53 protein-coding genes and 1 pseudogene (2 of these 54 cut by a window edge) are annotated in these 56,884 nt (G+C 63.6%); 24 read left to right on the forward strand and 30 right to left on the reverse strand.

What is annotated here, in order from left to right; genetic code table 11:
- The 3 genes from PVW27_RS12990 to PVW27_RS13000 form a co-directional block, all read left to right on the forward strand.
- Positions 1–353: the end of an ArsJ-associated glyceraldehyde-3-phosphate dehydrogenase gene (locus PVW27_RS12990; protein WP_274558349.1), read on the forward strand. Its footprint begins 658 nt before the window's first position; 353 of the gene's 1,011 nt are visible here — the last part of the coding sequence; the start codon falls outside the window, past its left edge; it ends in the stop codon at positions 351–353.
- Positions 350–1,594, forward strand: coding sequence for an organoarsenical effux MFS transporter ArsJ (arsJ, locus tag PVW27_RS12995; protein ID WP_274558350.1), 1,245 nt, complete (start codon positions 350–352; stop codon positions 1,592–1,594). The genes PVW27_RS12990 and arsJ overlap by 4 nt, the downstream gene beginning before the upstream one ends.
- A 96-nt stretch (positions 1,595–1,690) precedes the next feature.
- A complete protein-coding gene (locus tag PVW27_RS13000) occupies positions 1,691–2,209 on the forward strand; it encodes a lipocalin family protein (protein ID WP_274558352.1) in 519 nt (172 codons plus the stop codon).
- A gap of 47 nt (positions 2,210–2,256) precedes the next feature.
- Here the strand turns inward: PVW27_RS13000 and PVW27_RS13005 are convergent, their stop codons facing one another.
- The gene (locus PVW27_RS13005; protein WP_274558354.1) at positions 2,257–3,117 is read right to left on the reverse strand and encodes a helix-turn-helix domain-containing protein; all 861 of its coding nucleotides are present in this window, start codon (positions 3,115–3,117) and stop codon (positions 2,257–2,259) included.
- A 105-nt stretch (positions 3,118–3,222) separates the two neighbouring features.
- Here PVW27_RS13005 and PVW27_RS13010 point away from each other — a divergent pair, with 105 nt between their 5' ends.
- A complete protein-coding gene (locus tag PVW27_RS13010; protein ID WP_274558355.1) occupies positions 3,223–4,137 on the forward strand; it encodes a fatty acid desaturase in 915 nt (304 codons plus the stop codon).
- Between the two features lie 21 nt (positions 4,138–4,158).
- The gene (locus PVW27_RS13015; protein ID WP_274558357.1) at positions 4,159–5,061 is read left to right on the forward strand and encodes an EamA family transporter; all 903 of its coding nucleotides are present in this window, start codon (positions 4,159–4,161) and stop codon (positions 5,059–5,061) included.
- Here the strand turns inward: PVW27_RS13015 and PVW27_RS13020 are convergent.
- Together PVW27_RS13020 and PVW27_RS13025 are read right to left on the reverse strand one after the other, a co-directional pair.
- Positions 5,024–5,728 (reverse strand): NUDIX hydrolase, encoded by a 705-nt coding sequence (locus tag PVW27_RS13020; protein WP_274558358.1) that lies wholly within the window; start codon positions 5,726–5,728, stop codon positions 5,024–5,026. The two genes, PVW27_RS13015 and PVW27_RS13020, sit on opposite strands and share 38 nt — an antisense overlap.
- Before the next feature lie 24 nt (positions 5,729–5,752).
- Complete coding sequence (locus PVW27_RS13025) at positions 5,753–6,172, reverse strand: DUF983 domain-containing protein (protein ID WP_432762079.1); 420 nt, start codon at positions 6,170–6,172, stop codon at positions 5,753–5,755.
- 249 nt (positions 6,173–6,421) lie between these two features.
- On the opposite strand from PVW27_RS13025, the gene PVW27_RS13030 reads away from it, so the two are divergent.
- The 4 genes from PVW27_RS13030 to PVW27_RS13045 all read left to right on the forward strand — a co-directional run bounded on the left by PVW27_RS13030 (position 6,422) and on the right by PVW27_RS13045 (position 8,580).
- Complete coding sequence (locus tag PVW27_RS13030) at positions 6,422–6,976, forward strand: EF-hand domain-containing protein (protein WP_274558360.1); 555 nt, start codon at positions 6,422–6,424, stop codon at positions 6,974–6,976.
- A 110-nt stretch (positions 6,977–7,086) separates the two neighbouring features.
- The gene (locus PVW27_RS13035; RefSeq protein ID WP_274558362.1) at positions 7,087–7,671 is read left to right on the forward strand and encodes an RNA polymerase sigma factor; all 585 of its coding nucleotides are present in this window, start codon (positions 7,087–7,089) and stop codon (positions 7,669–7,671) included.
- Positions 7,664–8,044 (forward strand): hypothetical protein, encoded by a 381-nt coding sequence (locus tag PVW27_RS13040; RefSeq protein ID WP_274558363.1) that lies wholly within the window; start codon positions 7,664–7,666, stop codon positions 8,042–8,044. Before PVW27_RS13035 ends, PVW27_RS13040 begins: the two co-directional genes overlap by 8 nt.
- 2 nt (positions 8,045–8,046) lie before the next feature.
- Entirely contained in the window at positions 8,047–8,580 is a 534-nt protein-coding gene (locus PVW27_RS13045) for a periplasmic heavy metal sensor (protein WP_274558365.1), read from the forward strand.
- 12 nt (positions 8,581–8,592) lie between these two features.
- Here the strand turns inward: PVW27_RS13045 and PVW27_RS13050 are convergent, their stop codons facing one another.
- Complete coding sequence (locus PVW27_RS13050) at positions 8,593–10,056, reverse strand: diguanylate cyclase (RefSeq protein ID WP_274558366.1); 1,464 nt, start codon at positions 10,054–10,056, stop codon at positions 8,593–8,595.
- A 110-nt stretch (positions 10,057–10,166) separates the two neighbouring features.
- Here PVW27_RS13050 and PVW27_RS13055 point away from each other — a divergent pair, with 110 nt between their 5' ends.
- Positions 10,167–10,451 carry a DUF3572 domain-containing protein gene (locus PVW27_RS13055; protein WP_274558367.1) on the forward strand — a complete coding sequence of 95 codons (285 nt, stop codon included), beginning with the start codon at positions 10,167–10,169 and terminating at the stop codon, positions 10,449–10,451.
- A 12-nt stretch (positions 10,452–10,463) separates the two neighbouring features.
- Here PVW27_RS13055 and PVW27_RS13060 read toward each other — a convergent pair whose 3' ends face one another.
- Positions 10,464–10,919, reverse strand: coding sequence for a MarR family winged helix-turn-helix transcriptional regulator (locus PVW27_RS13060; protein WP_274558368.1), 456 nt, complete (start codon positions 10,917–10,919; stop codon positions 10,464–10,466).
- A 125-nt stretch (positions 10,920–11,044) separates the two neighbouring features.
- On the opposite strand from PVW27_RS13060, the gene PVW27_RS13065 reads away from it, so the two are divergent.
- The 4 genes from PVW27_RS13065 (at position 11,045) to PVW27_RS13080 (ending at position 15,296) form a co-directional block, all read left to right on the forward strand.
- Positions 11,045–11,734, forward strand: coding sequence for an HAD family hydrolase (locus PVW27_RS13065; RefSeq protein ID WP_274558369.1), 690 nt, complete (start codon positions 11,045–11,047; stop codon positions 11,732–11,734).
- A 122-nt stretch (positions 11,735–11,856) separates the two neighbouring features.
- Positions 11,857–13,416 (forward strand): trimethylamine methyltransferase family protein, encoded by a 1,560-nt coding sequence (locus tag PVW27_RS13070; protein ID WP_274558370.1) that lies wholly within the window; start codon positions 11,857–11,859, stop codon positions 13,414–13,416.
- Positions 13,417–13,601: 185 nt separating this feature from the next.
- A complete protein-coding gene (locus PVW27_RS13075) occupies positions 13,602–14,213 on the forward strand; it encodes a heme NO-binding domain-containing protein (RefSeq protein ID WP_274558371.1) in 612 nt (203 codons plus the stop codon).
- Between the two features lie 3 nt (positions 14,214–14,216).
- Positions 14,217–15,296, forward strand: coding sequence for a GGDEF domain-containing protein (locus PVW27_RS13080; RefSeq protein ID WP_274558372.1), 1,080 nt, complete (start codon positions 14,217–14,219; stop codon positions 15,294–15,296).
- Between the two features lie 92 nt (positions 15,297–15,388).
- On the opposite strand, the gene PVW27_RS13085 is transcribed toward PVW27_RS13080, so the two are convergent.
- From PVW27_RS13085 to PVW27_RS13110, 6 genes are all read right to left on the reverse strand, one after another.
- Positions 15,389–16,315: an NAD-dependent epimerase/dehydratase family protein gene (locus tag PVW27_RS13085; protein ID WP_274558373.1), complete on the reverse strand. Its 927-nt coding sequence runs from the start codon at positions 16,313–16,315 to the stop codon at positions 15,389–15,391.
- A 119-nt stretch (positions 16,316–16,434) separates the two neighbouring features.
- Positions 16,435–17,829, reverse strand: coding sequence for an efflux transporter outer membrane subunit (locus PVW27_RS13090; RefSeq protein WP_274558374.1), 1,395 nt, complete (start codon positions 17,827–17,829; stop codon positions 16,435–16,437).
- A gap of 323 nt (positions 17,830–18,152) precedes the next feature.
- The gene (locus tag PVW27_RS13095) at positions 18,153–19,493 is read right to left on the reverse strand and encodes an HlyD family type I secretion periplasmic adaptor subunit (protein WP_274558375.1); all 1,341 of its coding nucleotides are present in this window, start codon (positions 19,491–19,493) and stop codon (positions 18,153–18,155) included.
- On the reverse strand, positions 19,486–21,705 hold the full coding sequence (locus tag PVW27_RS13100) for a type I secretion system permease/ATPase (protein WP_274558377.1): 2,220 nt from the start codon (positions 21,703–21,705) through the stop codon (positions 19,486–19,488). The genes PVW27_RS13095 and PVW27_RS13100 overlap by 8 nt, the downstream gene beginning before the upstream one ends.
- A gap of 53 nt (positions 21,706–21,758) precedes the next feature.
- On the reverse strand, positions 21,759–23,741 hold the full coding sequence (locus tag PVW27_RS13105) for a hypothetical protein (RefSeq protein WP_274558379.1): 1,983 nt from the start codon (positions 23,739–23,741) through the stop codon (positions 21,759–21,761).
- A gap of 96 nt (positions 23,742–23,837) precedes the next feature.
- On the reverse strand, positions 23,838–25,994 hold the full coding sequence (locus PVW27_RS13110; protein ID WP_274558381.1) for a hypothetical protein: 2,157 nt from the start codon (positions 25,992–25,994) through the stop codon (positions 23,838–23,840).
- Between the two features lie 912 nt (positions 25,995–26,906).
- Between PVW27_RS13110 and PVW27_RS13115 the strand changes: the two genes are divergently transcribed.
- Positions 26,907–27,569, forward strand: a complete 663-nt coding sequence (locus PVW27_RS13115; RefSeq protein WP_274558382.1) for a helix-turn-helix transcriptional regulator — start codon at positions 26,907–26,909, stop codon at positions 27,567–27,569.
- Entirely contained in the window at positions 27,566–28,084 is a 519-nt protein-coding gene (locus PVW27_RS13120; protein ID WP_274558384.1) for a hypothetical protein, read from the forward strand. Before PVW27_RS13115 ends, PVW27_RS13120 begins: the two co-directional genes overlap by 4 nt.
- Positions 28,085–28,095: 11 nt before the next feature.
- Here PVW27_RS13120 and PVW27_RS13125 read toward each other — a convergent pair whose 3' ends face one another.
- The 7 genes from PVW27_RS13125 to dctP all read right to left on the reverse strand — a co-directional run bounded on the left by PVW27_RS13125 (position 28,096) and on the right by dctP (position 35,631).
- Positions 28,096–29,436, reverse strand: a complete 1,341-nt coding sequence (locus tag PVW27_RS13125) for an ABC1 kinase family protein (RefSeq protein ID WP_274558386.1) — start codon at positions 29,434–29,436, stop codon at positions 28,096–28,098.
- Between the two features lie 144 nt (positions 29,437–29,580).
- On the reverse strand, positions 29,581–31,461 hold the full coding sequence (locus PVW27_RS13130) for a bifunctional sugar phosphate isomerase/epimerase/4-hydroxyphenylpyruvate dioxygenase family protein (protein ID WP_274558389.1): 1,881 nt from the start codon (positions 31,459–31,461) through the stop codon (positions 29,581–29,583).
- A complete protein-coding gene (locus tag PVW27_RS13135) occupies positions 31,458–32,300 on the reverse strand; it encodes a shikimate dehydrogenase family protein (protein ID WP_274558390.1) in 843 nt (280 codons plus the stop codon). The genes PVW27_RS13130 and PVW27_RS13135 overlap by 4 nt, the downstream gene beginning before the upstream one ends.
- Before the next feature lie 5 nt (positions 32,301–32,305).
- Complete coding sequence (locus tag PVW27_RS13140) at positions 32,306–32,743, reverse strand: type II 3-dehydroquinate dehydratase (RefSeq protein ID WP_274558392.1); 438 nt, start codon at positions 32,741–32,743, stop codon at positions 32,306–32,308.
- A gap of 20 nt (positions 32,744–32,763) precedes the next feature.
- Positions 32,764–34,056 carry a TRAP transporter large permease gene (locus PVW27_RS13145; RefSeq protein ID WP_432762078.1) on the reverse strand — a complete coding sequence of 431 codons (1,293 nt, stop codon included), beginning with the start codon at positions 34,054–34,056 and terminating at the stop codon, positions 32,764–32,766.
- A 2-nt stretch (positions 34,057–34,058) separates the two neighbouring features.
- On the reverse strand, positions 34,059–34,574 hold the full coding sequence (locus PVW27_RS13150; protein ID WP_274558394.1) for a TRAP transporter small permease: 516 nt from the start codon (positions 34,572–34,574) through the stop codon (positions 34,059–34,061).
- 61 nt (positions 34,575–34,635) lie between these two features.
- A complete protein-coding gene (dctP, locus tag PVW27_RS13155) occupies positions 34,636–35,631 on the reverse strand; it encodes a TRAP transporter substrate-binding protein DctP (RefSeq protein WP_274558396.1) in 996 nt (331 codons plus the stop codon).
- 205 nt (positions 35,632–35,836) lie between these two features.
- Between dctP and PVW27_RS21565 the strand changes: the two genes are divergently transcribed.
- Positions 35,837–37,225: a GntR family transcriptional regulator gene (locus tag PVW27_RS21565; RefSeq protein WP_338019956.1), complete on the forward strand. Its 1,389-nt coding sequence runs from the start codon at positions 35,837–35,839 to the stop codon at positions 37,223–37,225.
- A 65-nt stretch (positions 37,226–37,290) separates the two neighbouring features.
- Here the strand turns inward: PVW27_RS21565 and lpdA are convergent, their stop codons facing one another.
- From lpdA to PVW27_RS13210, 9 genes are all read right to left on the reverse strand, one after another.
- A complete protein-coding gene (gene lpdA / locus PVW27_RS13170) occupies positions 37,291–38,667 on the reverse strand; it encodes a dihydrolipoyl dehydrogenase (RefSeq protein WP_274558397.1) in 1,377 nt (458 codons plus the stop codon).
- A gap of 11 nt (positions 38,668–38,678) precedes the next feature.
- Entirely contained in the window at positions 38,679–39,554 is an 876-nt protein-coding gene (locus PVW27_RS13175) for a 2-oxo acid dehydrogenase subunit E2 (protein ID WP_274558399.1), read from the reverse strand.
- Between the two features lie 11 nt (positions 39,555–39,565).
- Complete coding sequence (locus PVW27_RS13180) at positions 39,566–40,990, reverse strand: NAD-dependent succinate-semialdehyde dehydrogenase (RefSeq protein ID WP_274558400.1); 1,425 nt, start codon at positions 40,988–40,990, stop codon at positions 39,566–39,568.
- Positions 40,991–41,006: 16 nt separating this feature from the next.
- A complete protein-coding gene (locus PVW27_RS13185; protein WP_274558402.1) occupies positions 41,007–42,311 on the reverse strand; it encodes a biotin/lipoyl-containing protein in 1,305 nt (434 codons plus the stop codon).
- The gene (locus tag PVW27_RS13190) at positions 42,301–43,296 is read right to left on the reverse strand and encodes an alpha-ketoacid dehydrogenase subunit beta (RefSeq protein WP_274558404.1); all 996 of its coding nucleotides are present in this window, start codon (positions 43,294–43,296) and stop codon (positions 42,301–42,303) included. Before PVW27_RS13190 ends, PVW27_RS13185 begins: the two co-directional genes overlap by 11 nt.
- 12 nt (positions 43,297–43,308) lie before the next feature.
- Positions 43,309–44,289 (reverse strand): thiamine pyrophosphate-dependent dehydrogenase E1 component subunit alpha, encoded by a 981-nt coding sequence (locus PVW27_RS13195; protein ID WP_274558406.1) that lies wholly within the window; start codon positions 44,287–44,289, stop codon positions 43,309–43,311.
- Between the two features lie 53 nt (positions 44,290–44,342).
- A complete protein-coding gene (locus tag PVW27_RS13200; RefSeq protein WP_274558408.1) occupies positions 44,343–45,641 on the reverse strand; it encodes a M24 family metallopeptidase in 1,299 nt (432 codons plus the stop codon).
- A gap of 65 nt (positions 45,642–45,706) precedes the next feature.
- Complete coding sequence (locus tag PVW27_RS13205; RefSeq protein WP_274558410.1) at positions 45,707–46,516, reverse strand: SDR family NAD(P)-dependent oxidoreductase; 810 nt, start codon at positions 46,514–46,516, stop codon at positions 45,707–45,709.
- Positions 46,517–46,526: 10 nt separating this feature from the next.
- Positions 46,527–48,293, reverse strand: coding sequence for an extracellular solute-binding protein (locus tag PVW27_RS13210; protein ID WP_274558412.1), 1,767 nt, complete (start codon positions 48,291–48,293; stop codon positions 46,527–46,529).
- A 273-nt stretch (positions 48,294–48,566) separates the two neighbouring features.
- On the opposite strand from PVW27_RS13210, the gene PVW27_RS13215 reads away from it, so the two are divergent.
- From PVW27_RS13215 to PVW27_RS13240, 6 genes are all read left to right on the forward strand, one after another.
- Positions 48,567–49,517: a sugar ABC transporter substrate-binding protein gene (locus PVW27_RS13215; protein ID WP_274558413.1), complete on the forward strand. Its 951-nt coding sequence runs from the start codon at positions 48,567–48,569 to the stop codon at positions 49,515–49,517.
- 81 nt (positions 49,518–49,598) lie between these two features.
- Positions 49,599–50,396 carry an SDR family oxidoreductase gene (locus PVW27_RS13220; protein WP_274558415.1) on the forward strand — a complete coding sequence of 266 codons (798 nt, stop codon included), beginning with the start codon at positions 49,599–49,601 and terminating at the stop codon, positions 50,394–50,396.
- Positions 50,397–50,429: 33 nt separating this feature from the next.
- Entirely contained in the window at positions 50,430–51,404 is a 975-nt protein-coding gene (locus PVW27_RS13225) for an ABC transporter permease (RefSeq protein WP_274558417.1), read from the forward strand.
- A 13-nt stretch (positions 51,405–51,417) separates the two neighbouring features.
- On the forward strand, positions 51,418–52,419 hold the full coding sequence (locus PVW27_RS13230) for an ABC transporter permease (protein ID WP_274558418.1): 1,002 nt from the start codon (positions 51,418–51,420) through the stop codon (positions 52,417–52,419).
- Positions 52,416–53,957 (forward strand): sugar ABC transporter ATP-binding protein, encoded by a 1,542-nt coding sequence (locus PVW27_RS13235; RefSeq protein ID WP_274558420.1) that lies wholly within the window; start codon positions 52,416–52,418, stop codon positions 53,955–53,957. The genes PVW27_RS13230 and PVW27_RS13235 overlap by 4 nt, the downstream gene beginning before the upstream one ends.
- A 92-nt stretch (positions 53,958–54,049) precedes the next feature.
- Positions 54,050–54,553, forward strand: a complete 504-nt coding sequence (locus tag PVW27_RS13240) for a hypothetical protein (protein WP_274558422.1) — start codon at positions 54,050–54,052, stop codon at positions 54,551–54,553.
- Positions 54,554–54,648: 95 nt separating this feature from the next.
- Here the strand turns inward: PVW27_RS13240 and PVW27_RS13245 are convergent, their stop codons facing one another.
- On the reverse strand, positions 54,649–55,176 hold the full coding sequence (locus tag PVW27_RS13245) for a nicotinate phosphoribosyltransferase (RefSeq protein ID WP_274558424.1): 528 nt from the start codon (positions 55,174–55,176) through the stop codon (positions 54,649–54,651).
- Positions 55,177–55,329: 153 nt separating this feature from the next.
- A pseudogene (locus tag PVW27_RS13250) lies at positions 55,330–55,623 on the reverse strand (integrase core domain-containing protein); the annotation flags it as partial.
- Positions 55,624–55,808: 185 nt separating this feature from the next.
- On the opposite strand from PVW27_RS13250, the gene PVW27_RS13255 reads away from it, so the two are divergent.
- On the forward strand, positions 55,809–56,291 hold the full coding sequence (locus PVW27_RS13255) for a hypothetical protein (protein WP_274558426.1): 483 nt from the start codon (positions 55,809–55,811) through the stop codon (positions 56,289–56,291).
- A 353-nt stretch (positions 56,292–56,644) separates the two neighbouring features.
- Here the strand turns inward: PVW27_RS13255 and PVW27_RS13260 are convergent, their stop codons facing one another.
- Positions 56,645–56,884, reverse strand: the 3' portion of a protein-coding gene (locus PVW27_RS13260; RefSeq protein WP_274558428.1) for an NnrT protein. 12 nt of this gene lie beyond the right edge of the window; 240 of the gene's 252 nt are visible here — the last part of the coding sequence; its start codon lies beyond the right edge, outside the window; it ends in the stop codon at positions 56,645–56,647.

Below are 56,884 nucleotides of genomic sequence, written 5' to 3' on the forward strand. Positions count from 1 at the left end.
TGATTTACCCGGAACTGAAAGGCCGTTTGAACGGCCATGCGGTGCGGGTGCCGCTGCTCAATGCCTCGATCACCGATGCGGTGTTCGAGATGGAGCGGGCGACCACGGTGGAAGAGGTGAACGGCTTGTTCAAGGCCGCCGCCGAGGGCGATCTGAAGGGAATTCTGGGCTATGAGGAGCGTCCGCTGGTGTCCTGCGATTATCGCGGCGACCCGCGCTCGGCCATTATCGACGCGCCCTCGACCATGGTGGTCAATGGCACGCAGGTGAAGGTTTACGCGTGGTATGACAACGAGTGGGGCTATACCTGCCGGATGGCCGATATTGCCCGCATGGTTGCGGGGGCGATGTGAGCGCAGCCGCACCCAGCGCCTTGCGCGCCTATGCGGCGGTGACGGCGGCCTATTGGGCCTTCATGCTGTCGGATGGCGCGCTGCGGATGCTGGTGCTGCTGCATTTCAACGGGTTGGGGTTCAGCCCGGTGCAACTGGCCTGGCTTTTCCTGTTGTATGAGGTGGCGGGGATCGTCACCAACCTGTCGGCGGGCTGGATTGCCGCGCGGTTCGGGCTGACGGCAACGCTTTATGCGGGGCTGGGCATTCAGATCGTGGCGCTGGCGGCGCTGGCGCAGTTGGACCCGACATGGACGGTGGCGGCCTCGGTCGCGTTTGTCATGGCGGTGCAGGGGGCGTCGGGCGTGGCCAAGGACCTGTCCAAGATGGCGTCGAAATCGGCGGTCAAGGTCTTGGCCCCCAAGGCGGATGGGGGGCTCTTCCGTTGGGTGGCGCTGCTGACCGGATCGAAGAACGCGGTCAAGGGATTGGGCTTTTTCATTGGCGCGGCGCTCTTGGGGCTGGTCGGGTTCGTGCCTGCGGTCTGGGCCATGGCGGGCGTGCTGGCCGTGATCCTGACGGCGGTGATGCTGTTCATGCCGGCGGGCCTGCCTGCGGGCAAGAAAGAGGCGAAGTTTTCGCAGGTCTGGTCCAAGGATGCCCGCATCAACCGGCTGTCGCTGGCGCGGATGTTCCTGTTTGGGGCGCGGGATGTGTGGTTCGTCGTGGGTATCCCCATCTATTTCCAGTCGGTCCTGTCGGACGGAACGCCCGAGGGGGCGCGGGCTGCGTTTTTCCTGATCGGCGGGTTCATGGCGCTGTGGATCATCGCTTATGGCGCGGTGCAGGCGAGCGCCCCGCGTCTGCTGCGCGCGGCGCTGCGGCCTGAATCCGCGATCGTGGGCCAAGCGATCCGCTGGGCGGGGCTGCTGGTGCCGATCCCGCTGGCGCTGGCGGCGCTGGCCTTTCTGGCGGGGGCGCCAGCGGCTTGGCTGACGGGCAGTCTGGTGGCGGGGCTGTTGCTGTTCGGCTTTGTCTTTGCGATCAATTCGGCGGTGCATTCCTATCTGATCCTGGCCTTCACCAGTGATGCGCGGGTGACGATGGATGTGGGGTTCTACTACATGTCCAACGCGGCGGGGCGGCTGTTGGGCACGCTTCTGTCCGGTCTATCCTATCAGATTGGCGGTGTGCCGCTGTGTCTGGCGACGGCAGGGCTGATGGCCGGGGCAAGCTGGTGGGCGGTGCGGCGCTTGCGCTGAGCCTTGCCGATCGACAGGTATCGCCTTGCGCGACAGGGGCGCGCGCCCCTAGGGTGCGGGGCGGCGATGCGCTGCTCTGCCCTGACAGGAGTTCTGATGCCCATCCTTGCCATCCGTCTGCGCCTTGGCCTGCTGGCGCTGGTCTTGCTGGCAGCCTGTGCGGCCCCGCCCCCCAAGGGCGAGGGATTTCGTGACACAAGCGCGCCCTTCGCCTCGACCCAGCGGTTCGAGACGGAGCGGTTTCTGGGTGAATGGGTGCAGATTGCCGCTTTCGCAACGCCGGAGCAGGTGGTGACGGCAGAGCGGCATCTTTACCGACGCGCCACGACCGGGCAGATCGTGGCCGATGTGACGGGGCCGGATGGCGCGGCAGTGCGGCGCGTCTATGCGCTGGAGGGACCCGGACGCTTGCGCCCGGTGGCACCTGAGGGCGAGGCTCTGTGGGTGCTTTGGGTGGATGAGGGGTTCCGCACCGCCGTTCTGGGCACGCCGTCGGGGTCGCAGGCGTTCATTCTGGATCGCAGCGCGATATCTGCGCCCGACCGTCTGCGCGCGGCGCGTGAGATTTTGGACTGGTATGGCTATGACTTGGCACGGTTGCAAAATGCCCGCTAAGGCGCGGATTTGAGTATTTATGGCAAGATGAAGTCGGCGCGCCTTGGTTATTGAATGCGCGCGCGCAGGTCTTGCAGATGGGTGGTCAGATCGCGGGCCGAGATGCTGGCTTCGCGCACCAGATGGTCGAAATGCTTGGTGAAGGCCTGCACCCTTTCACTGTCGCGGAAGGCCACATAGTTGCGTCCGATATAGAGCACGGCCAGCAGAGGGCCGAAGATCGTTATCGGCGCGGAATAGACGCGGCGCGCATCGAAAAGATAGAGGCGCAGGCCCGGATAGAATTGCCGGTGCAGGTCAAGGAAGCGGTCGATCTGTTCGATCCGGATCGCCTCTGACAGACCGGTGTAGTAGCCGGTGCCGAGGGCGAAGCTTTCCATCTCGTGCAGGGGCAGGGCGATCTCGTAATCGGAATGGGCCCCGCGCATCCAGTTCAGCCGGTCCTGCGAGGCGTTGATCGCCTGTTCCGTCGTGCGGCCCAGATGGGGGGTATATTCCCAGTCCAGCAGGCTATGTGTCTTGAGCATGTCGGGCAGGCCAGCGGGGACGTGGCGGATCTTGTAGCCCGCCGCCTCGCGGTGCCAGCTGAAGATCTGTTCATCCACCAATGCGCGCGGCGCTTCGGTCAGCGAGAGCGATGTGGCCAGCAGGTCGGCGGCGCTTTCGGGCCTGTCGGACAGTGACAAAAGCCAGTCTGCCGACACGCCGAGAGCGGCGGCGCATTCGCCCACCACCTGCGCATTGGGAAGACGCGCGCCGGTATCGGACAGAAGCTGCGACACGGTCGAGCGATCCACGCCGATCTGGCGGGCCAAGGCGCTCTGGCTCAGGCTCCGGCGTTCCATCGCGGTGGCGAGGCGCTGGCGGAATTGTGTGGCGCGCTGGCGTTTGTCGATAATATCTCTCATTTGGTGATCTTTATCACATTTGTCGAGAATTGTTAATCATATTCAGAATACACACAGGGCCTGCGGCGGCGTAGGTCTGGGGAAATGCAAAGAAGTCAGTCAGATATGGGCAATACCTCGTTTCGCGCTGGGGCTCGGGCGGTCGAATGGCCGACGCTGACCCTTCTGGGGATATGTTATGCGGTCTGGGGAATCGGCACCACCTTGGCGGCGGGCTGGTTCCTGCCCTTGGGCATGGTGATGGTCGCGCTGGCGGCAGCGCTGCATTCCTCGCTTTGCCATGAAGCGCTGCACGGGCATCCGACGCGGGCCAGGTGGTTGAACGAGGCGCTTGTGTTTCCGGCGCTGACGCTGTGGATTCCCTATCTGCGCTTTCGCGACACTCATCTGGCGCATCATCAGGATTCGATCCTGACCGATCCCTATGACGATCCCGAGAGCAATTATCTGGACGCCGGAGTCTGGGAGCGGCTGTCACCCGTGACACAGGCAATCCTGAACCTGAACAACCGGCTGATCGGGCGGTTGCTGATCGGTCCGCTGGTGGGGCAGGTGGCCTTCATGGCGGGCGATTGGCGCGCAATCCGGGGTGGCGACAGGGCGGTCTTGCGCGGGTGGCTGTGCCATATCCCGGCGCTGGGTCTGGTGGTGTTCTGGATGGCGGCGCTGGGGCAGATGCCGGTCTGGGCCTTCCTGCTGTCCAGCTATGCGGCGCTGTCGATCCTGAAGATCCGCACGTTTCTGGAGCATCAGGCCCATCTGCGCGCACGTGGCCGCACTGTGATCATCGAGGATCGTGGCCTGCTGGCGTTCCTGTTTCTGAACAACAACCTGCATGTGGTGCATCACATGCATCCCAAGCTGCCGTGGTATCGCTTGCCGGCCCTCTATTTCGCGAACCGCGCGCGGTATCTGGCCCGCAATGACGGCTACATGTTCCGCTCTTATGCCGAGGTGTTTCGCCGTTATCTGTTCAAGGCCAAGGATCCGGTGCCACATCCCCTCTGGCGTCGCCCCTGATTTGCGGGCATGACAGCGCCCATGGAAACATGGGTCATCGCCACTGTCCTTGCTGCGGGGTTTCAGACCGCGCGATTCATGCTGCAAAAACAGCTGAGTATGGGGGCCTTGTCCACGGCGGGCGCGACCTTTGCGCGGTTCATCTATTCCTCGCCCTTGCTGCTGCTGCTGGTCGCGGTCTATCTGGCTCTGCGCGGTGTGCCGATGCCGGCGCTGTCGGGGCTGTTCTGGGTTTATGCGCTGCTGGGCGGGCTGGGGCAGATCCTGGCCACGATCTGCGTGGTGGCCCTGTTCCGCGAGCGCAATTTTGCGGTGGGGATCACCTTCAAGAATACCGAAGTTGTGCTGACCGCCTTTGCCGGGCTGCTGGTATTGGGCGAGGCGGTGACGCCTGCAGGACTGGCGGCGATCCTGCTGGGGCTGGTGGGAGTGCTGGTCCTGTCGGGCACGCCGGGGCTGACCGGGAACTGGCTGCGGCGTCTGGCGTCACGCGCGGCGGGGCTGGGGCTGCTGGCGGGGGCGTTGTTCGCGGTGTCGAGCGTGGCCTATCGCGGGGCGTCGCTGGAACTGGCCAGCGATGATCCCTTCCTGCGGGCGATGGTGACGCTGGCAGCGGTGACCGCGTCGCAGACCATCGCGATGACGCTCTGGCTGCGCTGGCGCGAGCCGGGGCAGATCCGTGCGGTCGTGTGTGTCTGGCGTCGCGCGGTCTGGATCGGGCTGACCTCGATGGCCGGAAGCCTGTGCTGGTTCACCGCCTTCACCTTGCAGAACGTGGCCTATGTCAAGGCGGTGGGGCAGGTCGAGCTGATCTTCTCGCTGGCCGCGTCCATCCTGTTCTTCAACGAGAAATTCACCCGGCGCGAGGCGGTGGGCATCGCGCTGATCAGTGCGAGCGTCCTGTCATTGGTCCTATTCCTTTAAGACGCAGGAAGAGGCTTTCCTCTTCGCTGTTCTTGAAGAAGGGCACAGAGGCGGGCGGTTCGGTCTCACGCGCGCGGGCCGCGACCTCGGCCAGAACCACTTCGGTGATGAAGGGCAGGTCGAATTCGCGCACACGCGGCAGCGGTATCCATTGCAGATGTGAAAGCTCGTCGCAGGCAGCGCTGAAATCATCGGGGTCCGAGGCCAGATCGTCGGCATCCACCAGAAAGAAGCGCGCGTCGAAGCGGCGGGGGCGGCCCGGTGGGGTCACGGCGCGGAAGACGAATTGCAACGGATGGGCGGCAGGCATGTGGCCGGTGGCGGCGAAGGTCTGCCAATCCGGGGGCGGGCTGGTCCAGAGGCCCTTGGCGCCGAGGACCAATCCTGTCTCCTCCCACAGTTCGCGGATGGCGGCGGCGGCGAGGGCATGGGCGAGATCCGCAGGCGCGTCATCGCAGAGCCGCCCGGCGCAGAGATCGGGCAGCGGCGTGACAAGGGGCACCGCGCGATCCGCGTCATCCACCGCTCCGCCCGGAAAGACGAATTTGTCGGGCATGAAGGCCGCGCTTGAGCCGCGCTGCCCCATCAGGACATGCGGATCGCGATGGCGGTCGCGCAGCACGATCACGGTCGAGGCATTGCGGATGGCGGTCTTGTCGATGGTCATGGCGTTCCCTTCACGGTGAAAGGGTCACGCGGCCTTGCCGAAACCATACATCAGCCGGGCCCATTGCAGGCCTACGATCGCCCCTTTCAATCTGGGCAGAAGGTAGAGCGAGAGCGCGACAGATCCAAGGGCGAAGATGGTGAAGAGGATCAGCGGCTCGGGGCGCCATGTCTCGAATACGAAAAGCAGCATCGGGGCCATCAGATGTCCCACGAACAGGATCGTCAGATAGGCCGGACCATCATCGGCGCGGTGGTGATGCAATTCCTCGCGGCAGACAGGGCAGGACTTGCGCACCGTCAGATAGCCGCTGAGCAGCGGGCCGCTGCCGCAATTGGGGCATTTGCCGCGCCAGCCCTTCCACATTGCGGGCCATGTTTCGCGTTGGGGCGCGTTGCTGTCTGCGGTGATGTCGCGGCTGGGCGCGTCGGCGGTTTCGTGCATGTGGTCGAGCATGGGGGCCTCGGATTCGGACAAGGGCGGACTGTCTGCCTTTTCCGCCAGGGTTGGAAGCGCCGATCCGGGCACCGCGTCCTCATGTCGCAAAATTTCGCTGGCGGGCAGAGTGTGGTGACGCCTGTGCCAAAAAAACATGCGCCTGCTGCGACGGAAGCCCGGCGGCGGCGCGTAACAGATGCAGAACACGGGCAAAGGGCCGGTGCTTCGCAACCCAAGACAACTGGAGAGAACAAGATGAAACGTGCCGTTCTGATTTCGGGGCTGACCGCCCTTGCACTGGCCGGAACCGCAGTGGTCGGTGTGGCCGCCTCCCATGGCAAGGCCGGTATGGGTGGCCATATGGGTGGCGTCATGGGCGAACGGGGGGCGATGATGCCTTTCGATGAGATCGACACCGACAGCGATGGCAAGATCACTGCAGACGAGATGAAGGCCCATGCCGATGCCCGTTTCGGCGCGGCGGATGCCAATGGCGACGGGTTCATTGATGCCGCAGAGATGCAGGCGCATATGCTGGCGCAGGCCACCGCCCGGATGCAGGAGCGCAGCACCCGTATGATCGAGATGATGGATGCCGATGACGATGGCAAGCTGTCGGTCGAGGAAATGCGCGCCGGACCCCGGAACGGTGACCGGTTCGAGCGGATGCTGTCGCGTCTGGACAAGGACGAGGACGGCGCGATCTCGCGCGAGGAGATGGAGCAAGCGCGTGCCCGCTGGGCCGAACATCGCGGCGGCCATGGCAAAGGCCATGGGGGTGATCACGGACGCGGTCGCGACGCCGACTGATCGTCGCTGGGTCAGGGGTGGGTCGACCCGCCCCTGATACCGCCCGTCCGACCCTGCGTTGCGGGCTTTTGATTGCCGCAAGGACGGGGACAGGATAGGCCGTAAGGACCATGCAGATGCCCTTTGACGCCCAGTCGGACGTGGACGACCACATCCTGCTCCGCCGCTTTGCCGCTGGCGATGACGAGGCGGCGCGTGTCTTGACGCTGCGGTTGACGCCGCGCGTCTTTGCCCATGCGATGCGGTTGCTGGGCGACCGGGCCGAGGCCGAGGACGTCGCCCAGGAGGCCATGCTGCGCCTGTGGCGGATCGCGCCGGAGTGGCGCGCGGGCGAGGCCAAGGTGTCCACTTGGCTATACCGCGTGACGGCCAATCTGGCGACCGACCGGCTGCGCAAGCGGCGCGGGGTGGCGCTCGACTCGGTGCCCGAGCCAGAGGACGGGGCACCCAGTGCCGCCGAGGGTTTGCAGGATGCAGCCCGGGCTGCGGCCTTGCAGGCGGCATTGGCGGCGCTGCCCGAGCGGCAGCGGCAGGCGGTGGTCCTGCGCCATATCGAAGGTCTGGGCAATCCCGAGATTGCCGGGATCATGGACATCAGCGCCGAGGCGGTCGAAAGTCTGATCGCCCGGGGCAAGCGCGCGTTGAGTGCGGCCCTGTCGGGTCGTCGCGCAGAACTGGGGTATCACGATGACTGATCATAGACAGCACCCGCCCGAGACCGACCCGTTGGAGGATTTCTTCGGCGCGGCCCGTCGCATGGCCCCGGAGCCGTCCCCGGCGTTGATGGCGCGTGTTCTTGAGGATGCGCGGGCCGTGCAGGCCACCTCTGTCCGGGGGCGTGTTGCGCGCCCCGGTCTGCTGGCGCAGCTGCGCGAGGCCCTGGGCGGCTGGCCTGCCATCGGCGGGCTGGCGACAGCCGGGGTGATGGGGCTGGCCATCGGGATCGGTGCGGCGACGGGTCTGGGCGATCTGACGGCGGCCCTGCTGGGGCAGCCGGGTGACGCCTATCTTGTCGATCTGATGCCGGAGCTGGATTTCGACATCGCCATGGACCTGAGCGAGGGCTGAACATGACATTTCCCACAGACCCCCAGACACCACAGCCAGCCACCCGTGCCCCGTTGCGCGGGTGGATCAAGGGGCTTCTGTTCGTCTCGCTTGCGCTGAACGTGGCGGTTGCGGGGCTGGCGATCGGGGCGGTGCTGCGCCATGGCGACATGTCGGATCATCGCCGCAGCAAGGCGGATCAGTTCGGCGGACCCTATACCAGTGCACTGACCCGTGAAGACCGGCGCGCCATCTGGCGCGAGATGCGCAGCCTGCACCGCGAGGGGCGGCCCAGCCGCGCCGAGATCCGGGCCGAGTTCGAGGCAGTGGTCGCGGCGCTGCGGGCCGAGCCCTATGACGCGGCGCAGGTGCGCGCCATTGTCGGGCGGCAATTCGAGGCGGGCATGGCGCGCCAGCATATGGGACAGGCCTTGCTTCTGGACCGGATCGACGGGATGAGCGCGGCCGAACGCGCGGCCTTTGCCGACAGGCTGGATGAGCGTCTTGCGTCATGGCGCGAAGGGCGGACCCGCGCGCGTGACGGTTCGACTGATTGATGGCGGCGCGGGTCAGGCGGCTGTATTGCTGATGGTCACCTGATTGCGTCCGCAGGCCTTGGCCCCGTAAAGGGCCTGATCCGCACGATCCAGAAGACGCTGCACGGTATCGGTCAGCGGATCATCCAGCGCGTCCTGCAACCGGGGCAGCCGGTGCCCCATCGCCACACCAATGCTGACCGTGACATGTTGGGGCATGGCGTGGCTGGGCAGGTCGAACGGATCCTGTGCGATGATCCGGCACAGGCGGCGTGCGGCCACCCGCGCCTCGGTCCGGTTGGTGTCGGGCAGGGCGATCAAAAACTCCTCTCCGCCGATACGCGCAACCAGATCGACGGCGCGCAGGTTGGACCGCAGGCGCCGCGCCACCTCGACCAGAACGGCATCGCCTGCGGCATGACCGAAGCGGTCGTTGATCCCCTTGAAATGGTCCAGATCGGCCAGCATCACGGCAAAATGCCGCCCGCTCTGCGTGGCGTGGTTGGCCAGTCGCGCCAGATGGGGCAGGGCGTAGCGGCGGTTGTAGAGCCCGGTCAGCGGGTCCGTCACTGCCGCGCGCAACCCGTCGCGCAGCGTGCTGCGCAGGTCATCGGCCATGCGTTTGCGTCGGATCAGCTTGGCAATCCGCAAGGCCAGTTCCGTCCCGGCGCAGGGACCTGCGACCACATCCCCGGCCCCCAGATCCAGCGCATCGGCGGCGGTATGGTTGTCCGGTTCCGGCAGGATCACCAGGGCCGCTGCGTGCCGCGTTTCGGGGTGGGCGCGCAGTTCGGACAGCAAGCGCAGGCTGGGCGAGATCAGTGGCCGGTCCATCACGAGGACGCAGAGATCGGGCGTGTCGCCCGGCGCCACGTCGCGCAGGAAGCTGCGGCTGTCATGCCGCGTGATCTGACCCAGCCCCATGCCATCCAGATCGTTGCCCCATGGCACATCCGGGTCTGCCGCATCCGACAGGATGCAGATGCGGGGCGGCGGTGCATAGTCCCGTGCGGCATCGGCAAAGCCCAGCGTGCGGCTGGTGCCTTCGCGCAGATGGGTTTCCTGCACCGCATCGCCCACCCGCATCAGGCTGCGCAGGCGGGCCTGCAACAGCATGTCATCCAGCGGAAAGGCCAGCACATCCTCGGCCCCGGCGGCCAGCGCGTTCAGGCGCAGATGATGGTCGGTCTGGGCGGTCAGCATCAGCACCGGCGGGCGGGTGATCCGCGCCGCGTCGCCCGGGGCGGCGGGCTGGGTCTGGCTGTCCGGTGCCTGCGGCCCGGACGGGCCGGTGATCGCCCGACACAGGGCAAGACTGTCGCAATCGCCAAGCCGGGCGCTGATCAGAACCAGATCGGGGGGCTGGCGTGCCAACAGCTCCAGCGCCTCGGCCCCGGTGCTGGCCTGCATCACGTCATAGAAAGCCGCAGCCAGCCGCGCCCTGAGCAGGATACGGTTGGTGGGGATATCGTCCACGATCAGTATTCTGCCGGGCATGGGGTCGCGCCTTGCTGAGCCGAGTGTTGAGGCTGCGGGGGGCCACTTGCCTCTCGCCTTGATCCAGTTACTACTCGAAGGGTTAAGAAACTCTTTCCGGAAGCGTGAAAATGAGATCCGAGCAGGAACAGGCCGAAACCCTTGCCATTCAGGCGCTGGGCTGGATGGCCGGCAATGACGAGGTGCTGGGCCAGTTCATGGGGGCCAGCGGGGCCTCGATCGACGATCTGCGCGCAGGTGCGGGTGACCCGGCCTTTCTGGGGGCGTTGCTGGATTTCCTGATGCTGGAAGATGCCTGGGTCATCGCCTTTTGCGACTCGGTGAACATGCCCTATGACGCGCCGATGCGTGCCCGCGCGGCCTTGCCGGGCGGGGCACAGATGCACTGGACCTGAGGCCGCTGGCTGTCAGAGCGTGTTGAGCGGCGCGTCATCCGCGGGGCGCAGTTTGGCCAGCAGGCGGATCAGCATGTCCTGCTCGCCTGCGTCAAGCTGTTCGGCCATGATCGCGGCATTGGCCCTTGCAAAGGGGGTCGCGGCGCGGATCGCCTCACAGCCCTTGTCGGTCAGCTCCACGCGCCGGGTGCGCCGGTCCTCGGTTCCGCTGGAGCGGGCCAGAAGGCCATCCGCCTCCATCTGGCGCAGGGCGCGGCTGGTGGCGGTGCGGTCGATGCCCACGAAACCTGCGATATCCGAGGGCTGCGACAGCCCCTCATTGCCCACGGCCAGCAGCACGCACCAGGTGGTGCGGGTCAGGCCAAGCGTCTTGAGCGCCTCATCCAGCCGCCGTTCCTGCTGACGGGCGGCAACCGAGAGATGATAGCCCAGCGAGGTGTGCAGGCGGTAAGGTCCGGTGGTATCCATGCGCGCCAAGGCACAGGATCGGGGCGTGAAAGTCAAGCACGGGCAGGGCTTGTCAGGGGCCCGTCACATCGCCACTTTAGCGCAGGCCCGACAAGGGGGCGGATCGCAACAACGGGGCAGGGCACATGCGGGTGGATGGTATCATTTTCGACAAGGACGGCACGCTGTTCGATTTCCGTGCGACATGGGATGTCTGGGCGCTGGGCGTGATCGAGGAATTGTCGGGCGGGGATTCGGCGCTGGCGCGGCGGATCGCCGATGCGGCGGTGTTCGATCTGGTCAATCGCGCCTTTCTGCCGGAAAGCCCCATCATCGCCGGCACCAACCGCGAGGCCGCCGAGGCGATTGGTTCGGCCCTGCCGGGGCGGTCCATCGAATCCATCGAGGCTTTTCTAAGCGCGCGTGCCGCCGTGGCGCCGCTTGTGCCGGTCGTTCCGCTTGACCCCTATCTGACGGGGCTGGCCGCGCGGGGTCTGGCGCTGGGCGTCATCACCAATGACACCGAAGCCGGGGCGCTGGCGCATCTGACCAGCGCCGGAGTGCTGGCGCATTTCGCCTTTGTGGCCGGGTTCGACAGCGGGCATGGGGCGAAACCCGACCCCGCTCCCCTGCTGGCCTTTTGCTCAAGAACCGGGCTGTCACCTGACCGGGTGGTGATGGTGGGCGACAGTCACCATGATCTGCTGGCCGGGCGGCGCGCCGGGATGCAGACTCTGGGCGTGCTGACGGGCACGGCCCTTGCCGCGGATCTGGCCCCGATGGCCGATGCGGTGCTGCCCGATATCGGCCATATCCCGGCCTGGCTGGTGGCCTGAACCCGGTCAACGGGTCGCGTTGCGGGGTGCAATCTCGAAAAGCGACCCATTGTCGTCGCAATCGGAAAGGCGCGTTGCCCTTGGCGGTAGTTTGCTGGCCACCTGAGAGACAGGAGGCCCAAATGTCCGACGAGGTACAGCGCAGGAAACGCAGCGGCGGGCGGGCCGGTGCCGCCACGCGACGCGGCACGGCCACCATCGAGCAGATGCCATGGCGTCTGCCGGTCAATCAGGACCGCCCCATCGCGCCGTTGACCGAGGAGGGCGTGCAGCGCATCCACGAGGCGGCGATGTACATCCTTGAAGAGATCGGGATCGAGTTCCTGAACCTCGAGGCACTGGAGATCCTGCGCGAGGCGGGCTGCACCGTGCAGGGCGAGAACGTGCGTATGGGCCGCGACTTCGTGATGGAGATGATCGGCCGCGCGCCCCGTCAGTGGACGATCACCCCGCGCAACCCGGCGCGCCAGTTGACCATCGGCGGCGATCACATCCTGTTCGGCAATGTGTCCTCGCCCCCCAATTACTGGGACATGGCGACGGGGCGCAAACTGTCGGGCACGCGCGAGATGTGCCGGGATCTGCTGAAACTCAGCCAGTATTTCAACTGCATCCATTTCATCGGCGGCTATCCGGTGGAGCCTGTGGACGTGCACGCCTCGGTCCGGCATCTGGATGTGCTTTATGACACGCTGACCCTGACCGACAAGGTCGCCCATGCCTATAGTCTGGGCAAGGAACGGGTCGAGGATGTGATGGAGATGGTCCGCATCGCGGGCGGTCTGAGCCACGAGGAATTCGACGCCAGCCCGCGGATGTTCACGAATATCAACTCGACCTCGCCGCTCAAGCACGACATTCCGATGCTGGACGGGTGGCTGCGGCTGGCGCGGCGGGGGCAGGGGCTGGTGGTGACGCCTTTCACGCTAGCCGGGGCGATGGCGCCGGTGACCATGGCGGGCGCGGTGGCGCAAAGTCTGGCCGAGGCGCTGTGTGCCGTGGCGTTGGCGCAATGGGTGCGCCCCGGCGCGCCCTGCGCCATCGGCACCTTCACGTCGAATGTGGACATGAAATCCGGCGCGCCTGCCTTTGGCACGCCCGAATACATGCGCGCCACGCAGATGACCGGGCAATTGGCGCGGTTCTACGGCCTGCCGCTGCGGTCTTCGGGGGTGTGTGCGGCCAATGTGCCCGATGGCCAGTCGATGTGGGAGACATCGAACAGCCTGTGGGCGGCGGTGCAGTCGGGCACGCATATGGTCTATCACGCGGCGGGCTGGCTGGAGGGCGGGCTGATCGCCAGCCCCGAGAAATTCGTGATGGATTGCGAGGTCTTGCAGCAGATCCAGCGTTATATGGAGCCGGAGACCTTTGCCACGACGCCCGAGGATCTGGCATTGGAGGCGATCCGCGAGGTCGGGCCGAACGGGCATTTCTTCGGCATCCAGCACACGCAGGACCGTTACGAGAAGGCGTTCTATCAGCCGTTTCTGTCGGATTGGCGCAACTACGAGGCCTGGGATATCGCGGGGGCCGTGTGGACCCATGAGCGTGCGCACGCGATCTATCGCCAGATCATGGCGGAATTCGAGGCCCCGCCCATGGATGTCGCCGTGCATGAGGAGCTTTTGTCCTTTGTCAGCCGCCGCAAGGCCGAAGGTGGCGCGCCCACGGATTTCTGACCCGCAAATGATGCGGGAAGGGGGGCTGTCTGCCCCCCGCGTCCAGCTGCGCTGAACGCCCCCCCGAGGATATTTGGCGCAAGAAGAAGACGGGCCTGGCGCGGGAATATTCTTCAAATTGAGGATATTGCCTGAATCTTAATCCTTCGCGGCCAGACTGGCCGGAGCGAGGGAAAGGATGTGTCATGCACGGGCTGTTCAACAGGGCGATACAGTGTTTTGTGACCGATACGCAGGGCAGCGATATCTGGGCCGACGTGGCGCGCGGTGCTGGTCTGGACGGGGCGGGCCTTGCTGCGATGTTGAGCGAGGACCCCGTGGTGACGCGACAGGTGCTGGACTCAGCGGCCCATGTCATGGCCCGACCACAGGCGGAACTGCTGGAGGATATGGGCACCTATCTGGTGTCGCATCCCAATGTCGGTGCCTTGCGCCGCCTGCTGCGCTTCGGTGGCGAGGGGTTTGTCGATTTCCTGCACTCGCTGGATGATCTGCGGGATCGGGCAAGGCTGGCCGTGGCCGATCTGGAACTGCCGCAACTGGAATTGCAGGAGCATGCCGCCGATCGTTTCTCGTTGCGATGTCTGACCGGTGCACCCTATCGGCAGGACCGGGCGATGACCGGGTTCGGCCACGTCATGATGGGGGTGTTGCGCGGCATGGCCGATGACTATGGCGCGCTTGTCGTGCTGGATCATGCGGGGCATCAGGCCGGTGCCGAGGTGATCGAGATCACGCTGGTCGAGCGGTGCTTCAGCACGGGGCGTGATTTTGCGCTGGGCCGGCGGGCGGGTTGACCCATGGTGGCGGGGCGGTCGGTGTCGCAAAGGATGCAGGCGGGGCGACAGGATGAGGCGGTCCGCGGGCCGGGCGATGGCTTGGCCGACGGGCCCGATGCGCCGCATGCCGACAAGATGGGCTGGCCGGACGGGCTTTGTCAGATGCTGGATGTGCTCTGCCCGATGCACCTGCTGATCGACCAAAAAGGCCAGATCGCGCATGTTGGCCCGACCCTGCAGCGGTTACAGACCGCTGCCATGCCGGGTCGTCCGTTTCTGGACCTGTTCACCGTGACACGGCCGCGCGGTATCCGCCTGCTTGCCGATCTGTGGCGGGCCGAGGGATGCACCCTGCGCCTGATGTTGCGTGACGGTCCCGGCACTGCCTTCAAGGGATGTCTAGTCCGCAGCCCGTCGGGGATGGTGCTGAACCTGTCCTTCGGGATCTCGATACTGGATGCGGTCAAGGATTACGCGTTGAGCAGTGCGGATTTCGCGCCGACCGACATGACCGTCGAGATGCTGTATCTGTTCGAGGCAAAATCCGCCGCGATGGAGGAAAGCCGCAAGCTGAATCAACGGCTGCGCGGGGCCATGGTCGCGGCCGAGGAACAGGCGCTGACCGATATGCTGACCGGTCTGGCGAACAGGCGCGCGCTTGATCAGCGATTGTCCCGCCTGCACCAGAGCCGTGAGGGCTTTGGTCTGATGCATCTGGATCTGGACCGGTTCAAGGCGGTCAATGACACGCTGGGCCATGCGGCTGGCGATCATGTCTTGCGCCATGTCGCATCCGTGCTGACCGAGGAGACGCGCGGCGGTGACACGGTGGCCCGGATCGGCGGGGATGAGTTCGTGCTGCTCTTTCCCGCGTTGCAGGACAGGGCCCAGCTTGACGGGATCGCCATGCGGATCATCGACAGGCTTGGCGCGCCGATCCCTTATGGGGCGGATATCTGCCGGATCGCCTGCAGTATCGGCACGGTGCTGTCGGGCGACTACGCGCCGGGCGACCGGACCCGGATGATGGCGGATGCGGATGCGGCGCTATACCGGGCCAAGGCGGCGGGGCGTGGCTGCCACCGGTTCTTTCGGACGTGAGGCGTGATCGTATCATGCACAAGGTCCGGATTGGCCGAAAGACGTTGGGGCTCTTGCCTGTGACCTGCGCGCCATGTTGGCCGGGATGTCGTTCACAGGGCTGGCGGATCGCCGCGGGTGACATGGCGGTGCAATCCTTCGCGCAGGGGAACTTGCGGCTGCCAGCCCAGCACCGTTTCCGCGCGACGATTGCACAGGACGTTGGAGTGGACGTCATGGATTGCCGGGATGTGGCGGGTGCGCAGCCGTTGATGCGTAAGATCGCCGATCAATGTGATCAGTGCGGCAAGCGTGGTGCCGGTGCCGCTGCCGATGTTCAGGGTCAGGACGGGATTCTGCATCTGGTGGTTCAGGCAGAGCGAGACGGCGCGGCACAGATCGGTGATATGGAGATAGTCCCGCAAGGCCGCGCCGTCGCCAATGATCTGGAAGAGGCTGTCGGTGTGATAGGCGCGGAACAGGATCGGGATGACGCCCTGGTTCGGCTTGGTGAGCGTGCTGCCATAGGGGTTGGATACGCGCAGGATGATCAGTTCGAACCCGCGGGTGATCGCAAGATGCGCCATCGCATGTTCCAGCAGAAGTTTGTGCAGACCATAGTGGCTGATCGGGGCGGTGGGATGCGTCTCGGGGATCGGCAGACGCAGCGGGTTGCCATAGACTGTGCCACCCGAGGAAAGGAAGATCAGCCGACCGCGCCAGCCACGGGTGAGCAGAGCCTCGATCATGGCGATATGCGGTTGGATATGGTCCTGAGTGAGGGTTGCCACACTGGGGAAATGCTGCCGTGGATCGGACAGCCCGGCGCAATGCAGGATGGTCGCCTGCCTGTGCCCATGCGTGAACCAGTTCGCGTCAAAGAGGCTGTCAACGATGATCTGCGCGGGATGATCGGTTGGCAAAAGGGGGCAGGGCTTTCGCGAGACGGCCCGGAGGCTGGAGCCGGTATCCTGCATCAGATGAAGGGTCAGTTCAGCGCCCAGAACCCCGGACGCGCCGGTGATGTAAACATCCGCCACACAGATGATCCTCGTTACCAAACAAGCAGGTCGGCACATGACCTTTGCCGAAGTTGAGCAGCCCCGCCGTCCGGATGCAACCGCTCAATGACGGCATCCCCAAACCCGGCGGACCTGGCTCAGTCCGCCGCCGCCATCATGGCGCCGTAGCTGTTGCCTGCGCCAAGATTGACGTTGAGGGCGATGTAGCTGCGTCCGACCTGCCGCAAGGCATTGGCAAGGCCCGCATTTGCCACGGCAAGGTTCTGTTCGGCGTCGATCAGGTCGCGGATCGTGCCGCCGTCCCGGTTGACGCTGTCGCGGGTCAGGCGAACGGCCTCGGTATACAGGCGCACGGTTTCTTCCGAGGCGCTGCGGGCCCTGACGCTGGCATGATAGTCGCCCAGCGCGCTTTCGACGTCTCCGATCGCTTCAAGCACGGCCAGACGCCATGCGGTATGGGCCTGCCGCACCCTCGATTCACGCAGTTCCACCGTCGCTCTTGCGGCGCCAGTGGGCAGAAGCGGCAGGCGCAGGGCCGGGCCGAAGATGTAATCCGTGTTGCGGTCGCCTGACAAAGAGGCAAGGCTGATTGTCCCGCCCAATGACAATTGCGGATAGAGCGCGGCACTGGCAACCTTCACGTCCCGCAGCGCGGCATAGTAACTGCGTTCGGCAACGCGGATATCGGGTCGGTTGCGCAGCAGGTCGGCTGGGATGCCGACCTGTGGCGACATTGCCACCCGCGGCTGGCTGGCCCGGCTGTCCAGATCAAGACCGGGTTGTCCCGGGATTCGCCCCGACAGGACGGCGATTTCGGACTTGAGCGCGGCGATGGCCGCCTCCAGCCCCGGAATGGTCGCGCGGGTCTCGGCCACAAGAGCCTGCGCGCGCACAAGGTCGATCCGCGTGGCCGCGTCGCCCTTGACCAGCGTGTCGATCAGGTCGAGCGTCTGGCGGCGCGAGCGCAGTTCGGTGTGGCGCAGGCGCAGACTGGTCTGCTGGAAACGCAGATCGACATAGGCATTTGTCAGATTCAGCAAAAGCAGCAGGCGGGCGGCGTCCAGTTCCGCATCCGCCACGGCCAAACGGGCGCCCGCAGCTTCGACCTGCGCGCGGCGGGCGCCATAGATATCCAGCAGCCAGTCAAAGCCAAGCGCCGCCTCTGACCGGGTGATATCCGGCCCGCCATCCTGCTGTTCGCGCTGCACCCGAACGCTTGGTGACAGATTGGCCGCCTGGGGCAGGGTGTCGCGCGCGGCGCGGGCCTCGATCACACGCTCCCGCGCCAGATCAAGGCTGAGGCTGCCCGAAAGCGCCTGATCGACCAGCCGGTCCAGCGTCGGGTCCTTGAAGTTCCGCCACCAGTCCAGATTCTCCAGCACACGTGGCACGCTGTCGGCCTGCGTCTTGTAGGAGGCCATGAAGGGAAAGATCGGAGCGGTGTAGGGAGTATCGGTGCAGCCTGCACCCAGCGTCAGCCCGGCCAGCACAGCAACGCCCCGCCCTGCCTTGCGCCAGTAGAAATCGCTCATGTCGATGTCCTGCCTGTGATGTTCCATCCGTGCCGGACTTTGACGCCAGCTTGTCGGGCGGAGGTGCTCAAACGCCGAGGGTGCGGGCAGATCGCCTTAAAAACAAGGAAAAACGAAACCCTTCCGGGAGAGTGTGGCCGCAATGCAATAACCCATTGGTTGTTTGAAGATAGGCCGATGCTCAATTTGCGGGGGACATTTGCTGTCACCTGCGGCGGATCGGTCCCGCGCGTCCGCTCGGGACCGCGCGTCACACCGGCAGCGCACGTATCGTGCTACGCGATCAAATTCGTGATATTTCACAATGGCTTGGAAGAAGCGGGCTATTGCTCGCGGAAGGCGCGGGACATGCTGTCCAGAACAGGTTTGATCAGGTATTGCGCGAAGGTGCGTTCCTCGGTCTGGATCATGATTTCCGCGGGCATGCCGGGTGTCGGAGAGAAGTTCTGAACCCGCTGCATTTCCTCGGGGGCGACTGTCACACGGGACAGATAGACCTCGCGGCGTGTGCCGGTCGAGCCGTCGGCAATCGCATCCGCCGACACATATTCGACCGATCCGTTCAACACAGGGGTTGTGCGCTGGTTCAATCCGGTCAGGCGGACGGTCGCTTTCTGGCCCACATGGACGCTGTCGATATTGGTGCGCGGAACCAGAACCTCGATGATCAGCGGCGCGTCTGCGGGCAGGATCTCGACGATGGGACGGCCGGTTTCCACCACACCGCCGGTGGTGTGATAGTAGAGCCGGACCACGGTGCCCGACACAGGCGCCAGAACGGCGGTCCTGTCGAGGATGTTCTCGGATTTGCGCTGCTGTTCGCGCACGCTTTCCAGCTCGCTTTCGATGGTCTGCAACTGTGTCAGTGCGTTGCGGCTGTAGTCGTCGCGTGTCTTGGCGATCTGCGCGTCGAACTTGGCGCGCATTTCGGTCAGCTCGGCAATCTCGGCCTCCAGCCGTCCGACCTGTCCATCGGCTTCCAGCATGGCGCGGCGCAGGGCAAGCGCCTCGCTTCGCCGCGACAGGCCGCTTTCGACAAGCTGGGTCTTGGCCTCCAGCTCTTCGGCCAGAAGGGCAAGCTGGCTTCGTGTCGCTTCAAGCTGGATGCCATAGCCCGTGGTCCGGATGTCCAGCGCGTCCAGGTTGCGCGAGATGACACTGATGTCATTGGCAAGGCTGGCGGTCGATGCCTGAAAGGCAAGAACCTGCCCGTCAAGGATCATCGCGGCTTCGGGGTCTGCCCGTTCCGCCTCAAGATGGGCGGGAAAGATCAGTTGCGCCAGATGTTGCTGTTCAGCCATCAGCCGGGCCTGTGTCGCTTCCAGACGGATGCGGCGCAGCGTCAATTCGCGTGTGGTGGCCAGTGCAAGTGTCTGGTCCAGCGTCAGCATGATCTGACCCTCGGTCACGCGGTCGCCTTCCTTGACCAGAATGTCGGCGATGATGCCGCCTTCCAGATGCTGGACGATCTTGTTCTGGCCGGTCGCCACGAAACTGCCCTGCGCGATGACGGCAGCGGCGAGCGGGGCCATCATCGCCCATGCGCCGAAGCCGCCGAAGCTGATCAGCATCAGCACAAGGCCAAAGAGGGCCTGCTTGCCAATGGAACGCGGGACCTCCTGATACCAACTGTCGGGACGGGGAAGGGCGGTCATGTCAGACATGGCGGGGTGTTCCTGACTGCGGTTGTGGCGCGATGCCGGCGGGGCCTTGGCCCGCCGCCTTGCCCGAGACTTGCGCGTTCTGCGCGGCGGCGGGGTTCAGTTGCGCCATGACCTTGTCGCGCTGTCCGAACAGGGCGACGCCGCCATTGGCCAGCAGCATGATCTTGTCCACGACATTCAGCAGCGATGGTTTCTGCGTGATCACCACAACGGTGATCTTTTCCTTGCGGGCGTGGTCAATGGCGCGGGCCAGCGCCTTGTCGCCCGCCGTGTCGAGGTTCGAGTTCGGTTCGTCCAGCACGACAAGGCGCGGGTTGCCGAAAAAGGCGCGGGCCAATGCGATGCGCTGTTTCTGCCCGCCGGACAGGGGCGCGCCATCGGCAGCGACCATCGTCTCGTAGCCCTGCGGCAGGCTGGCGATCATTTCATGGACATCGGCCAGGACGGCGGCGTGGTGGATCTGCTCATCCGTGGCGTCGGCGCGCATCCGGCCGATATTGTCCTTGATCGTGCCGGGGAACAGTTGCACGTCCTGTGGCAGATAGCCGATGTTTTCGCCCAGCTGGCGCGGGTCCCAGTTGCGCAGGTCCATCAGATCCAGCCGCACATTGCCCGATGTGGGCAGGATAGAGCCCACCAGCATCTTGCCAAGCGTGGTCTTGCCCGCGCCGGAATTGCCGATCACGGCCAGCGTATCGCCGGGGTCCAGCGCGAAGCTGATCCCGTTCAGGATCACCTGCTTGGTGCCGCCGGGCACATAGAGCAGGCGTTCCACGTTCAACCGGCCTTCGGGGCGGGGCAGCCATAGGCGTTCGAACTGCAACCGCGAGCCGCGCAGCAGGGCCGCGACCCGGCCATAGGCGGCACGCGAAAGGATAAAGGCGTTCCAGCCCTCGATCGACCCCTCGATGGGGGCGAGCGCGCGGCCCGCGACGATAGAGGCGGCGATGACCATGCCGCCGGTGATCTGCCCGTCGATGGCAAGGTAAGCGCCCCAGCCCAGCATCCCCACCTGCGTCAGCATCCGCACCGCGCGGCTGACCGAGGCGCTGATGATGTTGCGGTCCTGCGCGCGGACCTGCGCGATCAGGGAGGCGGCGGTGTCACGACCCCAGATCGTGACCGCCTCGGGGATCATGGCCATGGCGTTGATGATCTGGCTGTTGCGCGACATGGAATCCAGATGCATGTTCGCCTTGGCCTGCGCGAAATTCGCCTCGGCAAATGGCTTGGCGGTGATGCGCTGGTTGACCAGCGCCACGACCAAAAGCAGCAGGGCGGTGACGACGACGATCATGCCCAGATGCGGATGGATCAGGAAGATCACGAAGATGAACAGCGGGGCAAAGGGCACGTCGAGGAAGGAAATCAGCGTGCCCGAGACAAGGAAGCTGCGCAGTTGCTGCAGGTCTCCCAGGGTCTGATACTCGCGCCCCGAGCCGTGCAGCGAGGCGGCGGCGGCGGCGCTCAGAACGGGTGCCCCCAGTTTCGCGGCGACTTCCACGGCGGTGCGCATCAGCATGAACCGGCGGACCGCATCGAACATGGCCTGCAGGATCACAGCCGAGGCGATGACGACCGTCAGCATGATCAGCGTGTCGGTGGAGCGGCTTGTCAGCACCCGGTCAGAGATCTGGAACAGATAGATCGGAATGGCGAGGATCAGCACATTCGTGGCGCAGGTCATCACCATGACCATGCTGAGGTTGCGCCAGACCGTGCGGACACCCTGCCGCAGGCTGAGGTTAAAATCCTCGGGACCCATGCGTTTGTGAAAGGCCGCCCCCTTGTCGCCGCCGCCGCCCTGACCCGCAACGGGTTTGCCGGGGCCGGCCATGACCGGACCGCCTGTCTGACCCTCGATGGTGACGCCGGTCAGGGATGCCGCGCTGGAGTCGCGCAGGGCTTTCATCCTTGTGGCTTCGGTCTTGGGGTCGGCATCCGCCGCGTTGTCCGGGGCAGGGGGCGCCTTGGCGGCGTTCTGGGGCGCGGGGTCCGGTTGCGCCGCTGTCCGTGATGTCGCCTGCGCCGCTGCGTCCGGCGTGGCTTGGGCCGTCAGCACTTCGGGTTCGGCGGTGGCCGTCCGGGTGGCGGGGGCGCCCTCGGGCCAGATCCGCAACGCCGAGGTCAGTTGCAGCGGTGCCGGTCCTGCCCCGCTGTCCGGAACGCTGCGGTCCCGCACCGTTCTGAATTCCAGCGGTCTGTCGATCATCTTGTTCAAGGCGTCTCTCCGGTCGCGGCGGAAACTGTCTGGTATTGTCCGGCTCAGGCCAGCATGGTCTGCATCACGTCCACCGTTCCGGGGTTGTCGTCGATCTGGATGCCCGGCCCGCACTCGTCCACGGGCGCGGGCGCGATCATGTCATCGACAAGAAAGGCCACGGCCTCGTTGGCGAGCTTGTCCATCTGCACCCCCGCAGGCGGCGCGCAATCGTCGATCAGTTCGGCCTGATAGATCAGCGCGTCGCTATAAGCCTCGCCCCCCGCCATGACGGTGGAATCAAGCCCTTCCGAGACGATGCTGGCCGCATTGATCTGGGCGTTGGACCCCGACGTGACGGTGACTTCGGACCCGGCGGCAGAGCTGAACATGTCCTGGATGAAATGGATCTGATCCGAGTCGCCCAGATAGTTGAACTGTTCGATCACGCTGGTCTGGATGAGATCGCCCGAGATATAGAGCACATTCAGCGCCGCGTTCCCCGCGAACATCGCATCCTGCGCCACATCGGCCGAGATGGTCTTTGCGCCGTTCGCCAGGTCGTTCATGGCCTGCGAAAAATGGTCCGGTTTGTCCGACAGGCTGTCCTTGCCGGTCGTCGTGATGGCGGCGGTATTCAGTTGCAGATTGTCGCCCGCATGCAGGCTGGCCCCCGCAGGGACCGCGCCATCCACCTTGTCCTGATCCAGAAGCACATTCACCTGCGTGATCTGGTTCAGCGTGACCATGCTGCCACCGATCATGATCAGGTCGTAGTGAAAGCCAAGGTTCAGGATCAGGGTTTCGTTGAAGACAAGGTTCTCGCCGGTGCCGATATAGGTGGCGGCCCCCGAGAACTTGACCTCGACCCGGTCGTAATCCGTTGTGAAGATATGCTGCTGCACCCAGTTCATCAGCATCAGATCGCCATCAAGCCGGGTTACGTTCCAGAAGGACGGCAGGCCATCCTCCTGATTTTCGCCCATCTTTCCGGCGTTCTTGTCCACCGCCACCGAGGATGTCTGCTCAAGATGCGCGATGTTGAGCGAGGTGGACGGGGCGGGCGCGGTCTGATCGGCAAGGTCCGACGCCTCGATCCGCAGGTTGACCTGCGAGATGACGTCCAGCCGCAGCACATCCTGCGCCACGGCGATCACAGGGGCATCGACCCAGACGGATTTCAGCACGGTTTCGTTGATGACCCGGTTGCCGCCGGTGACGACCGCATGTCCGGGGTCCACCGCGAAGGGACCGGGATCGTGATCCGTCACGCCATCGGATGCGATCGGCGTCTCCTCCGTCTTTTCCTCGGGCTTGAGGAAGGTGGGCATCAGATCCTCGATCGTCGGCGCCTCGTCCACACGCGCGCCGTTGATGATGATCCCCTCGGCGTCCTCGCCGCGCAGGATCACGGTTGTCAGCCCCTCGACCTCGGGGGCTTCGGCCTGGGCCATGGTTTCGGCCATCTTCTTGGCGGCGATCAGCACGTCGCCGTCGCCGGGGCCCCAGATCCATGGGTCGATCAAGGTCAGCGTCTGCGCCAGTTCGCCCAGATCCTGCAACAGGGTCAGGAACAGCGCGGGATCGGTGAAATCGGCGATGCCCTCGAACATCAGCACATCATTGTCCGCCAGAAAGGCCGTCTGCGCGATGGCCATCACGATCGAGTTCGGCATGATCTCGACCATCGTGCCGGTGATGGTGATCCCGGCCAATGACAGGATGGAGATGACGGGCGCGTCAGCCTCGACCGGCGCTGCGGACTGGGACGCGGGTTCGCTGTCCAGCGGTGCCAGAACGGCCATCTTGGGGGCCGCCGGTGGCGGTGTCTCTTCGGGCTGATCCTTGGCCTTGGAGGCCGTTTTCAGCTTATTCTCTTTCAGATCGTGTTTGCCCGCGAATGGGTCTTCCTTGAGCGGGTCCAGCTTGGTTTCGTCGGCCTTGACGCGGAAGGATTCATAATCCAGCCGCAGTTTTGAGGCCTCGATCTCAAGGTGGAACAACCCCGCGAAATGGGCGATTTCCTCGCTGATGCGGTCAAGTGCCATGCTCTGATCCCCCGACGTCGCTCATCGCACCGGCTGGTGCGGTGCCTTGGTGGTGTGGGGCCGGATGCGCCGGCCCCACACCGTGATATCTTCGCCTCAGAGGTCGTCGTCGCCGACCACGGAGGAGGACAGCGAGCCACCCACAACAGTCATGTCGACGCTGTTGCCCAAGACATTGGCGCCCATCACAATGCTCTGGTTGAAGGCTGTCAGGTTCACCGCTGCTGCGGCCGAGGCATAGGATTCGCCGGTCACGAAACCATCGTCCCCATTGCCCGATCCCCATGAGCCGCCATTGCCGCCTGCACCGCCTGCGCCAGTGGTGGCCGTGCCACCCCAGCCGCCGACCGCGTCACCCAGCGAGGCTGCACCACCGGTGGCATCGCCCCCCATGATGTCGCCGCCCAGGCCGCCAGTTGCACCGGCCATGCCAGAGCCGCCACCTGTGCCGCCAGTCGTGCCGACGGTGCCGGTCACGCCGGTGGAGTTGCTGGCGTCGTCATCGGACCAGCCGCCGCCGCCATAGCCGGCGATTGCATCGGCCATGCTGTCGGCGCTGCCGTCGATGTCGCTGGTGGCGAACACCTGGGCCAGACCACCATCGCCGCTGTCGGCGGCCGCATCGCCAGCGCCATCGGCTGCGGCATCCGAAGTTGCCTCGGATGCGTTGGCCGCCGCACCGCCAGCGGCGTCGCCGCCCGTGCCAGCCCCGGTGCCGGTGCCGTTCGAGGCTGCGTCGGCTACGCCGCCGCCGCCTGCTCCGCCATCGCTGTCAGCGTCGGCCATGCCGTCGGCTGTCGCATCCGCATCACCTGCGGTGGAATCGGTTGCGCCAACATCGCCGCCGTTGGAGCTGCCGCTGCCCGAGCCGGTGCCGGTGCCTGCTGCGTCGCCGGATGTGGCGCCGCTGCCGGAGTCACCGCCCTCGGCATTGGCCAGCGCCGCAGACAGCAGACCGCCGCCCAGCGTTCCGGCCAGAGCGCCCGCCGGGCCGCCAGTGGACTGGCTGTCGGCATCGGATTCAGCGCCGCCCAGACCTGCGCCCAAACCAAGCGCGCCCGAGTCGCCGCCCGTGCCACCATCGGCATCGGCGTCGGTATCGGCATCCGCGTCCGCATCCGCATCTGCGTCCGCACCCGAGCCGCCGCCGGTGCCGCCACCGGCCAGCGCACCTGCGCCGGACAGGCCAAGGCCAAGACCGGCACCATCGGCGCCCGCGTCTCCGCCATCTGCGTCAGATGCCTCGGAGCCAGCGCCGGACAGACCGACGGCCAGACCAAGCCCAAGGGCACCGGCATCGCCGCTGTCGCCGCCGTCGGCATCCCCGTCCTGATCGCTGTCCGCGTCATTCTCGGCACCAGAGGCCGCGATTGCGCTGCCACCGGCACCGCCGCTGCTGTCGCTGTTCGTGCCAGCCTCGCCAGAGGCCAGACCCAGTGCCGAACCACCGATGGTGTTGGCATCGCCCGCGTCGCCGCTATCGGCATCCGCATCGCCGCCATCGCTGTCGCCGTCTGTGCCGGTTGCAGCAAAGCCGCCAAGGGCTGCGCCGCCTGCGGCGTCACCGCCATCGGCATCCGCGTCACCGCCACCTTCGGCACCGTTGGACGACACGCCGATACCCTCTTCAGCCGAGGCACGGCCGCCGGTCGCATCGCCGTTCTGTTCAAAGGTGCTGTAGTTGCCGACCGTGGGTGAGTCGAGGCGGTCGTTGTCGGTCAGGTTGTTCGACTGGCCGATGGCGAAGGCGTTGGAGTTGCCCGCGCCGAAGGTCAGATCGTTCAGCACGTCGCTGAGGTCGACATCATTGCCGGGATCGTATTCCAGATCACCGGACACCGCGTAGACATCGTCGATGGACGCGTTGCCGGTCATGTCGATGTCGACGAAATCGTCATCGCGCGGAATCCACTCGCCACCACCGAAGTCGATATTCACTTCATTGGCGTTCGAGTTGTCGTTGTTGCCGTTCTTGTTGTCGACGGTCTGACCCTGGATCTGGCCCTGGTCCTGATCCGAGGTCTGACCCTGTTCCGTGGTCTGGCCCTGAATCTGTCCCTGATCCTGATCCTGATCCTGTTCCTGATCCTGTTCCGTTTCGACATCCGTTTCGACGTCGGTGCTTTGCTCCTGCGCTTGCGCGTCAAGCTCCACATCCGCCGAGGCCACGAAAACCGTGGTGTCGAAATCGGCGTCGATCTCGTCGATGTTGACGTCGTCGATCATGAAATTGTTGTTGCGATTGGTGCTCATGGCACTGGTCCTCCAGTTTGCCCGGCTGGCCACCAATCATCTCAAAAGTGACTACTGCCGGGCATGGTTGGGTTTCAGGTATCGTCTGTGCCGGGCTGGTGTGTAGGTACTGCCATACCAACAGATCGGCCCGTCTCTTGCGGTCGTGTCCGTGGTCCTCCTCCGTCTGGGTGCAGGGCCTTGTCGTCCGGATCGGATGATCCGGGCGCTGGCCGCTGCGGGCCGGTGGTTGCGTGATGCGTGCAGGCCGATCCGACCGATTGAAATGAACTTTGTGCAATGTCCGCCCATGACGGGGCGACATCTGCAGGGTCCCATCCCATCAGGGGATTCGGAAGTTGGACAAAGGATTAGGGGGATGTTAAGTCGATGATTCCGAACAGATTTAACGATTGATCCCTTTTAGGAAACAGTGAGTAGTCAATTTAGAGTATATCTTTTTTCGGGGTTCAGATGGTGAGGCAACGCGGCATTTCCTGCACGAACGGGTATGCCGCATTTGCCGAACAAGTTTCCGTAACGGCATGATCTTCAATGCTATTCCAAAGGACAGGCTGTGCGTTGGAATAGTAATGACACAAGGCGAGCTTTCCTGAGCGCGGCCGGGACCGCCCGTCAGAAGGGACTTCCGGGCTGCCATAATGTCACCTTAATCGTTCGGCTAGTTCCGAAGCCTAGCGAAATGTCGTATAGGTTTGACTGGATATTGGTGAGATGGAGTATCCGAAGCTGCCATTTTTTTGACATATTCTGCGTTTGGCGACCTTGGGGGGTACCATGTTTGAACGCGAGACCAGAGATGCTGCGGGTATTAGCAACCGCAGCGGTTCTACTGACGTTTTCATTTTCGTTGGTGGGGCCCTAGTATTTCCGAACTCGATCCTGCGCATTGCGGAGCAGGAGGCCGGGGGGGTGCATGCGCTGCGGCTCGATACATTGCGCGAGTTGCAGTCATTGGCACGCGACCGGACATTGACCGTCCGAAAAGTCTTTTTTGACGACCGCATGGCCACGGATGTATTGCGCAACTTCGACCGCTACCGCGCTGATTTTCCTGACGCGGATTGGATCCTGGCCTACCGGGAACAGAGCGTGGCGCGGCGTCTTCTGGACGAACGGGCGCAGGCACCGCGTCTGGCGGACATCCTGTTGCTGCCGATGACCCTGCCGATCTGCCCGTGGTCCTCGATGCTGCGCTTGGTGCTGGCCGGACAGTTCATCGCCTCGGGCGATCTGATCGGTCCGGCAGCCTCGCCACAGGTCAAGGCCGCCCCGCCGCCTGCGCCACGACTTCAGATGCAGGCCGAGATAGCGGCCGAGTCGGGAGAGACAGCGGTCATGACCGATTCTATAGCGGGGCTTCCCCATTCGGACCCCGGATTGACCCGTCGCGAGAAAGAGGTGCTGGCCCTGGTCAGCCAGGGCGGGCGCAACAAGACCATCGCCCATACAATGTCGCTGTCCGAACACACGGTAAAGCTGCATCTGCATAACGCGATCACCAAAATCGGCGCGCGCAACCGGACCGAGGCCGCGACATGGTATCTGTCCCGTCAGTTGGGAGAGGGGCGGTGAGTCTTCAAAAACCAGTCGCTTCAGCCCCGCAACCCGCAGATTTTGATGAGATTCTGCTGTTGGTCGGGCGGCTGAACTATACCTGGACCAATACGGAAAGTCTGTTGCTGCATCTGATTGCGGGCCTGTCCGGCACCACAAAGGATGTGGCCATCGTGATCTTCCTGACATTGAACACCACACGCGCGCGGGTGGATCTGGTCGAGCGTCTGGCCAAGATGGATCATCAGAGCGCCGAGGAACGTGATGCGGTGCTGAACCTCACACGATCCCTGATGAAGCTGTCAGGGGCGCGCAATCGCTTCAACCATTGCATCTATGCCTTTGATCCGGAAGGCGGGCCGCCGAAATCCATCCTGATGCGGATTGCGGATCGCAAGGACGGGATCCGCATGGGGCAGACCTTGGATCTGGATGCGGCGGCGATTGACACGATCCGTCAGGCGATTGCCGATCTGGCCCGGATCAATCAGGAAATCTGGTCGCATATAGCCCGTTTCGACTATCCCTCCTGACCGGCTGACGCTCAGGCTGCGGCATTGGCCTGTCTGTAGCCTTCCACCAGGCGATTGACCGGCACGCGCGCCTTGAGTCGGGCCGCTACCATGTAGATCCCCGCGATCTTGCGGTGCAGGAACATTGTCTCGGCCGGCGGCACATGGGTCAGATCCCGGTCGCGTCCCAAGGCCAGACCCATATCGCGCAGCCGTGTCACCAGATCGGAAGTGCCGAAATCAAAGGGCGCGCGCTGGCGCAGCGGGATCATGGCCAGATCGAACATTTCGAGGATCAGGTCGCGCTGACGGGGCAGGGTGGTGGCGTCGATATAGCCGATGCGCAGCATCGCCGCCTCAATCGCCATCCGGTCGCGGCCCAATGCGGCGTCCAGCAACTGCCTGAAATTCTGGGTCAGGTCGGGGCCAAAGCGGGTGACCGCGCCGAAATCCAGCAGGACGATCCGCCCGGTCGCGGGATCAAGGCGGTAATTCGCCAGATTGGGGTCGGTCTGCATGGTGCGGAAGGTGAACAATTCGCGCAGGACCAGTTCAATCAACCGCCTGGCGGTCTGGTCCCGCTGGTCTTGTGGCGCTGCCAGCAAAGCATCAAGCGGCTGGCTGTCCACATAGCTCATCGCCAGAACCTGCGGGGTGCTGAGGTCAGGGTGGAGCGCGGGCAGGACGAAGTCGGGGGAATCCGCCAGCATATGTCCGAACGCCGAAAGATTGCGGGCTTCGGACTCGTAGTCCGCTTCGGCGTGCAGCTGACGGCGGGCATCCTCCAGCATCGGGGACAGGTCCACGCCCCGCGGCACCATGCCCGAGACGCGCAACAGGGCCGCGATATTGTCGATGTCACTGTCGATGCTGTCGCGCACACCGGGATATTGCACCTTGATCGCCAGATCGCGGCCGTCATGGGTGCGGGCGCGGTGGACCTGCCCGATCGAGGCTGCCGCGAAGGGGCGCACGTCAAAGCGGGCAAAGCGCCGCCGCCAGTCCGGCCTCCAGGCGGAGTCCAGCACATCGCGCAGTTGAGCAGGTGGCATGTGGCGGGCCTCGTCGCGCAGGGCGGCAAGGATCGTCGTCATCTCGGGGGGCAGCAGCACGCCGGGGTCCATGGACAGCATCTGTCCCATCTTCATGGCCGCACCGCGCATCTTGCGCAGGTCACGGGTCACGCGGGCCGCTGTTTGCGGAGTCAGCAACATCTGTTGCAGGCGCGGACGCTCGCCCCGTGCCATCTGACGCAATCCGCTTGCCGCCATGTCACCCATCAGGCCCGTGGTCATGCCGCCAAGACGCAGCATCCGACCCAATCGACCCTCGGGCACGGGGGCGGCGTCCGGGTCGTCGTTCCATACTGTCATCCCGATATCCCCCGACTTGCTGTTGCGGGTGACATGGTTCAAATCCCGCGCGCGACCAGAGGGGTCGCAGGGGAAACCGATCCGTGACCGGACTTTGCCTCTGTGCGGCTCTGGAAGTGCGATGGCGACGGGGGCAGTTCCGTCTCAGTGTTTCGGGATTGTCACCGGTTTGCGCAGACGCGCTTGCGCCGCTATGCGGAACGGGGCATTGGGGGCGCCATAGCCGTCGTATCGGCCTGTGCGCTGAACGATCTCGAAGAACAGGCCGTCACCGAAAGGACGACTGTAAAGCTGGAAAAACTGCCCGGTCTCATCCTCATCATACAGGATGTTGCCTGCTTTCAGGCGGTCCAGCAGAGCGGCGGGCAGCGCATAGCGCGCGTCCAGATCATCATAGTAATTCGCGCCGATGGGCAGCACGGCAAAGCCGTTATCCGCCAAGGCTTTTGCGGTGGCGAAGATGTCATTGCAGGCAAAAGCGATGTGCTGCGTGGCCGCACCGAAGCTGTCCGCCAGAAACCGGGTGGCAAGGGTGCGCCGGGCTTCTGCCCCGTTCAGGGTGATGCGCAGCCCGCCGGATTTGACCGCTTGGCTGCGCACAAGGCCTTCAGGGTCGGCCACGTCGACCATAGCGGCCTTTTGTCCGTCCAGAAGGGCAGTATAGAACTGAGTCCAGCTCAGCATCTCGTCGAAGGGCATGGTTTGCGAGATGTGATCCACGGCTGTCAGCCCTGCGCCGGGGCTGGCATTCTCAACTGATGTGAAATCCACATCCCACAGACGTCCGAGGTCGCTGTGGTCATCCAGCAGGCGCAAGAGGCTACCGCCGACACCGCGCAGGGCGGGGATGTCCAACTCTCCGGGGTTCGGGCCGTCGCCGAAAGGCTCGGCCAGCAGGGCCTTGCCCCGCGTGAAGGTCTGGCGGGCATCGGGGACGACGATGGCGATCTCGCTGACGCAGGTGCCGTGGCTGAGGAAGGCGGAATGGGCATAGCCCTGTCGTTCCGTATTGACGAGAATATTGACCCCATTCTGCTGGAAACGCCGCACGTCTTTCGACAGGTGCTGTCCTGTCAATCGGAACCCGATGGTCTGCAAAAGCGCTTCAAGCTGCGGCGCTTCGGCGGGCGACGTCACGAATTCGATGAAGGCGACACGATCGACGGGCGCAGGGGCGGGCATTGTGGACAGACCTGCGGACGGGCCGGGTTCTGCGCGGCGCACAGCATCCATCAGGTTGATCAGTGATCTGTGCCCGTCCAGCGCCACCAGCCGGGGCAGTCCCGCACGGAACTGGTCGTTGAAGACTTCAAGGCTCAGCGGCCCGTCATATCCTGTCGCCAGAACCGCGCGCAGGAAAGCGGTCACGTCCAGATCTCCCTCGCCGGGCATGCAGCGGAAATGGCGCGACAGGTAGAGCAGGTCCATACGGATCGCAGGGGCGTCGGCCAGTTGCACGAAAAAGATCTTCTCGCCGGGGATGCGGCGGATGGTGTCCGGGTCGATGCCCCGCGCCAGCGTGTGATAGCTGTCAAGGATCAGGCCGATCTGCGGATGATCGGCGCGGCGCACGATTTCCCATGCGTCGCGGTGATCATCGACATGCCGTCCCCAGGCCAGCGCCTCATATCCGACGCGCACGCCGTAATCTGCCGCGACGGCACCCAGATCTGCCAGATCTTCGGCCGCGCGGTCGATCCCGCCCAATGATTGCGGATGAACGGAGGAACAGATCAGCATCAGATCGGTGCCAAGTTCGTTCATCAAGGCGAACTTGCGCCTTGCGCGGGTGAAAGCGCGGGCGCGCAGCGGGTCGGGCAGGCCTTCGAAATCGCGGAAGGGCTGGAACAGCAGCACCTCGAGTCCATGATCGCGCACCATCTGTCCTGCCGCGCGCGGTGACAGGTCGGAGGCGAGGAAATCCTGTTCGAAAATCTCGATCCCGTCATAGCCTGCGGCGGCAATCGCCTCCAGTTTGGTGGCGAAATCCCCCGCGATGGAGACGGTGGCGATCCCGGTTTTCATGCAGCTACCCGTGCGGTCAGATCGGCACGGAGGCGGGTCTCGTCCAGCGGCAGGCCCGCGAAGAGATGCCATGCGTCGACGCCCTGGCCGATGAACAGCTCGTAACCCGATATGGCGGTCAGGCCCGCAGCGGCCGCGTCCGACAAAAAGGCCGTGTTGACTGGCGTATAGACCGCGTCGAAGGCCCAGCCCCGCGCGGGCATCGCATTGCGGGGTAGTGGGGTGCCATCGTGCCCGACCATGCCTACGGGGGTGGCGTTCAAGACCCCCTCGACCCCCTGCGCCAGATCCGCCGCCGACTGCCCCAGCGTAATGGGCAGGTCCGGGAAACCGGCGCGCAGGGCGTTGGCCAGTGCTCTGGCGCGGGCGCTGTCCAGATCGGCGATCCGCAGCTCTGCCGCGCCCAAGCCCGCCAGTGCGAAGGCCAACGAGCGGCCCACGCCCCCGGCCCCGATCAGCAGGACGACGCCGGGCGAAAGATCCCCCCGCGCCGCGCGATAGGCGGACAAGAAGCCGGAATAGTCAGTGTTGAACCCCTCGGGCTGGTCCTTGCCGAACAGGACCGTGTTGACCGCCCCCATGGCCTGCACCAGTGGGTCGGTAATCCGCACACGCAAAGCCGCCTTTTCCTTGTAGGGATAGGTCACGTTGATCCCCCGATAACCCGCCTGCGCCACGTGGTCGAACAGCGCATCGAAGGGCTTGCCCATCTCGCGCGGGACCAACCTGTCATAGGTCACATCGATCCCGTGTTGTGCGCCTGCCAAGCGGTGCAGCAGCGGCGCGCGCGACGCGCCTATATTGTCGCCGATCAACCCAAGCAGAAGGTGGCGTCGCATCCGGACTACTCCGCCGTCATGCGGCAAGCCGCCTCAACCGCGCTGCGGTAGCCCTGCGGACCAAGGCCCGCGATCACGGCCGTTGCCACTTTGGACATCAAGGAATGCTGATAGACTGCGTCGCGGCGGTGGATGTTGGTGATGTGCAATTCGATCACCACGCCCGGGAACATCTTGAGCGCATCCATGATCGGCACGGATGTGAAGGTCAGCCCGGCGGGATTGATCACGATGGCGGCGGCGCCGGTGTCGATGGCCTCGTGAACCCAGTCGATGATCTGGTATTCCGCGTTGGACTGGTGAAAGACCACCTCGCGCCCGTCTGCCGCGGCCCGGCACATCCGTTCGATTTCGGCCAGGGTCGTGTGGCCATAGATCTCGGGCTCGCGGGTGCCAAGCCGGTTGAGATTGGGGCCGTTGAGGATGTGGATTGCTGCGGACACTGGATTTGCCTTTCTGTCGGTTAGCCCTGATATCCGAACTGCCGCGGCAGCCAGAGAACCAGATCGGGGAAGAGGGTCAGCACCACCAGCACAAGGATCAGTGATCCGATGAAGGGCACCAGATCCGCGAAGATATCCTTAAGGCGCGCGCCGGTGATGCTTTGCATGATGAAGATCAGCAGCCCGTAAGGTGGCGTGATCAGGCCGATCATGATGTTGACCACCGCGACAACACCGAAATGCACTGGGTCGATGCCCAAGGCCGCAGCGGTGGGAATGAACACCGGGACGATGATCAGCAGGATGGCCGTGCCTTCCAGCATCGCCCCCAGCAGCAGCAGGACGATGTTGACCATGATCAGGAATTGCAGCGGTGTCAGGTTCCAGCCTTCGAGATAGACCCGCAGGGTCTGCGGGATATTCTCGGCGGTCACCACATAGTTGAAGACCAGAGCCCCCGCGATCAACATCCCGATCGAGGCCGAGGAGCGTGCGCCGGCGGTTAGTGCGTTATACAAGTTGCGCGGCGTGATTGACCGATAGAGCAGCGCCGAAACCACGAAGGCATAGGCCGCCGCGACAGCCGCCGCCTCGGTAGGGGTCATGGCTCCCGAATAAATCCCGCCCAGCAGCACCACAGGCATCAGTAACGCCGGAAAGGCGCTTGCCGTGATCCCCGGCAGATCGCGCAGCGGGGTCGGGGCTTCGACCGGGAAATTCTGGCGGCGCGACTGGATCACCACCAGCACCATCAGCATCAGCGCCATCAGGATGCCCGGCAGAACCCCTGCCAGAAACAGAAACCCGATCGAGGTGTTCGACACGAGTGAATAGAGGACCATGGGGATGGAGGGCGGCACGATGGGGCCGATCACGGCGGAACTGGCGGTCAGGGCTGCGGCGAAACTCCTTGTATAGCGACCGTCGCGCGTCATCATGTTGGCGATGATGCGTCCGGTGCCGGCCGCATCCGCAAAGGCCGAGCCTGACATGCCGGAAAAGATCAGGGATTGCACGATGTTCACATGGGCCAGCCCGCCTCGGAAACGCCCGACAAAGGCATTGCAGAAGCGCAGCAGCCTGTCGGTCATCGAACCCGTGTTCATCAGTTCCGCCGCGAAGATGAACAGCGGCACGGCAAGGATGACATAGCCAGTGAACATGCTGTTGAGCAGGCGTTCCGCGACCAATCCAAGGTCCTGTCCGCGCATGTAAAGATACATGATCGAGCCCGAGATCATCGACAGGCCGATGGGCAGGCCAAGCAGAGCCAGAAGGCAGATCACGACCAGGGCGGCGGAGAAGGGGTCCACGCTCAGCGCTCCTTGTCGGACAGATCGGAGGGGGCGGCCGGATCATGCCCCCGCAGGGCGCGCACAGCCAACCAGAGATAGCGCAGGATCACGGCCACCGCAAAAAGGATGTAGATAGCGTAAAGCCAGTCATAGCGGATGCGAAGGTAGGAGGTGCTTTGCACCTTCATGAAGGTGACGTAGTCCCAGACAGCCGGAAGCGACAGCAGGAAAAGTCCCACCACCCCGGCGGCGGATATTACGGTAAATACACGGCGCAGCCGGGCGCTGACCGAGCCGTAGATGATGTCGAAGCGGATTTCCTCGCGTTCGCGCAGCACGAATGCCGCACCCCAGAGAACGAGCCAGACCCACATCACCGAACTGAGTTCAGAGGCCCAGCCCGACGACCAGTTGAGCACATAGCGAAACAGGATCGTGATCAGGAAAGACACGAACATCACCGCCAGCATCAGCGCGGCCACCGCCTCGGCGGCAAGGCCAAGCCAGCGGAATATCCGGCGTGCGGTCTGTTGCATGGGAAAACCTTTTCGTGATCGACGGAGACCAGCCACCTGACCGGTCTCCGCGGCAGTGGGATCAAAGAGCGTTGATCCGGTCGACCATGCCTGCAGGCCAGTCGGCCGAAAGCGGCGAGTTCAGATACTTCTCCTGCGCATAGGCGCGGAAAGCATCCACATCGGGGGTATAGACCTCAAGCCCCTCGGCCCGGAAGAAATCGGCCAATTCGGCCTCGCGCTTCTGATGCTCGGCGGCAGACCATGCCATCGCCTCATCGGCGGCGGACTGGAAGGCTGCTTGCTGCTCCGCGCTCATCGCGTTCCATGCCGAAGACGAAATCGTCAGCAGGTCGAAGGCCACCAGATGCGAGGTCAGCGCGATCTGAGACATCACTTCATAGAACTTCATGTTCTGCACGTTGGGCAGCGGGTTGTCCTGTCCGTCGATGGCCCCGGTCTGAAGACCTGTATAAACCTCGGCATAGGCCATGGCGGTGGGGTTGGCGCCGATCGACTCGCCCAGGAACTGCCACGCCTCGCCGGGCGGCATCCTCAGACGGATGCCTGCCAGATCGGCGGGGGTGTTGATCTTTGTCTCGGGCTTCAAGCCCAGATGGCGCGAGCCGAAATAGGTCGGCCCCAGAATGTGAATGCCCAACTGCTCTTCGGCCATGGCCTTCATCTCGGCGCCGGCATCCGAGGCGAAGAAAGCTTGCAGGTGCGCGGGGTCGCGGAACAGATAGGCCGAGGTCAGGATCGACCATGCCGGAATCTGGTTGGCGATGTCCTGCGGCGCGATGTTGCCCATCTCAAGGTTGCCGCGTTGCAGGGCGACCAGTTCTGTGCCCTGCCCGAACAGGGTGCCGCCGTAGTGCATTTCCATCACGGCCAGATCGGCGACGCCCTCGGCAAACCGCTCCATCATGCGGGCACGGATGTCCTGATCCGAGAAAACCGCCGAAAAGCGCAGCGTGGGTTTGTCCTGTGCGGCCGAACGTCCCGCCGTCAGGCTTGCGGCCAGCATGGCCGCGGCGCCCGTCATCAACATGGCACGCCGTGTAAGGTTCAGTTTCATGATGTCCTCCCTCATGTCCATCGCAGGTGCGGGCAAGGTCCAGCCCAACAGAGGTCGAGACTAAAACCTATAATTTCTAAATCAACCGTATATTTTAACAAAAGATGATATTTGTGATAATATCATCTTTTCTTGGCGGTTGTCTGATCTTACCCTGCATGAGACAAGAGACAGGACACTTCTCTGGCCGCAGTTCAGGGGCAACATGATCGACACAGCCAGCGAACATACCTACCGCGCGATTCGGCAGGACATCATCCATGGCAAGCTTGCGCCCCGCATCAGGCTGCGTCTGGACAGCCTGCGCGAGACTTATGGCGCCAGCGTCAGCACCCTGCGCGAGATCCTGAACCGCCTGACCGGCGAGGGGCTGGTGGTCGCGGAAGGGCAGAAGGGTTTTTCTGTTACACCCGTCTCGCAGCACGAGTTCGAGAAACTTGCCGAGTTGCGCGAACTGTTCGAGACCCATGCCATAAGACGGGCCTTTCAGAACGGCGATCTGGAATGGGAGGGGCGCGTGGTCGGTGCCCACCACATGCTCCGCGTTATCGAACAAAGGATGCAGACGGGCGATACAAGCAATGCGACGTTGTGGAAGCAGTATGACAAGCGGTTCCACCATGCGCTGATCTCGGCCTGCGGGTCCGAGGAGTTGCTGAGCGCCCATTCTGCGGTTTTCGACAGGTATCTGCGGTATCAGATCATCGCGGTGATCTTCCGTGGTGCTCCGGCCGCCGCGGAACATCTATCCCTGCGCGATGCAGCCCTGACACGCGATGCCGATCTGGCGGCAAAAGTGCTGCACCAGCATATCAGTGCTTGTGTCGAACATACGGCCGAGGGTGGCAAGCTGGAACGTGGCGGGCCCGAGGACGGCGATGATCACGACCCCACCGAAGAAACCGTGGCCGGGTCGATCTGGCGCAGCGTGCGACGCGATATTCTGAACGGGACACTGGCCCCTATGCAAAAGCTGAAACTGGACGGGCTGCGCGACAGATATGCCGCGTCGGTCAGCACGCTGCGCGAGGTGCTCAGCCGTCTGGCGACCGAAGGGCTGGTTCTGGCCGAAGGGCAGCGCGGTTTCGAAGTCGCGCCGATTTCACCCGCGAATTTGCGCGAACTGGCCGAGTTGCGCCTGCTGATCGAAGGGCAGGCGCTGACGGATTCATTCGCGCGCGGCGATGTCGAATGGGAGGCGCATGTGATGGCCGCCTATCATCGCCTTGTGCGGATGGAAGAACGGATGCGGCAAGGTGACCGAAGTGTCGTGCAAGACTGGAAACGCTTTGATTGGGAATTTCATCAGGCCCTGATCAGCGCCTGTGGGTCAAAGGTGCTGCGACAGTTCCACGGCGCGAATTTCGACAAATATCTCAGATACCAGATGATCGCGCTGTCGTTCCGGGGCGATGTCGCATCCGTCGAGCACCGCGCCTTGCTGGACGCCGCAATGGCACGCGATGCCGCAGCCGCCCGCACCATCCTGCAACGCCATTTGATGGGGGGCGTTGAACACGCGCTGGCCAGCGGCACGATTGGAGAGGGCTGCGTGTCCTCGGCCCCCACGGATGCACCGCGCAAACCGTCGTGAGGAGCGGCGAGCAGGTGGGTTGACGGGGAAATCCTGCTTGCAGGATCACGCCGGCGGCCCCGTTCTTACAGATCCGTTAGCATGCCCAAGGCTCTTTCCGCGGCGAAGGCAACTGTCTCGGATAGCGTCGGATGGGCATGAACGGTCAGGGCGATATCCTCGAGCGTCGCCCCCATCTCGATCGCCAATGTGACCTCGGCAAGCAATTCTCCGGCGTTGCGCCCGACGATCGTGCCACCCAGGATGCGGTGGCTGTCAGGATCATAGATCAGCTTGGTCAAGCCGTCACCACCGCCCGAGGCAAGATTGCGGCCGCTGGCTGCCCAGGGAAAACTGGTAGCCCTGACCTTGCGTCCCGCGGCCTTGGCCTGATCCTGCGTGAGGCCGACCCATGCCAGCTCGGGGCTGGTATAGGCGACAGAAGGGATCAGCACAGTATCCAGCGCGGCCCGATGGCCTGCGACCACTTCGGCTGCGATATGGCCCTGATGGGTGGCGCGATGCGCCAGCATGGGGTTGCCCGTGACATCCCCGATGGCGAAAACATGCGGCTGGGCCGTCCGGCCTGCAGCATCCGCCGCGATCACGCCGCCGGTGGGCGAGGGCAGGCCCGCACGTTCCACATCAAGCCCGTCCCCATTGGCGCGTCTGCCCACGGACTGGATGACCGCACCTGCCTTGATCTGCCCTGCAAAACGACCGGTGCAGGTCAATGTAAGGGCGGTCTTGCTGGCCTTGACGGCAGTCACCCTGGTGTCGGTATGGATCGTCACGCCCTGCGCTTCGAGGGCGGCGTGCAGGATCGCCGTTGCCTCGGGGTCAGCGCCGGTGGCGATCTGTCCGGCCAGTTCGATCACGGTCACTTCCGCCCCCAGGGCCGCGTAGATCGTGGCCATTTCCAGCCCGATGATCCCGCCCCCCACGATGGCCAACGCCTTGGGCACCTCGCGCAGTTCCAGCGCGGCGGTGCTGTCCCAGATACGCGGGTCCTCCGGCCAGTCAGGCAAGCGGACAGGCGACGAGCCGACGGCAATCACCACCTTGTCGAAATCGAGCGTGGTCCCGTCGATACTGACGCTATGCGGAGCAGTGAATTGCGCCTTGCCCTGAAGCACCTTGACCTTGCGCTTGCGGGCAAGACCCTGCAGCCCGTGGGTCAGGTTGCCGACGATATGGTCTTTCCGGGCCCGCAGCTTGTCCAGATCCAGCTTTGGAGCGCTGAATTCCACGCCCCAGTCGGCCATATGTGCCGCCTCACGGATCACTTCGGCGGCGTGCAACAGGGCCTTGGACGGGATGCAGCCCTCGTTCAGGCAGACGCCCCCCAGTCGGTCGCGGGCATCGACAAGCGTGACGGACAGGCCCAGATCGGCGGCACGGAACGCGCAGGCATAGCCGCCCGGCCCCGCGCCGATCACCAGCAGATCGGTGTGATCGGTCATGATGGCCTCCCTCAGATCAGCATGTTGCGCGGATCCGCGATCAGCCCGCAGTAATGAGCCATGAACCGCGCCGCATCCGCGCCGTTGATCACGCGGTGGTCATAGGACAGGTCCAGCGGCACCATCGGCACGGGGCGCGGGGTGTCGCCGTCCCAGACAGTCACGGTTTCGGTCCGGGTGACCCCGAGGATCGCCACTTCCGGCGGGTTGACGATGGGGCTGAAGGCTGTGCCGCCGATGCCGCCCAGATTGGTGATCGTCATCGAGGCGCCGCCCATCTCGTCGGGTTTGATCTTGCGGGCCTGCGCGCGCGCGGCCAGATCCGCAATTTCGGCCGCGATCTGCCACAGACCCTTGCGGTCGGCATCGCGGATGACCGGCACCATCAGGCCGTGCGGAGTGTCCACCGCAATGCCGATATGCACATAGTCCTTGAGGATGAGCCGCTGTCCGTCGGCGGACAGCGAGGCGTTGAAGCGGCCGAAGCGCCGCAGGCTCCGCGCAAGGGCCACAACGTGAAAGGCCAGCGCCGTCAGCTTGACGCCGCGCGCCTCGGCCTCGGGTTTGAGGGATTGGCGGAACGTCTCCATCGCGGTGACATCGGCCCGGTCGTGATGGGTCACCGCCGGGATCAGGGATTGCGCGGCGGCCATGTTGCGCGCGGCGACTTGCGCGAAACGGCTCATCGGTTCTTCGGAGACGGGGCCGTATTGCGCGTGATCCACATCCCAGAAGGCTGTATCGGCGGCTTGCGGTGTGCTTGGCGTGCGATCCAGATCTTCCGGGGCGATGGTCGTGCGGCCAAGGCTCTTGGCCAGCGCGGCGATATCGACATTCTTTTCCCGTGCAAGGCGGCGGGTCGAGGGGCTTGCGATAATCTCTGTCATCGTGGTCCCCCTTACCAGCTTGCCGCAATGTATTGCGTTTCCATGAATTCAAGCATGCCTTCATGCCCGCCTTCACGACCAAGGCCGGATTGCTTGGTGCCACCGAACGGGGCGGCGGGGTCGCTGACCAGCCCCCGGTTCAGGCCGACCATGCCGTAATCCAGCTTTTCGCAGACCTGTAGCGCGCGTTTGAAATCACCCGAAAAGACATAGGCGACCAACCCATATTCGGTGGCATTGGCGCGGGTGATCACCTCGGCCTGATCCGTAAAGGTCTGGATTGCGGCGACGGGGCCGAAAATCTCGTCATGCACGCAGTCTGCGTCCTCGGACACGTTGGACAGGACCGTGGGCGGGTAGAAGAAGCCCGGACCATCGAACACGGTGCCGCCACATTCGACGCGTGCCCCCTTGGCCACGGCATCGGCCACGAAGGCGGCGACCTTGTCGCGGGTGTCGGCATTGACCAAGGGACCCACATCGACGGAGGGATCGGTGCCGTCGCCCACCTTGAGGGCGGACATGCGCGCGGTCAGGCGTTTGGTGAAATCTGCCGCAATGCCCTCGTGCACATAGATTCGGTTCGCGGCGGTGCAAGCCTCGCCCAGATTGCGCATCTTGGCCAGCATCGTGCCCTCGATGGCGGTGTCCATATCGGCATCTTCGAACACGATCACAGGGGCGTTGCCGCCCAGTTCCATGGCCGGTTTCAAGACCTGATCGGCGGCTGATTTCAGCAGCTTGCGGCCCACGCCGGTTGAACCCGTGAAGCTGACGACGCGCACGCGCGGATCATGCAGCATGTGATCGACCAACGCGCCTGTCTTGCGCGAGGGCAGCACGTTGACCAGTCCGGGCGGCACGCCTGCTTCCTCCAACAGCGGCATCAGCGCCAGCATGGTCAGCGGCGTCTCGGACGCGGGTTTGATGATCACCCCGCAACCCGCAGCCAAAGCGGGCGCAATTTTGCGCGTGCCCATCGCGGCGGGATAGTTCCAGGGCGTGATCAGCACGGCCAGCCCGGCGGGTTTGTGCTGCACCATGATCCGGGCACCGCTGGCGGGGGCATGGGTGATCAGACCGTCGGCACGCACGGCCTCTTCCGCGAACCAGCGGAAGAATTCGGCGGCATAGGCCGCCTCGCCGCGCGCATCCGCCCCGGCCTTGCCGTTTTCCAGCGTGATCAGATGGGCGAAGTGATCCAGCTTGGCCGTCATCAACTCCCATGCGCGGCGCAGCACTTCGGAGCGGTGACGCGGTGTCTGCGCGGCCCAGTCCTTCATCGCCGCCTCTGCCGCGTCCAGCGCGGCATCCGCATCCGCGATATCGGCCGATGCGACCGAGGCGATGACCTGTTCGGTCGCGGGGTTGATGACGTCAAAACGCTCAGCCGTCTTGTGCCATGTGCCGTTGATATAGAGATCGGTGTAATCCATGTCGGTCCCCCGGGGGTCAGAGCAGGTGGCGAAGCGGTTGCTCCATCCGTCCTGCGAATGCGGAAAGTAGGGCGATGGCGGCGGGCGCGGGCATCTGGTCGGCGCTGCATTCCAGCGTGAGGATCAGGCCCACGTGGCCGGACATCACCGTGATCACAGGCGCGTCCCCGGCCCCCGCCGCAACCGACCGCAAGGCCGTGTCGCGCAGATCGCGCAGGATAAGGTCGGGGCTGTCATCGCTGCGGGTGATGGCCGACAACGCCCGGTCGGGCGGGATGGCAAAACCGCGTGAGTGTCCATGACGCTCGATGGCGATGGTGCCGGGCTGCGACAGGCTTGCCCCGGCCAGTCCAGCCAGCACGGCGTCCCGATCGGTCAGGCCATGGGAGGCCGCCGCCCATTCAGCGAAGGCGGTGAAACCGTCTGTTGCGATCTCGGCTGTCAGGCGGATCGGGGCGGCAGTCACTGTGGCTGTGGCGGGTATCCTGGCTGGCAGATTTGCCAGAACATCAAGATCACGTACATGAAACGGCTGTGGATGGCCCGCTTCCACAAGGCGGTGCAGGTCCAGCCCCCGCTCAAGCGCCAGACGCCGCACCTTGGGCGAGGCAAGGATACGGCCTGTCGGGCTTTGCATCGGTGGCTGCTTTGGCGCGGGCTGCTCCTTCGCCCTTGCGGGCGGCGTCGCGGCGGGTGCAGGGGGGGCTTTCGCTGCGCTTGGCGCGGGGGTGGAATTGGCGCGGCGCGCGGTGGTGGTGGCGGGTTTGTCTGCGCTGATGATGGCGAGGGTGGCCCCCACCGGCACATCCTCGCCCGGTTCGGCCAGGGTGGCGGCCAGATAGCCATCCATGCCTGCGGGCACTTCCATCGTGCTTTTGTCGGTCTCGACCTCGAACAGGATGTCGTCGGCGGCGACCTTGTCGCCCAGGTCCTTGGTCCAGCTGACCAGAAGGCCGCTGTCCTGCGCCATGCCAAGCTGGGGCATGGTGACGGGCTGACCCTTGGGCAGATCATCCGCATGGTCAGGCGCGGGGGCTGAAACAGAGGCAGGGGTAGGGGCAGGCGCGGGGCTGTCGTCTTCGGCACTGTCCGAGATGCGGGCAATGACAGCACCCACAGGCACATCCTCGCCCTCGGCGGCGGTGATCCCGGTCAGGAAGCCGCTCGCCTGCGCCTCGACCTCCATCGTGGCCTTGTCGGTTTCCACCTCGAACAGGGCATCGCCCTTGGCCACGGGATCGCCCGCCGCCTTGAGCCAGGCCACGATCTTGCCCGCATCCTGCGCCATGCCAAGCTGGGGCATTGTCACATCATGCGGCATGGATCAGCTCCCCCGCGCAAAGCTTGCGGGCATTGGCGGCGACACCTTCCGGCGTGGGCACGGTGACATCCTCCAGCGCGGGCGAGAAGGGGACGGGCACATCCATCGCCCCCATCCGCAGGACCGGCGCATCGAGGTGATAGAACGCCTTCTCGTTCAGGCGGCTCGCGATTTCGGCGGTGATCCCATAGCTTTGATGCCCTTCGTCAATGACGATGGCGCGGCTGGTCTTGCGCACGCTTTCAAGCAGCGTCGCCTCGTCCAGCGGCACGATGGTGCGCGGGTCGATCACCTCGGCTGAAATGCCCTCGGCAGCCAGCAGTTCCGCCGCCTTTTCCGCCACTTGCACCATCGAGGATGTGGCGATCAGGGTGATATCCGTCCCCTCGCGCTTGATATTGGCGACGCCGAAGGGGATGAGATACTCCTCCTCGGGCACGGGTGCCTTGTCCTGATACATCAGTTTGTCTTCGAAGATCACGACCGGGTTGTTGTCGCGGATCGCGGTCTTCATCAGGCCCTTGGCCTCATAGGCCGAAGATGGCATGGCCACCTTCAGCCCCGGAATATGGGCCACCAACGCCTGCAAGGATTGCGAATGCTGCGCGGCCGAGCGGCGGGTGGCGCCCATATTGGTGCGCAAGACCAAAGGCACGTTCAGCTTGCCGCCGGACATGTAATGGATCTTGGCGGCCTGATTGCACAACTGATCCATCACCAGAAAGATGAAATCGCCGAACATCAGATCGACGATGGGGCGGGCCCCCGTCATCGCGGCCCCGACGGCCAGCCCCATGAAACCGGGTTCCGAAATCGGCGTGTCGATGACGCGCTGCGTGCCGAACTCCTCGACCAGACCGGACAGCACCTTGAAGGGGGTGCCCGCTTCGGCCACATCCTCGCCCAGCAGGAAAACCGTCGGATCGCGGCGCATTTCTTCGGCGATGGCCTCGTTCACGGCCTGGGATAGGGTGATCTCTCTCATGATAGGCTCTCCTCAGGCGGCGTAAACATGCATGTCCACTTCGGACACATCGGGATAGGGGGCGGCTTCGGCATAGGCGACGGCCTCGGCGGCATCCTTTTCAACTTCCGCATTCATCGCCTCGATCTCCTCCTCGGAGGCGATGCCCTGTTCGACCAGCCATGACCGGAAGCGGATGATCGGATCGCGATTTTCCTTCCAGTCCTTCTCCTCGTCCTTGGAGCGGTAATAGGCGCGGTTGATGTCGCCGACATGGTGGCCATGATAGCGGTAGGTTTCCAACTCGATGAAGAACGGACCCTCGCCCTTGCGGCAACGTGCGACCAGTTTCTGGGTCAGCTCGTTCACGGCCAGAACATCCTGACCGTCGATCCGATGCGCTTCGATCCCGAAGGCCTCGGCCCGCGCGGTGATGGAACCTGCGGCGATTTCCTCGGTCTTGGTATATTCGGAATAGCCGTTGTTTTCGCAGGCATAGATCACGGGCAGTTTCCAGAGCGCCGCCATGTTCATCACCTCATAAAGCAGGCCCTGCGCCGTGGCCCCGTCGCCGAAGAAACAGACGGTCACATCATCCTGCCCCATCAGCTTGGCGCGCAGGGCCGAACCGGTGGCGATCCCCATGGACCCGCCGACGATGGCATTGGCCCCCAGATTGCCATGGCTTTGGTCGGCGATATGCATCGACCCACCCTTGCCCCGGCAATAGCCTTCGGCCTTGCCCAGCAATTCGCAGAACATCTGTTTGAAATCGGCCCCTTTGGCCACGCAATGCCCATGCCCACGATGGGTCGAGGTGATGCGGTCATCATCCGTCAGCGCCTCGCAGATGCCTACGGCCACGGCTTCCTCGCCGGAATACATATGCGTCAGGCCAGGCATCTTGGCCGACAGGTAAAGCTGGTTCGCGTTATCCTCGAACGTGCGGATGCGGACCATCTGGCGATACATGCGCAGGTAATCTGCGGAATTGGTCTGTTTGGCGGGGCTCATGGCAATATCCTTTGCGGGAAGTGACCCGGCGGCCTGCGCCGGGCCGGGTCCTGTCAGTAGCGGTTGGCAATCGGCAGTTCTTCCGCAGGGAAGAGGCTGATCACCTCGCAGCCGGTTTCGGTCACGACCACCTCTTCCTCGATCCTTGCGGCGGAATAGCCATCCGTGGCGGGGCAGTAGGTTTCCAGCGCAAAGACCATGCCGGTCTTGATCTCCATCGGGTGATCCATGCTGATCGCGCGGCTGATGATGGGCCGTTCGTGCAGCGCAAGGCCCAAGCCATGCCCGAATTGCAGGCCAAAGGCCTGATCCTCATTGGCAAAGCCAAGGCTTTCGGCGGTCGGCCAGACGGCGGCGACCTTGTCCGTGGTGACACCCGGCTTGATCATCGCGATCGAGGCGTCGATCCATTCGCGTGCCTTGGTATAGGCATCCGTTTGCGACGGCGTCGCACGGCCCACGTTGAAGGTCCGGTAGTAGCAGGTCCGGTACCCCTGATAGCTTTGCAGGATGTCGAAGAAGGCCTGATCGCCCGGCCGGATCAGCCGGTCGGTGAAGTTATGCGGATGCGGATTGCAGCGTTCGCCGGAAATGGCGTTGATCGCCTCGACATCGTCCGAGCCCATCTCGTAGAGCATCTTGTTGGACAGGGCGACAATGTCATTCTCGCGCACACCGGGTTTCAGCTCTTCATAGATCATGTGATAGACGCCATCGACCATGGCGGCCGCCTGCGTCAGAAGCTGGATCTCGTCCCAGTTCTTGATCTCGCGCGCGGCCAGCATGATCTGCTGGCCATCGACGACGTTGATCCCTTCCTCGCGCAGGGCGTGGAACATCGCCGTTTCGGCGTAATCCACACCCACCGGCATATCGGCCATGCCCGCATCGCGGATCAGCCCGGCAATCTGCTTGGCGTATTTCTGCATCAGGCCGAATTCGGGCGGGATCGTGCCGCGCATCCCGACGACACCGGCCAAGCAATGATCGGGTTCCAGCCAATCGGCATGCCGCTTGTGATGCATCGCCGCCGAGCCGAAATCCCAGACATAGGGGCTGTCATCGCCCGTCAGCAGGCAGAAGCGGCACATCTTGTCCCGCTCCCATTCGCCGATCTTGGTCGCAGATACATAGCGGATGTTGTTGACATCAAACAGCAAGAGCGTGCCCGCGTTCGAGGCCTGCAACGCCTGCCGCGTGCGGGCCAGACGATAGCGGCGCAGGCGGTCGTGATCGATGCGGCGTTCGAAATCCACTGTGGTATGGCCCCAGGCGGGCAGGCGTTCGCGCCATTCCCAGTTGGGTTCCAGATCTTGCGGCGTCAGCAGGTTCGGCATCAGGGCGCGTGACATAAGTTCCTCCTCCAGATGCGGGGATGCCGCACCTCTTTATGTTAGTTTTTCAGTGGTTTAGTGGCTTACTGGATGCACCAGCCGCCATCGATGTGGATCATCTGGCCGGTCATGTAGTCGCTGTCGTCGCTGGCCAGGAAAGACGCCGTGCCGACGATATCGCGCGGATAGGACACGCGTTTGATCTGAAGCGCGTCGCGCACGATGTCGTCATAGGCCTGACCTTCGCGTTCCTTGAACCCGATCTCGACCAGATCCTTGTCCAGCTGCTCCCACAGCGGGGTGACGACCACGCCGGGTGCATAGCCGTTGACGGTGATGTTATGTTCGGCCAGTCCGATGGCCCCGCAATGGGTCAGCGCCAGACAGCCGTATTTCGACGTGCAATAGACCGTCACATCCACCAAAGGCTTGCGCGACGCGATGGAGCCCACGTTGATCAGCTTGTAGGTATGCCCCTCCATCGGTCCTTGGGCGATCATCTGGCGCGCGGTTTCCTGCATGCCCAGCCACATGGCCTTGGTGTTGACGTTCATGATCATGTCCCAGTTGTCCTCGTCGATATCCATGAAGAACCGGGGTTTGTTCAGGCCCGCATTGAACAGGCCCACATTGATCGACCCGAAGGCCTCGACCGTGGCGGCGACGGCGGCGGCATTGTCCGCGCGCTGGGTCACGTCCATCCGCACCGCAATGGCCTTGCCGTTGCCTGCGGCGTTGATCCTTGCGGCGACGGTCTGCGCCTCGTCCAGATCCAGATCGCCGATGCAGACATTGGCGCCCTGACTGGCAAAGGCTTCCGCATTGGCAGCACCCATGCCGCGCGCGGCACCGGTGATCAGGATGTTCTTACCCTTGAGGCGGTTCGGGTCCATGGTGTCCTCCCTAAGTGACCTTGTGTCGTAAAATCTCTTCGGCGCGCGCCTGCACCCGCGCCAAAGCCTCGCGCGGGGTGACAATCCCGCGCAGCATGTCGTGCAGTTCCAGCCCGCACAGGCGGATGATGTCCGAAATCTGCGGAATCGGCGGGCGCGGCCAGAATTGCAGCTCGTCGCGCCATGACATCTGATCGACCAATTCGAAGATCGGCGACAGACGCCGCACCTCGGGATCGGCCCCCACGGAATAGCGCGGTGCCGTGCGGCTGCCGTTCTGGGCATAAAGTTTCTGTGCGCCGGGCGAGGTGAAGGCGACAAGTGCCTCGACCGCGTCATCCAGCCGTTCCTCGGCCAGATTGGACGGAATGCACAGGACGTAGCCGCCCACCGGTGCAATCGGCGCGCCCTCTGGCCCATGCGGATGCGGCAGATAGCCCGTGTTGCCATGGGCGGGGCAGCCTTCATCCAGCTCGAAATAGGGGGCCAGCAGGGTATAGCCGTAGGCCATCGCCACATGCCCGGCACCATAGGGCCGGACCCGCTCGAACCAGGACATCGACAGGATGTCGGGGGGCGAGAATTTCAGCAGCTCCATCAGGTAATCCGCTGCCGCATGTGCGCGGTCCGTGTCCAGCATGGGCCGGAATGTCTGACCTGCCAGACGATCGGCGTCATAGCCGCCCGCAATTTCGGGAATGTCGATGATCGGCTGACCAAAGGCCGCGCAGGTCATCATGAACGTGTGTCCCAGCGCGGTGCCGCGCGCAGCGTTCCACGCCACGCCATAGCGCCCCCGCCGGGGATTGTGGAAATGGCGTGCCGCCGCGATCACCGCCGCGGTGGTGGTGGGCGGTTCCAGACCTTCGGCAGCGAACAGATCCTTGCGGTAGAACATCAGTTCGGGCGTCGTCTGGCTGGGCACACCGTAAGGCCTGCCGCCCCAATGCGCGGCCCGCCAGCCTGCGGTGTGGAAATCGGCCGGATCAAGCCGCGAGACATCCATGACCTCGTCCAGCGGGCGGATCACACCTCTGTCCGCGAATTCACCGACCCAGGGCAGGTCAACGGCGATCAGATCGTAGCGGCTTTTGGGACGCTCGGCATTGCGCAACGCCTCTTCATACAGACGGTCGATCGAAAAGGCGCGCTGGTGAATATCAGTGCCCACGATCTGTTCGAACTGGCGCTTCAACCCTTCCATGACCATGAAGGTCGGATCGCCATGCACCAGAATACGCAATCCGCCCGGCAGCTTGAGCGGCTGCGGCAGGGCACTTGGCGGGGCGATGGTCGCCTGACCGGGCTGATAGGACCCGCCGAAGTAATAGTCCTCGGTGTCAGAGCCTGTCTCCAGACCGCCAAAAGAACTGCGGATCAGCCGGTCGATCCGGTCCGCCATCTGGTTGAAGCTGTCCAGAAGGCCGGGGCTGGGATGCAGGGAGAACGACTTGCCGCTGCGTGTGCGGGGCCGCCGCTCGACCAGACCCGCCTCCTGGATCTCGGCCAGTTTGCGGGTGGCTGTCGCATAGGGCACGCCAGCGGCCGAAACCATCGCCGAGGGCGAGACCATCCGCCCCTCGGCGTGGTTGCGCAGCAGGTGCAGGATCATGTTCAGATGCGGGTTGGGCGTGTTCGGGTCGATGGTGCTGTCCAGTTCGACCGACAGGTCGAACAGGAATTGCACCACGCGCTCCAGTTCGGGACTGGTGGCCATTGTGGACAGGTTCGCGGCCCCGGAGGGCACGAATTGTCCATAACGATCATTTCCTGTCATGCCGTGTTGCATCTTGCCTAACCGGACGGGGGCGCTTGCGCCGCGTCGCTTGCCGTTCATTCAGTTCCCCTCTCAGGCTGACCATTTTGATATCCAGTCAGTATCGCAAAAAAATCCAATTTGGATATTGGAAAGTCCAAAATGGATAAAAACGAGGCGTCAATACCTGGGGGAATCACGCTGGATAAGGGGGCGTTTGCGTCGGTTCGAGACACCGAAGGCTGGGAGGTCGCCTGCAAACGTGACAAGATAATTGATGGGAGGAACCAGAGAATGAAAGTTACACTGAAGGCCGCGCTGGTCTGCACGACAGCCATGTTCGCAACCGCAGCCGCCGCCGAGACCATGACGATCGGCATCACGCAGAACAATGTCGGCGTGGACAGCTATCAGACGACCTATGAACGTGCGTTCATCGCCGCCGCCGAAGCCAATCCCGATGTTGAGGCCGTGGTCCTGGATGCTGGCGGCGATGTGGCCCGCCAGATCGCGCAGATGGAGGACCTGATCCAGCAGGAAGTTGATGCCATCATCATCTGGCCCACCAATGGCGAGGCCGTGATCCCCGCCGTCCGCAAGGCGCATAATGCCGGTATTCCCGTGATCGTGACCAATTCGAACATCGCCGAGCAGGGCTTTGACTTCGTCGCCTCCTTCTCGGGGCCGGACAACATCACGCAAGGCGCCCGCGCCGCCGAGATCATGTGCGACAAGTTCAAGGACATGGGCATCGAGGCCGAGGCCCGCGTGGTGCAGATCTCTGGCCAGCCCGGCTATACCACCGCGATTGAACGGCAAAAGGGCTTTGACGACCGCCTGCCCGAGGTGTGCCCCAATGTGACGCTGGTGGAAACGCAGCCCGGCGACTGGAACCGCGAGAAATCGCAGCAGGTGATGGAAGCCTTCCTTGTCAAATACGACGATATCGACGGCGTCTACGCGGGCGACGACAACATGGGCGTGGGCGCGCTGAATGCGGCCAAGGCGGCGGGACGCGAGGGGATCATCTTCGTGGGTGCCACCAATTTCGCCGTTGGCTATGATGCGATGGCTGCGGGCGATTACTGGGGCTCGATCTACCAGTCGCCGGTGGACGATGCCGAAGCCGCACTCAAGACCGCGATCGACATCCTGAACGGCGAGGAACTGCCGTTCCTGAATTACTTCGATACGCCCAAGATCACCCAGGACAACATGGACGAGTTCACCAAACCCGTCTTCTGATCTCCTCCCGGGATGCGTGGGGCTGTGATGCCCCGCGCGTTTCCCCCTTTTCAGAACTTTGCGAATCTACGGAGGAACAGGATGTCACGTGTTGCGGGACGTTGCTGTATAGTGACCGGCGCTGCTCAGGGGATCGGCCGCGCCATCGGCGAAGCGCTGCTGGACGAGGGCGCGCATGTCTGTTTTGCCGATATCAACGCCGACAAGGTGGCCGCCGTTGCCAAGGCAAATGCCGCGCGGGCCGCAGCGGGCGGGGCGCAGGTGACGCATGCCGCCGTCGATGTGACCGACCGGGCGCAGGTGCGCCAGATGATCGCGCATACGGTATCCACCTTTGGCAGGCTGGATGTGATGTTCAACAATGCGGGCGTCAACAAGCCGATGAACTTCCTCGACGTGACCGAGGAGAACTGGAATTTCATCATGGGAATCAACGGGCTGGGGTGCATGATCGGCATGCAGGAAGCGGCCCGTCAGATGATTGAGCAGGGCGGCGGCGGCAAGATCGTCAACACCGCCAGCGTGGCCAGCCGTCAAGGCTTTGACAATGTGGCCCCCTATTGCGCCAGCAAATGGGCCGTGGTCTCGCTGACCCAGTCGGGTGCGCGCGATCTGGCCAAGCATGACATCACGGTGACGGGTTTTGCCCCCGGCGTGGTCGCTACAGAAATGTGGGAACAGGTCGATCAGGACCTGATGGGGATAGGCGCGGCGACGCGTCCCGGTCAGGCGATGGAGGAGTTCTCGGCCCAGATCCTGCGTGGACGCGTGGCCAAACCCGCCGATATCACCGGAACAACGACCTTTCTTGCGTCGCGGGACAGTGACTACATGACCGGGCAGATCATCATGATCGACGGAGGAATGACTCTGGTGTAGCGGCCAAGACCGGCACCGAGGGGGGAGAATGACATGGCAGGAATGACGAAACAGGGGATCGGCAGTATCCTTGCGAAACAAGGCATCCTGATTGCCTTCGCGATCTTCATGATCGGCTTTGCGCTGGCCAATCAGCGCTTCATCGCCATCGACAACATATCCGGCGTGATCCGGTCATCCGCCATTCTGGGTGTGATGGCGCTGGGGGTCACCTTCGTCGTGATCGGCGGTAATTTCGATCTGTCGGTCGGGTCGATGATGTCCTTTTCGACCATCGTGGTGCTGGACCTGCATGACAAGCTTGGCCCCGCGCTGGCCATACCCGCCATGTTCGCCATGACCATGGCGCTGGGGGCCTTCATCGGGTTTCTGGTCGGATACATGAAGCTGAATTCGCTGATCGTGACTTTGGGCATGCTGTCGGCGATCCACGGGCTGACCCTGACTTGGTCAGGGGGCAAGAACATGGATATCGCGGACAAGGCGGGAACCTGGTTCTCGGTCTTCGGGCAGGGCCGGATTCTGGGCGTGCCGGTGCCCATCCTGATCTTCTTGGGTCTCGCCATCATTCTGGGCATCGTGCTGGCCCGAACCCCCTTCGGGCGCAAGGTCTATGCCGTGGGGGGCAACGGGCAGGCCGCAACGTTCTCGGGCATTCCGCGTGCGCGCATCGTGTTCCTGACCTATGTGCTGTCGGCCTTCTGCGTGGCGGTGGCGGGGCTGTTGCAGGCCAGCCGCAGCCTTGGCAGCCAGAACACGGTCGGGCAGGGGATGGAACTTCAGGTGCTGGCCGCCGTCATTCTGGGCGGTGCGTCGCTGATGGGCGGGTCCGGCACGATCTTCAAGACCGTGATCGGCGTTCTGATCCTTGGCTTTATCCAGAATGGACTGCTGCTGATGGGGCTGGCCTTCTATGTCCAGTATGTCGTGACCTGGGGGATCATCATCCTGGCCGTCTGGCTGGACGTCGCAGCGAAGCGGGGCCGTCTGTGGTCCCCCACCGCGTGAAGGAGAGCAGCAGATGACACGCGCACGCTACAGGGATGCCCTGAAACACGGGGCGATCTGGGCCTTCATCCTGGTCGAACTGGCGTTCTTTTCGATTGCTGGTGAGTATCTGTCGGTCTCGGACAAAGCGTTCATGGATTTCGACAACATGCTGCTGTTGCTCAAGCAATCCGCCCCGATCGGGATCATCGCGCTGGGCATGACGATCATCATGATCAACGGCAATATCGACCTGAGCGTCGGGGCCACCTATGCGCTGTCGGCCATCGTGCTCTTGGACAGCATGACATGGCCCGCCCTTCAGGCGATGGGCGACTGGGCCATCCCGCTGGCCTGGGGGCTGGCGCTGCTGACGGGCGCCGTTCTGGGCGCGATCAACGGGCTGATCGTGTGGAAAACGGGCGTCGATGCCTTCATCGTCACGCTGGGCTCCATGCTGGGCTATCGCGGGCTGGTCTTCATGATCAATGGCGAGCAGCCGACAAGCCATCTGAACTGGACTCTGGTGGACTTTGCCGAGGCGCAGTTTCTGGGCCTGCATACCGCCACATGGTTCCTGCTGCTCACGGCGCTGGCGCTGTGGCTGATGATGACCCGGACCGTGCATGGCCGGAACGCCTATGCGATCGGCAACAACCGTGAAGCGGCGGTGAATGCAGGCATACGGGTCGGGCCACACATGATGTGGAACTTCGTCCTGATCGGCTTTCTGGCCGCCTTGTCCGCGGTTGTGTTCTATTCCGAAAGCGGCTCGGTCAACCCCAATGACGGGATGCTGTTCGAGCTTTGGGCCATCACGGCGGTCGTTCTGGGTGGCACCAAACTGACCGGCGGTTATGGCTCGATCATCTCGACCCTTGGCGGCGTCATCGCGATCCAGCTGCTGCGCAAGGGTCTGGGCCATATCGGGGCGGCCACCGAAACCGTCAATCTGGTGATCGGCCTGATCCTGATCGCCGTGCTGTTGCTGGACCGCCAGTTGAACCGCAAGGGCAAGGAGGAGTTGAAGATATGACCGGGATCATCCCTGTTCTGCGGCTGGAAGGCATCGTCAAGACCTTCCCCGGCGTCCGCGCGTTGGACGATGTGTCCTTCAGCGTCCTGCCCGGCGAGGTGCATGCCCTGATGGGCGAGAATGGCGCAGGAAAATCCACGCTGATGAAGGTTCTGGGCGGTATTCACCAACCGGACGAGGGCCAGATCCTGATCGGCGAAGAGCCTACGGTCATGACTTCTCCCATGCAGGCCAAGGCCAAAGGGGTGGTTTTCATCCATCAGGAACTCAGCCTGGCGGATGAACTGAGCGTGGCCGAGAATATCTTTCTGGGCGAACTGCCCTTGAAACGCTTTGGCCGGGTGGACTGGCAAAAGCTCGATGCCGATACGGACGCGATCCTGAACACCCTGAATGTGGGCTTTGACGCCAGAACGCGCGTCGGTGACCTGTCGATTGCCAATCAGCAAATGGTCGAGATCGGCCGCGCCCTGACGGTGGACCCGCGCGCCGTGATTTTCGACGAGCCGACAGCCTCGCTGACCGATGCCGAAAAGGTTGTGCTGTTCAAGGTGATTGCCGACCTTCAGGCCAAGGGGGTGGGGATCATCTATATCTCGCACCGGATGGAGGAGATCTTCAGGATCACGGACCGCATCACCGTCCTGCGCGACGGTCAGTATCGCGGCACGCTCACCACATCCCAGACCAACGAGGATGAGGTGACGCAACTGATGATCGGGCGCAGCCTCGACCTGTCCCGCAATACCAGCCATCACGCGCTGGGCGATGTGGCGCTCGAGGTGCGCGGACTCGGCTGTGGCGCGCTGTTTCAGGACGTCAGTTTCGCCCTGCGCCAAGGTGAGGTTCTGGGCTTCTACGGTCTTGTCGGGGCAGGGCGGACAGAGATCGCCGAAACCCTGTTCGGGCTGCGGACCCCGTCGGCGGGTCAGATCCTTCTCAACGGTGAAGCGGTGCGGATCTCCTCGCCGATCGACGCCATCCGTCACGGCATTTCCCTGGTCCCGGAGGACCGCAAGAACCAGGGCCTCGTGCTGGGCATGAACTGCCGGGACAACATGACCTTGCCGCAGGTGGATGATCTGACCGCCGGCCCCTTTGTCAGCGATGGCGCGGAGATCGCGATCTTCGATCAGTATCGCGACAAGCTGGATATCCGGACACCGGGCTGGCGCCAGATCGTCGGAAACCTCTCGGGTGGCAACCAGCAGAAGATCGTGATCGGCAAATGGCTGTCGATGCGCCCGCAGGTCCTGATCGTGGACGAACCCACGCGCGGGATTGATGTCGGCTCGAAATCCGAGATCCACAACCTGATCCGCGCTCTGGCCGCGCAGGGCTATGCAGTGATCGTCATCAGTTCGGAAATGCCCGAAGTGCTGCATGTGTCTGACCGGATCATCGCCATGTTCGCGGGGCGCGTGATGCGCGAATTCACCTCGGACGAAGTGACCGAGGACAATCTGATCCAGGCCATTTCCGGTATCGGAGACGGCAAAGTCATGAAAGAGCCCGTGTCAGGTCAGATGCACGGATAGCCAGAACGCAAAATCGGGCCCACCCGGATGCCCGCCTCAAAATTTTCTTAATGACACTTTACCTTGGGCCTCATCCAAGGAGGATACGACACATGAACACACTCAAGAAGCTCGCATTGACTCTGGTGACGTCGACGGCATTGGCCGTTCCGTTGGCGATCGGTGGTTTCGATCTGTCTGTTGATCCTGTGCACGCAAAAGCCGGCGGCGGTGGCGGCGGCGGAGGCGGCGGCGGCAATGGTGGTGGTGGCGGCAATGGCGGTGGCAACGGTGGCGGTGGGGGTGGTAACGGTGGCGCTGCGGCCGGCACCTCCAGCGATAGCGGTGTCGCCGGAAACCCCGGCAACGGCAAGGGCGTCGGGAACGCGGGCGAGGCTCCGAACGGGCAGGTCGGCGCCTGGGGGGGCGGTTCCCGCGGCATGTCTGACGGCGACAAGGGCGTGGCTGAGGACGCAGACGATGCCGAAGCGGATGATGTCGCGTCAGAGACCGATGACACATCCACCGAAGATGAAACCACCGGGGATACTTCAGGCAGTGACACTGCCGAGGATGTCGCGGACGAAGGCTATACTGCTCAGGGTGCAGACGCCTGAAGACAGGCCAGATCCAAGAAGGAACGCCACGCTGCACAGGCAGCGTGGCGTCAGATCATCTTGACGCAAGCGTGCAAGACTATGCCTCAGTCGTCTCAGATAGTGTCGTCCACCACCAATGTGACCTCACCCGAGGTGCTGGAGTTCACAGCAACAACCTGATCCACTGAATAGCCTTCGGCTTCCAGCATTTCCGTCAAAGCGGCATTTGCTTCAATGCTTGCGCGCAAGTCCGAGATGTTCTCCTCCTGTTTGCTCAGCGCATTCTCGAGAGCGCTGGCATTTTCAGCCGCCTCACCTTTCAGGTCAGACATCAGAACGATGGTCGTGTCCGTCTGCGCGTCGACACCGGACAACATCTCGGCGGAGACCTCGCCGGTCTGCAGCCCGGAGATCAGTTGCCCATAGGTCTGATTTCCGGCATTCGAATTGCCATTGTTCTGCCCGGAGGCCGCAGCATTTCCAGAAGCATTTGCGGACACATCAGCACCCGCATTAGCGTCTGCGGTGCCGCCGACGCTGACACCTGCGTCACCGCCGACAGTGGCCGTCTGGGCAATTGCAGCTGTGGAGAATGTCGTTGCCATAAGAACGGCAACAAGGGATTTCATGGTCGTGTTCATAGTAGCGTCTCCTTTACTCAGCCCAGTGACTCTGGGCGGGGTGAAGAGGAAACCCGAAACATTGGACCACGTTCCTTGAGGCGCTTGCAGGTGGCAGGATACTGCCGAAGTGCGACGGTTGGTCTGCCCCCATCGAGTGGTCCAGTTTGAATGTTAATGCATGGTAGGCCGCTGGACTATCGGGACGACACGTTCGCGCGCTGGTGGACGGTATCCGAATGCGCTGTGCGGCCTGACCGTATTGTAGTGGCAACGCCATTTCTCGATGAGGATCTGGGCCTCACGCAGGCTGTAGAAGACCTCACCATTCAAAAGTTCGTCTCGGAACCGTGCGTTGAAGCTCTCGCAGTAGCCGTTTTCCCAGGGTGAACCCGGTGCGATGAAGGCCGTCTTGGTTCCCACCGCGCCGATCCAGGCGCGCACCTTCTTTGCAATGAACTCCGCGCCATAGCATGTTGGGAATAACGCGCTGTTGAGGGTTATGGGCGCCTGCGCAGCCTCCAAAATTGCGCAGCAGGTGGCCATAACCGGATCTCAGGTCTCTATGGTGGTTTTGCGAACCGCACCAAACAGCAGACCGGATCGATGATACGATTTCCAAGGGTCTCAGCTTTACGCCGGATCGCATTGCCTTGTTTGGCTATGCGCATGTGCCATGGGTATCAAAACGGCAGAAGCTGATCGACAAACCTGCGCTACCGGATGACAACGCACGTTTCACTTTCGCGACCTTGGCGGCGCCCCTATTTGTCGATGCCGGGCTGACGCCCATTGAAATTCACCATTCTGCCCGGTCCGGTGATGCTTTGGACGTTGCCTTTCACACCGGTCGGCTGCGGCGCAATTTTCAAGGATATACGGCTGACACGTGCCCAACGTTGATCGGGCTCGGCGCGTGGTCAATTTCCCGCTTCCCTGCCGGCTATGTTCAGAACGGCCCAGCCACGGCGGCTTATATCCAGCGCATTGGGGCAGGCGAATCTGCAGGATCGCGAGGGTGTGCTTTGTCGGAAGACGACACCCTGCGCGCCCGGGCCATTGAGCTTCTGATGTTAACTTCCAGCTTGATCTATCTGTTTTGGAGTTGGAATTCGGTCCACGAGCCGGAATCTTGATATCCGCTTTTGAAGATATCGCCGAGAAGTTCAGTCCGTTTGTGACCTGGGATAGTCATCGCTTGAAGATTGTTCCGGAAGGCCGGTCCCTGACGCGGATGATCGCCGCTGCCTTCGATCAGCATATGCCAGATCGTCTGACCTATTCCCGCGCCACCTGCGCATTTCCGAGGATGCATGTCGCTTTTTCTTGCGATGCGGGTTTTGTGTCGTCGAAGGGTGGATTGAGCGGTTGCAAGTTCCTTGCCCCTGACCATCCAAGCTGCGCCAAAGCGGAGCGCCCCTCGCATCCCGAGCAAAAAAGCGCAGGCCCCTGTTGCAGGCGTATCTTCTCTGCCGAGGATTGCGCCCTTTCAGGCACCTGTCTGCTCTTCTTCGCCCGCGTCCGCGACATCCATCAGATGCCGGATATGGCGCGCGAAATACCATGTGGCTGGGGCACCGATGAGGCAACCCAAGCCGATTGACCAGCCGGTCGAGGTGACCGGCCCCCCAATCCAACTAAAGATAAGCGAGGCGAAAAACACGTTCACCGCCGCCGCCCCGGCCCCGAGCGGGTAAAGCGCCATGGCGATCCGCGCCGTAGACCACCC

The organism is Seohaeicola sp. 4SK31, from assembly GCF_028802875.1.
GTDB lineage: Bacteria > Pseudomonadota > Alphaproteobacteria > Rhodobacterales > Rhodobacteraceae > Seohaeicola.

Coding starts and splice junctions, on each gene's coding strand:
- PVW27_RS13000 (WP_274558352.1), top strand. CDS start 1,691: ATGCCCATCCTTGCCATCCGTCTGCGCCTTGGCCTGCTGGCGCTGGTC.
- PVW27_RS13005 (WP_274558354.1), bottom strand. CDS start 3,117: ATGAGAGATATTATCGACAAACGCCAGCGCGCCACACAATTCCGCCAG.
- PVW27_RS13010 (WP_274558355.1), top strand. CDS start 3,223: ATGGGCAATACCTCGTTTCGCGCTGGGGCTCGGGCGGTCGAATGGCCG.
- PVW27_RS13015 (WP_274558357.1), top strand. CDS start 4,159: ATGGAAACATGGGTCATCGCCACTGTCCTTGCTGCGGGGTTTCAGACC.
- PVW27_RS13020 (WP_274558358.1), bottom strand. CDS start 5,728: ATGACCATCGACAAGACCGCCATCCGCAATGCCTCGACCGTGATCGTG.
- PVW27_RS13025 (WP_432762079.1), bottom strand. CDS start 6,172: ATGCACGAAACCGCCGACGCGCCCAGCCGCGACATCACCGCAGACAGC.
- PVW27_RS13030 (WP_274558360.1), top strand. CDS start 6,422: ATGAAACGTGCCGTTCTGATTTCGGGGCTGACCGCCCTTGCACTGGCC.
- PVW27_RS13035 (WP_274558362.1), top strand. CDS start 7,087: ATGCAGATGCCCTTTGACGCCCAGTCGGACGTGGACGACCACATCCTG.
- PVW27_RS13040 (WP_274558363.1), top strand. CDS start 7,664: ATGACTGATCATAGACAGCACCCGCCCGAGACCGACCCGTTGGAGGAT.
- PVW27_RS13045 (WP_274558365.1), top strand. CDS start 8,047: ATGACATTTCCCACAGACCCCCAGACACCACAGCCAGCCACCCGTGCC.
- PVW27_RS13050 (WP_274558366.1), bottom strand. CDS start 10,056: ATGCCCGGCAGAATACTGATCGTGGACGATATCCCCACCAACCGTATC.
- PVW27_RS13055 (WP_274558367.1), top strand. CDS start 10,167: ATGAGATCCGAGCAGGAACAGGCCGAAACCCTTGCCATTCAGGCGCTG.
- PVW27_RS13060 (WP_274558368.1), bottom strand. CDS start 10,919: ATGGATACCACCGGACCTTACCGCCTGCACACCTCGCTGGGCTATCAT.
- PVW27_RS13065 (WP_274558369.1), top strand. CDS start 11,045: ATGCGGGTGGATGGTATCATTTTCGACAAGGACGGCACGCTGTTCGAT.
- PVW27_RS13070 (WP_274558370.1), top strand. CDS start 11,857: ATGTCCGACGAGGTACAGCGCAGGAAACGCAGCGGCGGGCGGGCCGGT.
- PVW27_RS13075 (WP_274558371.1), top strand. CDS start 13,602: ATGCACGGGCTGTTCAACAGGGCGATACAGTGTTTTGTGACCGATACG.
- PVW27_RS13080 (WP_274558372.1), top strand. CDS start 14,217: ATGGTGGCGGGGCGGTCGGTGTCGCAAAGGATGCAGGCGGGGCGACAG.
- PVW27_RS13090 (WP_274558374.1), bottom strand. CDS start 17,829: ATGAGCGATTTCTACTGGCGCAAGGCAGGGCGGGGCGTTGCTGTGCTG.
- PVW27_RS13095 (WP_274558375.1), bottom strand. CDS start 19,493: ATGTCTGACATGACCGCCCTTCCCCGTCCCGACAGTTGGTATCAGGAG.
- PVW27_RS13100 (WP_274558377.1), bottom strand. CDS start 21,705: ATGATCGACAGACCGCTGGAATTCAGAACGGTGCGGGACCGCAGCGTT.
- PVW27_RS13105 (WP_274558379.1), bottom strand. CDS start 23,741: ATGGCACTTGACCGCATCAGCGAGGAAATCGCCCATTTCGCGGGGTTG.
- PVW27_RS13110 (WP_274558381.1), bottom strand. CDS start 25,994: ATGAGCACCAATCGCAACAACAATTTCATGATCGACGACGTCAACATC.
- PVW27_RS13125 (WP_274558386.1), bottom strand. CDS start 29,436: ATGACAGTATGGAACGACGACCCGGACGCCGCCCCCGTGCCCGAGGGT.
- PVW27_RS13130 (WP_274558389.1), bottom strand. CDS start 31,461: ATGAAAACCGGGATCGCCACCGTCTCCATCGCGGGGGATTTCGCCACC.
- PVW27_RS13135 (WP_274558390.1), bottom strand. CDS start 32,300: ATGCGACGCCACCTTCTGCTTGGGTTGATCGGCGACAATATAGGCGCG.
- PVW27_RS13150 (WP_274558394.1), bottom strand. CDS start 34,574: ATGCAACAGACCGCACGCCGGATATTCCGCTGGCTTGGCCTTGCCGCC.
- dctP (WP_274558396.1), bottom strand. CDS start 35,631: ATGAAACTGAACCTTACACGGCGTGCCATGTTGATGACGGGCGCCGCG.
- PVW27_RS21565 (WP_338019956.1), top strand. CDS start 35,837: ATGATCGACACAGCCAGCGAACATACCTACCGCGCGATTCGGCAGGAC.
- lpdA (WP_274558397.1), bottom strand. CDS start 38,667: ATGACCGATCACACCGATCTGCTGGTGATCGGCGCGGGGCCGGGCGGC.
- PVW27_RS13175 (WP_274558399.1), bottom strand. CDS start 39,554: ATGACAGAGATTATCGCAAGCCCCTCGACCCGCCGCCTTGCACGGGAA.
- PVW27_RS13180 (WP_274558400.1), bottom strand. CDS start 40,990: ATGGATTACACCGATCTCTATATCAACGGCACATGGCACAAGACGGCT.
- PVW27_RS13185 (WP_274558402.1), bottom strand. CDS start 42,311: ATGCCGCATGATGTGACAATGCCCCAGCTTGGCATGGCGCAGGATGCG.
- PVW27_RS13190 (WP_274558404.1), bottom strand. CDS start 43,296: ATGAGAGAGATCACCCTATCCCAGGCCGTGAACGAGGCCATCGCCGAA.
- PVW27_RS13195 (WP_274558406.1), bottom strand. CDS start 44,289: ATGAGCCCCGCCAAACAGACCAATTCCGCAGATTACCTGCGCATGTAT.
- PVW27_RS13200 (WP_274558408.1), bottom strand. CDS start 45,641: ATGTCACGCGCCCTGATGCCGAACCTGCTGACGCCGCAAGATCTGGAA.
- PVW27_RS13205 (WP_274558410.1), bottom strand. CDS start 46,516: ATGGACCCGAACCGCCTCAAGGGTAAGAACATCCTGATCACCGGTGCC.
- PVW27_RS13210 (WP_274558412.1), bottom strand. CDS start 48,293: ATGACAGGAAATGATCGTTATGGACAATTCGTGCCCTCCGGGGCCGCG.
- PVW27_RS13215 (WP_274558413.1), top strand. CDS start 48,567: ATGAAAGTTACACTGAAGGCCGCGCTGGTCTGCACGACAGCCATGTTC.
- PVW27_RS13220 (WP_274558415.1), top strand. CDS start 49,599: ATGTCACGTGTTGCGGGACGTTGCTGTATAGTGACCGGCGCTGCTCAG.
- PVW27_RS13225 (WP_274558417.1), top strand. CDS start 50,430: ATGGCAGGAATGACGAAACAGGGGATCGGCAGTATCCTTGCGAAACAA.
- PVW27_RS13230 (WP_274558418.1), top strand. CDS start 51,418: ATGACACGCGCACGCTACAGGGATGCCCTGAAACACGGGGCGATCTGG.
- PVW27_RS13235 (WP_274558420.1), top strand. CDS start 52,416: ATGACCGGGATCATCCCTGTTCTGCGGCTGGAAGGCATCGTCAAGACC.
- PVW27_RS13240 (WP_274558422.1), top strand. CDS start 54,050: ATGAACACACTCAAGAAGCTCGCATTGACTCTGGTGACGTCGACGGCA.
- PVW27_RS13245 (WP_274558424.1), bottom strand. CDS start 55,176: ATGAACACGACCATGAAATCCCTTGTTGCCGTTCTTATGGCAACGACA.